The 57116-nt window shown below is 66.5% G+C and carries 56 protein-coding genes, 1 tRNA gene and 4 pseudogenes (1 of these 61 running past the window's edge); 44 read left to right on the forward strand and 17 right to left on the reverse strand.

What is annotated here, in order from left to right; genetic code table 11:
* Window positions 1–82: 82 nt before the first annotated feature.
* Genes OG921_RS12625 through recN form a run of 6 tightly spaced genes read left to right on the forward strand, consistent with a single transcriptional unit; the run spans window position 83 to window position 6074 of the window.
* Complete coding sequence (locus tag OG921_RS12625; protein WP_266112819.1) at window positions 83–1228, forward strand: hypothetical protein; 1146 nt, start codon at window positions 83–85, stop codon at window positions 1226–1228.
* Window positions 1225–2292, forward strand: coding sequence for an HAD-IIA family hydrolase (locus tag OG921_RS12630; protein ID WP_266112820.1), 1068 nt, complete (start codon window positions 1225–1227; stop codon window positions 2290–2292). Before OG921_RS12625 ends, OG921_RS12630 begins: the two co-directional genes overlap by 4 nt.
* Window positions 2293–2303: 11 nt before the next feature.
* A complete protein-coding gene (locus OG921_RS12635; RefSeq protein WP_266112821.1) occupies window positions 2304–2522 on the forward strand; it encodes a hypothetical protein in 219 nt (72 codons plus the stop codon).
* Window position 2523: 1 nt separating this feature from the next.
* Window positions 2524–3351: a TlyA family RNA methyltransferase gene (locus tag OG921_RS12640; protein WP_266112822.1), complete on the forward strand. Its 828-nt coding sequence runs from the start codon at window positions 2524–2526 to the stop codon at window positions 3349–3351.
* Entirely contained in the window at window positions 3348–4292 is a 945-nt protein-coding gene (locus tag OG921_RS12645) for an NAD kinase (protein ID WP_266112823.1), read from the forward strand. Before OG921_RS12640 ends, OG921_RS12645 begins: the two co-directional genes overlap by 4 nt.
* A 3-nt stretch (window positions 4293–4295) precedes the next feature.
* On the forward strand, window positions 4296–6074 hold the full coding sequence (gene recN, locus OG921_RS12650) for a DNA repair protein RecN (RefSeq protein WP_266112824.1): 1779 nt from the start codon (window positions 4296–4298) through the stop codon (window positions 6072–6074).
* 4 nt (window positions 6075–6078) lie between these two features.
* On the opposite strand, the gene OG921_RS12655 is transcribed toward recN, so the two are convergent.
* Window positions 6079–6510: an SRPBCC family protein gene (locus tag OG921_RS12655; protein WP_266112825.1), complete on the reverse strand. Its 432-nt coding sequence runs from the start codon at window positions 6508–6510 to the stop codon at window positions 6079–6081.
* A 165-nt stretch (window positions 6511–6675) separates the two neighbouring features.
* Here OG921_RS12655 and steA point away from each other — a divergent pair, with 165 nt between their 5' ends.
* The 13 genes from steA (at window position 6676) to OG921_RS12720 (ending at window position 19060) form a co-directional block, all read left to right on the forward strand.
* Window positions 6676–7860 (forward strand): putative cytokinetic ring protein SteA, encoded by a 1185-nt coding sequence (gene steA / locus OG921_RS12660; protein ID WP_266112826.1) that lies wholly within the window; start codon window positions 6676–6678, stop codon window positions 7858–7860.
* Window positions 7857–8792, forward strand: a complete 936-nt coding sequence (locus tag OG921_RS12665; protein ID WP_266112827.1) for a copper transporter — start codon at window positions 7857–7859, stop codon at window positions 8790–8792. The genes steA and OG921_RS12665 overlap by 4 nt, the downstream gene beginning before the upstream one ends.
* Window positions 8793–8974: 182 nt before the next feature.
* A complete protein-coding gene (locus OG921_RS12670; RefSeq protein ID WP_323182770.1) occupies window positions 8975–10738 on the forward strand; it encodes a CTP synthase in 1764 nt (587 codons plus the stop codon).
* A gap of 2 nt (window positions 10739–10740) precedes the next feature.
* Complete coding sequence (locus OG921_RS12675) at window positions 10741–11400, forward strand: NUDIX hydrolase (protein WP_266112828.1); 660 nt, start codon at window positions 10741–10743, stop codon at window positions 11398–11400.
* Between the two features lies 1 nt (window position 11401).
* Window positions 11402–12358, forward strand: a complete 957-nt coding sequence (gene xerD, locus OG921_RS12680) for a site-specific tyrosine recombinase XerD (protein WP_266112829.1) — start codon at window positions 11402–11404, stop codon at window positions 12356–12358.
* A gap of 95 nt (window positions 12359–12453) precedes the next feature.
* Window positions 12454–13386, forward strand: a complete 933-nt coding sequence (locus OG921_RS12685; protein ID WP_266112830.1) for a ParA family protein — start codon at window positions 12454–12456, stop codon at window positions 13384–13386.
* The gene (locus OG921_RS12690; protein ID WP_266112831.1) at window positions 13383–14207 is read left to right on the forward strand and encodes a ScpA family protein; all 825 of its coding nucleotides are present in this window, start codon (window positions 13383–13385) and stop codon (window positions 14205–14207) included. The genes OG921_RS12685 and OG921_RS12690 overlap by 4 nt, the downstream gene beginning before the upstream one ends.
* Window positions 14204–14962, forward strand: a complete 759-nt coding sequence (gene scpB / locus OG921_RS12695) for an SMC-Scp complex subunit ScpB (RefSeq protein ID WP_266112832.1) — start codon at window positions 14204–14206, stop codon at window positions 14960–14962. Before OG921_RS12690 ends, scpB begins: the two co-directional genes overlap by 4 nt.
* Window positions 14963–14972: 10 nt before the next feature.
* Window positions 14973–15971 (forward strand): pseudouridine synthase, encoded by a 999-nt coding sequence (locus OG921_RS12700; protein WP_266112833.1) that lies wholly within the window; start codon window positions 14973–14975, stop codon window positions 15969–15971.
* A 38-nt stretch (window positions 15972–16009) separates the two neighbouring features.
* A complete protein-coding gene (cmk, locus tag OG921_RS12705) occupies window positions 16010–16672 on the forward strand; it encodes a (d)CMP kinase (RefSeq protein WP_266113213.1) in 663 nt (220 codons plus the stop codon).
* Window positions 16669–18093, forward strand: coding sequence for a ribosome biogenesis GTPase Der (der, locus tag OG921_RS12710; RefSeq protein WP_266112834.1), 1425 nt, complete (start codon window positions 16669–16671; stop codon window positions 18091–18093). Before cmk ends, der begins: the two co-directional genes overlap by 4 nt.
* Window positions 18094–18145: 52 nt before the next feature.
* The gene (locus OG921_RS12715) at window positions 18146–18919 is read left to right on the forward strand and encodes an acyl-[acyl-carrier-protein] thioesterase (protein WP_266112835.1); all 774 of its coding nucleotides are present in this window, start codon (window positions 18146–18148) and stop codon (window positions 18917–18919) included.
* A 64-nt stretch (window positions 18920–18983) separates the two neighbouring features.
* Window positions 18984–19060: transfer RNA gene (locus tag OG921_RS12720), tRNA-Pro, on the forward strand.
* A gap of 95 nt (window positions 19061–19155) precedes the next feature.
* Here the strand turns inward: OG921_RS12720 and OG921_RS12725 are convergent.
* Window positions 19156–20349: a tyrosine recombinase XerC gene (locus tag OG921_RS12725; RefSeq protein ID WP_266112836.1), complete on the reverse strand. Its 1194-nt coding sequence runs from the start codon at window positions 20347–20349 to the stop codon at window positions 19156–19158.
* A gap of 11 nt (window positions 20350–20360) precedes the next feature.
* A complete protein-coding gene (locus OG921_RS12730) occupies window positions 20361–21017 on the reverse strand; it encodes a hypothetical protein (RefSeq protein ID WP_266112837.1) in 657 nt (218 codons plus the stop codon).
* 116 nt (window positions 21018–21133) lie between these two features.
* On the opposite strand from OG921_RS12730, the gene OG921_RS12735 reads away from it, so the two are divergent.
* From OG921_RS12735 to OG921_RS12745, 3 genes are all read left to right on the forward strand, one after another.
* Window positions 21134–21340: an AlpA family transcriptional regulator gene (locus OG921_RS12735; protein ID WP_266112838.1), complete on the forward strand. Its 207-nt coding sequence runs from the start codon at window positions 21134–21136 to the stop codon at window positions 21338–21340.
* 347 nt (window positions 21341–21687) lie between these two features.
* Window positions 21688–22920: a DUF3631 domain-containing protein gene (locus OG921_RS12740; RefSeq protein WP_266112839.1), complete on the forward strand. Its 1233-nt coding sequence runs from the start codon at window positions 21688–21690 to the stop codon at window positions 22918–22920.
* Window positions 22917–23384, forward strand: a complete 468-nt coding sequence (locus tag OG921_RS12745) for a hypothetical protein (RefSeq protein ID WP_266112840.1) — start codon at window positions 22917–22919, stop codon at window positions 23382–23384. The genes OG921_RS12740 and OG921_RS12745 overlap by 4 nt, the downstream gene beginning before the upstream one ends.
* Before the next feature lie 737 nt (window positions 23385–24121).
* Here the strand turns inward: OG921_RS12745 and OG921_RS12750 are convergent.
* Entirely contained in the window at window positions 24122–24685 is a 564-nt protein-coding gene (locus tag OG921_RS12750; RefSeq protein ID WP_266112841.1) for a hypothetical protein, read from the reverse strand.
* A gap of 46 nt (window positions 24686–24731) precedes the next feature.
* A complete protein-coding gene (locus tag OG921_RS12755; RefSeq protein WP_266112842.1) occupies window positions 24732–25193 on the reverse strand; it encodes a hypothetical protein in 462 nt (153 codons plus the stop codon).
* A gap of 992 nt (window positions 25194–26185) precedes the next feature.
* On the opposite strand from OG921_RS12755, the gene OG921_RS26700 reads away from it, so the two are divergent.
* The 3 genes from OG921_RS26700 (at window position 26186) to OG921_RS12770 (ending at window position 27453) form a co-directional block, all read left to right on the forward strand.
* The gene (locus tag OG921_RS26700) at window positions 26186–26449 is read left to right on the forward strand and encodes a DUF6278 family protein (RefSeq protein WP_353962097.1); all 264 of its coding nucleotides are present in this window, start codon (window positions 26186–26188) and stop codon (window positions 26447–26449) included.
* A gap of 321 nt (window positions 26450–26770) precedes the next feature.
* A complete protein-coding gene (locus OG921_RS12765) occupies window positions 26771–27064 on the forward strand; it encodes a hypothetical protein (protein WP_266112844.1) in 294 nt (97 codons plus the stop codon).
* A 53-nt stretch (window positions 27065–27117) separates the two neighbouring features.
* The gene (locus tag OG921_RS12770) at window positions 27118–27453 is read left to right on the forward strand and encodes a hypothetical protein (protein WP_266112845.1); all 336 of its coding nucleotides are present in this window, start codon (window positions 27118–27120) and stop codon (window positions 27451–27453) included.
* 500 nt (window positions 27454–27953) lie between these two features.
* On the opposite strand, the gene OG921_RS12775 is transcribed toward OG921_RS12770, so the two are convergent.
* Window positions 27954–28916, reverse strand: coding sequence for an LGFP repeat-containing protein (locus tag OG921_RS12775; RefSeq protein ID WP_266112846.1), 963 nt, complete (start codon window positions 28914–28916; stop codon window positions 27954–27956).
* A 183-nt stretch (window positions 28917–29099) separates the two neighbouring features.
* Between OG921_RS12775 and OG921_RS12780 the strand changes: the two genes are divergently transcribed.
* Window positions 29100–30662, forward strand: a complete 1563-nt coding sequence (locus OG921_RS12780; protein ID WP_266112847.1) for a DUF6578 domain-containing protein — start codon at window positions 29100–29102, stop codon at window positions 30660–30662.
* Window positions 30663–31031: 369 nt separating this feature from the next.
* The gene (locus tag OG921_RS12785) at window positions 31032–31445 is read left to right on the forward strand and encodes a hypothetical protein (protein ID WP_266112848.1); all 414 of its coding nucleotides are present in this window, start codon (window positions 31032–31034) and stop codon (window positions 31443–31445) included.
* 202 nt (window positions 31446–31647) lie between these two features.
* On the opposite strand, the gene OG921_RS12790 is transcribed toward OG921_RS12785, so the two are convergent.
* Window positions 31648–32943 carry a hypothetical protein gene (locus OG921_RS12790; protein ID WP_266112849.1) on the reverse strand — a complete coding sequence of 432 codons (1296 nt, stop codon included), beginning with the start codon at window positions 32941–32943 and terminating at the stop codon, window positions 31648–31650.
* Window positions 32944–33233: 290 nt separating this feature from the next.
* Here OG921_RS12790 and OG921_RS12795 point away from each other — a divergent pair.
* Both OG921_RS12795 and OG921_RS12800 read left to right on the forward strand, forming a co-directional pair.
* Window positions 33234–33587: pseudogene (locus OG921_RS12795) on the forward strand (hypothetical protein); the annotation flags it as partial.
* A gap of 407 nt (window positions 33588–33994) precedes the next feature.
* A complete protein-coding gene (locus OG921_RS12800) occupies window positions 33995–34399 on the forward strand; it encodes a hypothetical protein (RefSeq protein ID WP_266112850.1) in 405 nt (134 codons plus the stop codon).
* 1211 nt (window positions 34400–35610) lie between these two features.
* Here the strand turns inward: OG921_RS12800 and istB are convergent.
* Together istB and istA are read right to left on the reverse strand one after the other, a co-directional pair.
* Window positions 35611–36404 (reverse strand): annotated as a pseudogene (istB, locus tag OG921_RS12805) (IS21-like element helper ATPase IstB).
* 101 nt (window positions 36405–36505) lie between these two features.
* A pseudogene (gene istA / locus OG921_RS12810) lies at window positions 36506–37627 on the reverse strand (IS21 family transposase); the annotation flags it as partial.
* Between the two features lie 612 nt (window positions 37628–38239).
* On the opposite strand from istA, the gene OG921_RS12815 reads away from it, so the two are divergent.
* Complete coding sequence (locus OG921_RS12815) at window positions 38240–38365, forward strand: hypothetical protein (protein WP_266112851.1); 126 nt, start codon at window positions 38240–38242, stop codon at window positions 38363–38365.
* 51 nt (window positions 38366–38416) lie between these two features.
* Window positions 38417–39142 (forward strand): recombinase family protein, encoded by a 726-nt coding sequence (locus tag OG921_RS12820; protein WP_266112852.1) that lies wholly within the window; start codon window positions 38417–38419, stop codon window positions 39140–39142.
* Here the strand turns inward: OG921_RS12820 and OG921_RS12825 are convergent.
* The 3 genes from OG921_RS12825 to OG921_RS12835 form a co-directional block, all read right to left on the reverse strand.
* Window positions 39139–39600, reverse strand: a complete 462-nt coding sequence (locus tag OG921_RS12825; RefSeq protein ID WP_266113247.1) for a hypothetical protein — start codon at window positions 39598–39600, stop codon at window positions 39139–39141. The two genes, OG921_RS12820 and OG921_RS12825, sit on opposite strands and share 4 nt — an antisense overlap.
* Window positions 39601–39938: 338 nt before the next feature.
* A complete protein-coding gene (locus tag OG921_RS12830; protein WP_266112853.1) occupies window positions 39939–42203 on the reverse strand; it encodes a cation-translocating P-type ATPase in 2265 nt (754 codons plus the stop codon).
* A 185-nt stretch (window positions 42204–42388) separates the two neighbouring features.
* Window positions 42389–42673: a heavy-metal-associated domain-containing protein gene (locus tag OG921_RS12835; RefSeq protein ID WP_266112854.1), complete on the reverse strand. Its 285-nt coding sequence runs from the start codon at window positions 42671–42673 to the stop codon at window positions 42389–42391.
* Window positions 42674–42986: 313 nt separating this feature from the next.
* On the opposite strand from OG921_RS12835, the gene OG921_RS12840 reads away from it, so the two are divergent.
* From OG921_RS12840 to OG921_RS12860, 5 genes are all read left to right on the forward strand, one after another.
* Window positions 42987–43214 carry a DUF2892 domain-containing protein gene (locus tag OG921_RS12840; RefSeq protein ID WP_266112855.1) on the forward strand — a complete coding sequence of 76 codons (228 nt, stop codon included), beginning with the start codon at window positions 42987–42989 and terminating at the stop codon, window positions 43212–43214.
* On the forward strand, window positions 43211–43453 hold the full coding sequence (locus OG921_RS12845) for a hypothetical protein (protein ID WP_266112856.1): 243 nt from the start codon (window positions 43211–43213) through the stop codon (window positions 43451–43453). Before OG921_RS12840 ends, OG921_RS12845 begins: the two co-directional genes overlap by 4 nt.
* A gap of 121 nt (window positions 43454–43574) precedes the next feature.
* Complete coding sequence (locus tag OG921_RS12850; RefSeq protein ID WP_266112857.1) at window positions 43575–46013, forward strand: cation-translocating P-type ATPase; 2439 nt, start codon at window positions 43575–43577, stop codon at window positions 46011–46013.
* A gap of 164 nt (window positions 46014–46177) precedes the next feature.
* Complete coding sequence (locus tag OG921_RS12855; protein WP_266112858.1) at window positions 46178–46879, forward strand: DUF305 domain-containing protein; 702 nt, start codon at window positions 46178–46180, stop codon at window positions 46877–46879.
* 55 nt (window positions 46880–46934) lie between these two features.
* A complete protein-coding gene (locus OG921_RS12860) occupies window positions 46935–47162 on the forward strand; it encodes a heavy-metal-associated domain-containing protein (RefSeq protein WP_266112859.1) in 228 nt (75 codons plus the stop codon).
* A 29-nt stretch (window positions 47163–47191) separates the two neighbouring features.
* Here the strand turns inward: OG921_RS12860 and OG921_RS12865 are convergent, their stop codons facing one another.
* The 3 genes from OG921_RS12865 to OG921_RS12875 are packed head-to-tail and all read right to left on the reverse strand — an operon-like array spanning window position 47192 to window position 49442.
* The gene (locus tag OG921_RS12865) at window positions 47192–47527 is read right to left on the reverse strand and encodes a LuxR family transcriptional regulator (RefSeq protein ID WP_266112860.1); all 336 of its coding nucleotides are present in this window, start codon (window positions 47525–47527) and stop codon (window positions 47192–47194) included.
* Window positions 47524–48681, reverse strand: a complete 1158-nt coding sequence (locus OG921_RS12870; RefSeq protein ID WP_266112861.1) for a cell wall metabolism sensor histidine kinase WalK — start codon at window positions 48679–48681, stop codon at window positions 47524–47526. Before OG921_RS12870 ends, OG921_RS12865 begins: the two co-directional genes overlap by 4 nt.
* Entirely contained in the window at window positions 48678–49442 is a 765-nt protein-coding gene (locus OG921_RS12875; RefSeq protein WP_266112862.1) for a response regulator transcription factor, read from the reverse strand. The genes OG921_RS12870 and OG921_RS12875 overlap by 4 nt, the downstream gene beginning before the upstream one ends.
* Window positions 49443–49576: 134 nt before the next feature.
* Between OG921_RS12875 and OG921_RS12880 the strand changes: the two genes are divergently transcribed.
* Both OG921_RS12880 and OG921_RS12885 read left to right on the forward strand, forming a co-directional pair.
* Window positions 49577–49825 (forward strand): SHOCT domain-containing protein, encoded by a 249-nt coding sequence (locus OG921_RS12880; RefSeq protein WP_266112863.1) that lies wholly within the window; start codon window positions 49577–49579, stop codon window positions 49823–49825.
* Window positions 49826–49933: 108 nt separating this feature from the next.
* Window positions 49934–51469 (forward strand): multicopper oxidase family protein, encoded by a 1536-nt coding sequence (locus OG921_RS12885; RefSeq protein WP_266112864.1) that lies wholly within the window; start codon window positions 49934–49936, stop codon window positions 51467–51469.
* A 198-nt stretch (window positions 51470–51667) separates the two neighbouring features.
* On the opposite strand, the gene OG921_RS12890 is transcribed toward OG921_RS12885, so the two are convergent.
* Window positions 51668–52291, reverse strand: a complete 624-nt coding sequence (locus OG921_RS12890) for a TetR/AcrR family transcriptional regulator (RefSeq protein ID WP_266112865.1) — start codon at window positions 52289–52291, stop codon at window positions 51668–51670.
* Window positions 52292–52399: 108 nt separating this feature from the next.
* On the opposite strand from OG921_RS12890, the gene OG921_RS12895 reads away from it, so the two are divergent.
* The 3 genes and pseudogenes from OG921_RS12895 to OG921_RS12905 all read left to right on the forward strand — a co-directional run.
* Entirely contained in the window at window positions 52400–52792 is a 393-nt protein-coding gene (locus tag OG921_RS12895; protein ID WP_266112866.1) for a DUF2218 domain-containing protein, read from the forward strand.
* A 77-nt stretch (window positions 52793–52869) separates the two neighbouring features.
* Entirely contained in the window at window positions 52870–53061 is a 192-nt protein-coding gene (locus OG921_RS12900) for a hypothetical protein (protein ID WP_266112867.1), read from the forward strand.
* A 74-nt stretch (window positions 53062–53135) separates the two neighbouring features.
* Window positions 53136–53307, forward strand: a pseudogene (locus OG921_RS12905) (IS1380 family transposase); the annotation flags it as partial.
* Window positions 53308–53853: 546 nt separating this feature from the next.
* On the opposite strand, the gene OG921_RS12910 reads toward OG921_RS12905, so the two are convergent.
* Complete coding sequence (locus OG921_RS12910; RefSeq protein WP_266112868.1) at window positions 53854–54558, reverse strand: hypothetical protein; 705 nt, start codon at window positions 54556–54558, stop codon at window positions 53854–53856.
* Between the two features lie 1126 nt (window positions 54559–55684).
* Here OG921_RS12910 and OG921_RS12915 point away from each other — a divergent pair.
* The 3 genes in view from OG921_RS12915 to OG921_RS12925 are tightly spaced (each overlapping or abutting the next) and all read left to right on the forward strand, a layout consistent with a single transcriptional unit that may run on beyond the window.
* Window positions 55685–55939: a hypothetical protein gene (locus OG921_RS12915; protein WP_266112869.1), complete on the forward strand. Its 255-nt coding sequence runs from the start codon at window positions 55685–55687 to the stop codon at window positions 55937–55939.
* Window positions 55936–56409, forward strand: a complete 474-nt coding sequence (locus OG921_RS12920; protein WP_266112870.1) for an HNH endonuclease — start codon at window positions 55936–55938, stop codon at window positions 56407–56409. Before OG921_RS12915 ends, OG921_RS12920 begins: the two co-directional genes overlap by 4 nt.
* A protein-coding gene (locus OG921_RS12925; protein WP_266112871.1) for a hypothetical protein crosses the window boundary here: on the forward strand, window positions 56406–57116 show its 5' portion. Its footprint extends 18 nt past the window's final position; the window shows 711 of its 729 coding nt (coding positions 1–711); its start codon is at window positions 56406–56408; its stop codon lies off the right edge, out of view. Before OG921_RS12920 ends, OG921_RS12925 begins: the two co-directional genes overlap by 4 nt.

Below are 57116 nucleotides of genomic sequence, written 5' to 3' on the forward strand. Positions count from 1 at the left end.
CATTCACGAAAGGGGACCCATTACTGGGTCCCCTTTCGTCGTTGTCCCGATATCTTGTACTCAACGCTCGAAAGGGGCTGTCGTGCCGGACGAAAACGACGAGCGCAAGCCGTTCCGCCGTAGCGGACGACCGGCGCAGCCCGAACAGCCGGCATCCCGCGACAACGAAACCGGGGCTCGGCCGTCCGAGCAAGGGCGTTCGACCGAGCGTCCACGTTACGACGACCGCCGCTCCGGGCCGAGTGAGCGGGGTCGTGACACCGAGCGCCGGTCCAGCGAACAACGTTCCAGCGAGCATCGGTCCGACACCCAGCGCGGACGTAGTTCCGGGGAAAACCGCGGTAGCGAAAATCCCTGGCGCCGAGATGATTCCGCATCCCGCCGCAGTGGTGGAAGTTCGCAGCCAGGCCGTGGTGCCGGCGATCCGCGGCAACGTCGCGAAGGTGATGATTCGCAACGCCGGGGCGGACCACCGCGCCGCCGCGGTGGTGAAGGCGCCTATTCCCGCCCGGAGGCCCAGCCCGGGCGCGGCGGCGACCGACGTCCGGCACGAGTCGAGGAACCCGACCTACCCGATGACATCGCGCCCGCCGATCTCGATCCGGCGGTCCGCCGCGACCTGCTGAGCCTCGACAAGTCGAACGCCGAGTCGGTCGCGCGCCATCTGGTGATGGCTGCGCAGCTTGTCGACGACGATCCGCGTCTCGCGTTGGCACACGCGCGTGCCGCACGCGGACGCGCGGGCCGCATTGCAGTGGTCCGTGAAACCGCGGGTGTGATCGCGTATCACGCCGGTGAGTGGGCCGAGGCGCTATCCGAACTGCGCGCCGCCCGCAGAATGGCCGGCGGTCCAGGACTCCTGGCCGTCATGGCCGATTGCGAGCGTGGGCTCGGTCGGCCGGAGCGGGCGATCGAGCTGGGCCGAAGCGATGAGGCCAGGGCGTTGACCGGCGACGATGCGACGGAGCTTCGGATCGTGGTTGCCGGGGCGCGAATGGATCTCGGACAGTTCGACCAGGCCGTCGTCACATTGCAGACTCCGGAACTCGACCCGTCCCGGACCGGTTCGGGCGCCGCGCGGTTGTTCTACGCGTACGCCGACGCGCTGGTTGCCGCGGGGCGCGTCGCGGATGGGCTGACGTGGTTCCTGAATGCCGCCGCCGCGGACGTCGAGGGCGAAACCGATGCCGAGGAGCGGGTTGCCGAGTTGTCCGGCGACGCGCAGTGACGGGCGATTCGACCCCTGATCTGCGGGAACAATACGACGCCCTGCTGCTCGACCTGGACGGCACGCTGTATCTGGGGCCGCACTCGATCCCGGGTACCGCGCAAGCGCTCGCGTCCGGCACACAGCAACTGCTCTACGTCACGAACAACGCCAGCCGCAGCCCGGCCGATGTCGCGAACCATCTGCGCGAGCTGGGTTTCGCCGCCGCCGATGACGATGTCGTCACAAGTTCCCAGGCCGCCGCACGACTGCTCGCCGAGCGCCTGGAACCCGGCGATGCTGTGCTCGTCGTCGGCACCGACGCACTCGCCGACGAGGTACGCGGCGTCGGTCTGGTACCGGTGCGAAGTTTCGACGACGGGCCGAAAGCGGTCGTTCAGGGCCACTCGCCGCAAACGGCGTGGCCGATTCTCGCCGAGGCCGCCTACGCGATCCGTTCCGGTGCGCTCTGGGTCGCCGCGAACACCGACACCACATTGCCCACCGAACGCGGCTTCGCGCCGGGGAACGGCGCGATGGTTGCCGCCCTGCGGACGGCAACCGGTGCCGTGCCGCTGGTAGCGGGCAAGCCCGCCGCGCCGCTGCTCGAGGACGCGTTGCGGCGCGGGGGTCGAACGAAGTCGCTCGTCGTCGGCGATCGGCTCGATACCGATATCGCGGGTGCGAACGAGACCGGGCTGGATTCGCTACTCGTGCTGACCGGGGTGAGCACCGTGGCCGACCTGCTGCGTGCCACGCCGGACGAGCGCCCGACCTTCGTAAGCCGGTCCCTCGACGCGCTCAACCACCCGCTCGGCACCGAAGGAGACCGCGGCTGGCGCGCCGAGCCGAAAGATACCGATGTGGTTCTGCACGGCCCCGACGCCGCGAATCCCAACGATCCGGCCGAGATCCTCGCCGCCATCCGGGTCGCAGCACTCGCCGCCTGGGCGTTGCCCGAGTTCGGCGCGGTCAGCGCAGGCAACTCTGTCGCGGCGACCGTCATCGATGCCTGGGCCGAGCCGGACCCAACCGGTGGCGGTTGCGCGGTTTCGCTACACGCGGACGCCCCGGGAATCGGCTAGCGTTGGCGGCGATGAACGCGCCTGTACCGCTGCCCGGGCAGCACCTGAGGTCCGCGGAGCAACCGCTCGCGGATCCGGACCGTATTCGTGCCGAAGTCGACGAGTTGCTCGGCGGCCTCAATGCCGTCGAAGGACAGGGCGACGGCGACGCGATCCCGCACCGTGCCCGGGTGCTCGAACAAGCCCACGACGTTCTGGTTCGGGCGTTGGCGACGGTGGACAAGATCTGAGGTGGTCCGCCGGGCACGAGTGGATGCCGAGCTGGTCCGGCGGGGACTGGCCCGGTCACGCGAACATGCGGTCGAGCTGATCGGTGCCGGAAGGGTGCTGATCGGTGGCTCTGTGGCCGTCAAGCCCGCGACCGCGGTCGAACCCGGCACCCCGCTGCTCGTTCGCGATGAACCCGACGAGGCCAACTGGGCGTCGCGCGGCGCGCACAAATTGCTCGGCGCGCTCGACGCGTTCGAACCCCGCGGACTCGCCGTGCAGGACCGCCGCTGTCTCGACGCGGGCGCCTCGACCGGTGGCTTCACCGATGTGCTGCTGTCTCGTGGCGCACGCCAGGTGGTGGCCGTCGATGTCGGCTACGGCCAACTGGTTTGGCGGCTCCGCGCGGATGACCGGGTCCAGGTACACGACCGCACAAACGTGCGTGCACTGACACCCGACGACATCGGCGGCCGAGTCGAGTTGGTCGTCGCCGACCTGTCATTCATTTCCCTCGCGCTCGTGCTGCCCGCGCTCGCCGCGTGTGCGGCACCTGGCGCGGACCTGTTGCCGATGGTGAAACCGCAGTTCGAGGTTGGTAAGGACCGCGTCGGATCCGGCGGGGTCGTGCGCGACCCGGCGCTGCGTGCGGAGGCCGTGCGTGGCGTCGCGGCTGCGGCCGCCGGGCTCGGGCTGAGTACGCTCGGAGCAGTTGCCAGCCCCTTGCCCGGCCCGTCCGGCAACGTCGAGTATTTTTTGTGGTTCCGGGCCGATGCCAATGGAGGACCGGCCGAAGATGATGACAGCGTCGTGGAGCTGATCGAAACGGCCGTGCGGGAGGGACCACAGTGAGCGCGCCGTTGGAGCGTCCGGCTGGACGAGAGGTTTTGCTGGTTGCCCATCCGGGTCGCGCCGAGATCGGCGAGGTGGCCCACCGGGTCGCGAAGATCTTCGATGAGGCCGGTATCGCCCTGCGCGTGCTTGCCGACGAGGCCTACAGCACGGGTATCGACTGGTCCGGTACGGTCACCGATCGTGGCTTCGGCAAGGTGTCCGTCGTCGATGCCGGCCCACATGCCGCCGAAGGGTGCGAGCTGATACTCGTGCTCGGTGGTGACGGCACGGTGCTTCGCGCCGCCGAGCTTGCGCGCGCGGCTTCGGTACCGGTGCTCGGCATCAACCTCGGCCGAATCGGGTTCCTCACCGAGGCCGAGGCGGAACATCTCGACGATGCGCTCGCCCAGGTCGTGCGCCGCGACTACCGCATCGAGCAACGGATGACGCTCGAGGTGTCGGTGCGAGTCGAGGACCGCGTGATCGACCATAGCTGGGCGCTGAACGAGGCGAGTATCGAGAACGAGTCTCGACTTGGCGTACTCGAGGTCGTGGTCGAGGTGGACGGTCGTCCCGTCTCGTCGTTCGGCTGCGACGGCGTGCTGATCGCGTCGCCGACCGGATCGACGGCCTACGCGTTCTCCGCCGGTGGGCCGGTCGTGTGGCCGGAACTCGAAGCGCTACTGGTGATTCCGAGCAATGCCCACGCGCTGTTCGCGCGTCCACTGGTTACCTCGCCGGAGTCGGTGGTGGCGGTGGAGTCCGTCGCGACCGGGCACAACGCGCTGGTGTTCCTGGACGGCCGGCGCACCATGGTGCTGCCGCGCGGAGGTCGGGTCGAGGCGGTGCGGGGCAGCAAACCTTTGCTATGGGTCCGGCTGGATTCGGCGCCGTTCGCCGACCGGTTGGTGCGCAAGTTCGAACTGCCGGTAACCGGTTGGCGGGGAAGGAAACGCTGACAGGTGCTCGCCGAGATCAGGATCGACGGATTGGGCGTCATCGCCTCGGCGACGGCGCAGTTTCATGACGGCCTGACAGTGGTGACGGGCGAGACCGGCGCCGGTAAGACGATGGTCGTGACCAGCCTGCATCTGCTCAGTGGTGCGCGGGCCGACGCGGGCCGAGTCCGTGTCGGTGCGGCGCGGGCAGTCGTGGAGGGACGCTTCGTCACCGACGACGTCGACGGGGCGCGCCACGAGGCGGTCGACGATGCGCTCGAATCCGCGGGAGCCGAACGCGACGAGGACGGCAGCGTGATCGTGGTCCGCACGGTCGGCGCGGACGGCCGCTCCCGCGCTCATCTCGGCGGGCGGAGCGTGCCGGCAGGCACGCTCGCCGGATTCACCGAGCCATTGCTGACCGTGCACGGCCAGAACGATCAGCTTCGGCTGCTGCGCGCCGACGAACAGCGCCGCGCGGTGGACCGGTTTGCCGCCGATACCATCGACACACCACTGGCCCGCTACCGCGAGCGCCGTGCGGAATGGTTGACCGCGCGGCGGGAACTCATCGAACGCACCGAAAAGAGCCGTGAGCTTGCCCAGGAAGCGGACCGGCTCCGCCACGAACTGGCCGAAATCGACTCGGTCGCACCAACTCCCGGTGAGGACGCCACGATCCTCGCGGAGGTCCGTCGGCTCGGCGACCTCGATTCGTTGCGCGATGCGGCCGAGACTGCGCAGGTCGCGCTGTCCGGGGTCGATGTGGGGACCGAGACCGCTGCCGATGCGTCGAGCGCGATCGAACTGCTCGGGGTGGCGCGGGATCGGATCGAATCCAGTGACGACCCGGCGTTGTCCGATCTCGGCCCGCGGCTCGGCGAGGCGATCGCCATGGTTGTGGACGTCGCCGGCGAACTCAGCGGCTACCTCGGCGATCTGCCCGCCGACCCCGGTGCGCTGGACAGCCTGCTCACCCGGCAGGCCGAGCTCAAGACACTCACCCGCAAGTACGCCCCGGACGTGGACGGTGTCATCGCCTGGGCCGAGGACGCCCGGGCCCGGCTGCAGAGCGTCGACGTCTCCGAGGACGCGCTGGCGGTGCTGCGCACCCGCGCCGAGGAAACCGAGCGCGCGGTGGCGGCCGCGGCAGCGAAGCTGAGCTCGGCGCGGACCTCAGCGGCCAAAAGGCTCGCCAAGGCGGTGAGTGCCGAACTGAGTGGGCTTGCAATGGGCAAGGCACGGCTCGATGTCGAGGTTCGCCAGAATGCGGTCGGTGCACAGGATTCGGCGCCGCTCGAGGTGGCGGGTACGACGGTGCATGCGGGCACGGACGGCGTCGATGAGGTGGAGTTCCGGCTCGCCGGACATGGCGGCGCGCAATCGCTGCCGATCGGGAAGAGCGCGTCGGGTGGTGAGCTTTCCCGGGTGATGCTCGCCCTCGAGGTGGTGCTGGCCGATTCGGAGAAGGGCGCGACGATGGTGTTCGACGAGGTCGACGCCGGTGTCGGCGGCCGGGCCGCGGTCGAGATCGGCCGTCGGCTCGCGCGGTTGGCGCGTGCTCATCAGGTGATCGTGGTGACGCACCTGCCGCAGGTGGCCGCCTTCGCCGACACCCATCTGGTGGTCGACAAGACCGACGACGGCGGCGTGCTCAACAGCGGTGTGCGGTCCCTCGATGGCGACGACCGGGTGGTCGAGCTTGCGCGCATGCTCGCCGGCCTCGACGACACCGAGACCGGACGTGCGCACGCGGAGGAACTACTGCAGCTCGCGCGCACGCACGCCGAAGAGCTGCGCTGAGCGGTTACTTGGCCCGCCGGCGCACTTCCTTGTCGACGCCGGAGATCATGCTGGTGATCAGGCCGCGCAGACCGAGCCGCAGCACCGCGGCGGGCACCGGCAGGCTCGGCGTGGAATCCATGGTGTAGACGACCCGGGTGCCGTTGCCTGCGTCGGAAAACACGATGGTGCCCGTGTGATCCTTCACCGGAGCGCCGGCGATCAAGCGGTACTCGATGCGCTCGTTCGGGATCAGGCCGGTGATCTGCTCCTTGACGCCCAGCTTGCCGACGCCGAGGAAGTGCACCGCGCCGACGCCCTGGCGTTCGGCGTCGCCGGGGGTGACCAGCCGCGTTTGCACGGGCAGGAAGTCGCCGCCGTTCTCCCGGTCCGCGAAGATGCCGTAAACCACCTCGCGCGGTGCGTCGATGATCCTCTCGGCGGTGTAGCTCGGCATTCTCTACGTTCCTTCCCCGATGTTCCCGGTGCGCGACCGGCCGTCGGGCGTGAGCATAACCGCCGCTACGGTGGGCATAATCTGCTGATGCGCATGTGGCAGATGTGACAATTGATTCGGCGCGCCTCCACCTCGGGTCGAGAGTTCGGCGGCATTATCGTGGCCATGAAGATGCCGGCACTGCTGTCTCGAAGCACGGAAACTCTCCCGGGGCTCAGCGGAATCGCGCGGGCCGATCGCAATACCGCTCGGCTGCTGCGCCGCGTGGGTCCCGGCGACATCGTCGTACTCGACGAGCTCGACCTCGACCGGATCACCGCGGACGCCCTCGTCGCCGCCAGTGTCCTCGCGGTCGTCAACGCGTCACCCTCGATATCCGGCCGCTATCCGAATCTCGGGCCGGAAGTCCTGGTGGCCAACGGGATCACGCTGCTCGACGATGTCGGGCAGGACGTCTTCAAGAAGGTCAAAGACGGCTCCAAGGTCCGGATCGACGAGGGCACGGTGTACTCCGGCGAGAAGGAGCTGTTCGTCGGCACCGAGCTGAGCGAGATCGAGATCTCCGATCGGATGATCGCGGCCAAGAACGGCCTCGCCGCCCACCTCGAGGCCTTCTCCGGCAACACGATCGAGTTCGTCAAGGCCGAAAGCCAGCTGCTGATCGACGGCATCGGCGTGCCCGAGATCGATCTCGACCTCAACGGACGTCACGTCGTGATCGTCGCCGACGGGCCCGACCACGTCGTCGACCTGAAGAACCTCAAGCCGTTCATCAAGGAGTACGCGCCCATCCTGATCGGTGTCGGCGCGGGTGCCGACAGCATCACCAAGGCCGGCTACCGTCCCGATCTCATCGTCGGTGAACCCGACGACATCACCGCGGCCACGCTGAAATGCGGGGCAGAGGTGGTGCTGCCCGCCGATCCGGATGGCCACGCGCCCGGGCTGCAGCGGATTCAGGACCTCGGGATCGGCGCGATCACCTTCCCGGCATCGTGCGGGACCGCGGATCTGGCGCTGCTGCTCGCCGATCACCATGGGGCGTCGATGATCGTCACGGTCGGCGCCGCGGCGTCGCTGGACGAGTTCTTCGACCGCAGCCGCCGCGACAGCAATCCCGCGACGTTCCTCACCCGGCTCAAGGTCGGCCCGAAATTGGTCGATGGCAAGGCGGTTGCGACGCTGTACCGCAGCCGCGTGTCCGGTGGGGCCATCGCGTTGCTCATCCTCGCCGCGCTCACCGCGATCGTCGTCGCGCTCGTCGCGTCGAATATGGGTGCCGAAGTGCTGGACTGGGCGAGCGATACGTGGACCCGCCTGCAGACCTGGATCGAGAGCTGGCTGGAGTGATTTCGCTTCGCCAGCATGCGATCTCGATCGCGGCGATCTTCTTCGCGCTCGCGCTCGGGATCGTGCTCGGATCGCAGACCATTGCGTCGGATCTGCTATCGGGACTGCGCGACGACCGCACGGATCTGCAGGGCCAGGTCGACGAGTTGACGGCCGAGAATGCGCGGCTGCAACTGCAGGCCGGCGCCTCCGACGGTTTCGAGTCGGCGGTCGCGGGCCGGGTGCTCGCGAATTCGCTCGCCGACCGCACCGTCGTGCTGTTCACCACGCCCGACACCGACCCGGCCGATGTGGCTGCGGTGACACACACCATCGAGGCCGCCGGTGGATCGGTGACCGGCAATGTCGGGCTCACCGACGCCTTCATCGACGTCGCCAGTGGTGACCGGCTACGCACCACGATCGCGAATGTGATTCCTGCCGGCGTTCAGCTGCGCACCGGCGCGGTCGACCAGGGCAGTCTCGCCGGGGATCTGCTCGGTTCGGTGCTGCTGCTCGATGCGGCGAATGCGCAGCCGCAGAGCTCGCCGCAGGACACCGCGCTGGCGCTGGAGACCCTGCGCGGTGGCGGATTCGTGACCTATGGCGACATCCGCCCGGCGCAGCTCGCGCTCGTGCTCACCGGCGGCAACTCCGGTAGCGACGGCAACCGCGGCTCGATCGTGTCGCGCTTCGCCGCAGCTCTGGACGGTCGCGGCGCGGGAACGGTCCTCGCCGGCCCGCCACCCTCGGCCGAGGGGAGCGGTCCGGTCGCGGTCGCCCGCGCGGACGCCGCACTGTCCGGCACCGCCTCCACGATCGACAACGTGGATCGCGAGTCGGGCCGCATCACAGTGGCGCTCGCGCTGCAGGAGCAACTCAACGGCGGCGTCGGTCGCTACGGCACCGGACCGAACTCGACGGCCGTGACGGTGGGCGCCGTCCCGAGCTGACGCGAGGGACTCGCCGAGACCACGCGAGGGACTCGCCGAGACCACGCGAGGGACTCGCCGAGACCACAGGGGCGCGCCGGTCGATTCGACGGCGCATCTGGTGTTACCGTGAAGACCCGTGGGTCGGCAGGCCCCAGCTCTATTCCAGAACCAAGTCCTGCAGCGTCGTCACGGGAGCGTCAGTGTCAATCAACGCGGGGTCGTCCATCACGGGCCAGCAGTCGCGCATTCATTCGCGGACCGCCACCAAGCACATTTTCGTCAGCGGCGGAGTGGTGTCGTCGCTCGGAAAAGGCCTTACCGCATCGAGTTTGGGACAGCTGCTCACCGCCCGCGGACTGCGGGTCACGATGCAGAAGCTCGACCCCTATCTCAACGTCGACCCCGGCACGATGAACCCGTTCCAGCATGGCGAGGTTTTCGTCACCGAGGACGGTGCGGAGACCGATCTCGACGTCGGCCATTACGAGCGCTTCCTCGACCGCGACCTGTCCGGGTATGCGAATGTGACGACCGGCCAGGTCTACTCGACGGTGATCGCCAAGGAGCGTCGCGGCGAGTATCTCGGTGACACCGTGCAGGTAATCCCGCACATCACCGATGAGATCAAGAGTCGCATCCTCGCGATGAGTGGTCCCGATCTGGAGGGGCAGACCCCGGATGTGGTGATCACCGAGATCGGCGGCACGGTCGGCGACATCGAGTCGCAGCCGTTCCTCGAGGCCGCCCGCCAGGTGCGCCACGATGTCGGCCGGGAGAACGTCTTCTTCCTGCACGTCTCGCTGGTGCCCTATCTCGCGCCCTCGGGCGAACTCAAGACCAAGCCGACCCAGCACTCGGTCGCGTCCCTGCGCAACATCGGCATCCAGCCCGACGCGCTGATCCTGCGTTGTGACCGCGATGTTCCGCAGGGGCTCAAGAGCAAGATCGCGCTCATGTGCGACGTCGACGTGGACGGCTGTATATCGACGCCGGATGCGCCCTCGATCTACGACATTCCCAAGGTGCTGCATCGGGAGGGCCTCGACGCCTATGTGGTGCGCCAGCTCGGGCTGCCGTTCCGCGACGTCGACTGGACCGTGTGGGGCGACCTGCTCGATCGGGTGCACGATCCGCGGGAGACCGTGCGGATTGCCCTGGTCGGCAAATACGTCGACCTGCCCGACGCGTACCTGTCGGTCACCGAGGCGCTGCGTGCCGGCGGGTTCGCACACCGCGCGAAGGTGTCCATCAAATGGGTGCCGTCGGACGAGTGCGAGACCGCCGCCGGCGCGGTGGCCGCGCTTTCGGACACCGACGCCGTCCTCATTCCTGGCGGGTTCGGTATTCGGGGCATCGAGGGCAAGGTGGGCGCGATCCGGTATGCCCGCACGCATAACGTTCCGCTGCTCGGCCTGTGCCTCGGTCTGCAGTGCGTCGTGATCGAGGCCGCCCGCTCGGTCGGTCTCGACGGCGCCAACTCCGCGGAATTCGACCCCGATACGCAGTATCCGGTGATCTCCACGATGGCCGATCAGGAAGACATCGTCGCGGGCCAGGCCGATCTGGGCGGCACCATGCGTTTGGGCGCGTATCCCGCGACGCTCACCAAGGGGTCGGTGGTGGCGCACGCCTACGGCAGCGAGCACGTCTCCGAGCGGCACCGGCACCGTTATGAGGTGAACAACTCCTTCCGTGAGCGGGTTGCCAAGAGCGGCTTGCAGTTCAGCGGAACCTCGCCGGACGGGCATCTGGTCGAATTCGTCGAGCTGCCCACCGACAAACACCCGTTCTTCGTTGCGACACAGGCGCATCCGGAGTTGAAGAGCCGGCCGACCCGGCCGCATCCGCTGTTCACCGCGTTCGTCGGTGCTTCGTTGAAATACAAAGCAGCCGAACGCCTTCCCGTCGACATTCACGGCGACGGTGTGGTGGACGAGGTCCTCGTCGGGGACCAGGAACTCTGAGCATGGCCGAGGCCGGTTCGGTTCCGACCCCGGGTACGCACGTTTTCGACACGGTTTCTTCCGAGACCCTGTACGAGGGTGCGATCCTCGCGCTTCGCCGCGATGCCGTCGTGATGCCGGACGGCAAGCCCGCCGATCGTGAGGTCATCGAGCATTTCGGCGCGGTTGCGATCGCTGCACTCGGTGACGACGGCCGGCTGGTGCTGATTCGTCAGTATCGCCATCCGGTGCAGGCTCGGCTGCTCGAACTGCCGGCCGGGCTGCTCGACGCGCCGGGCGAAGACCCGCTCGATGCGGCGAAGCGGGAGTTGGCAGAAGAAACCGGGCTTGTTGCCGGGGTGTGGTCGGTGCTGGTGGATGTTGCGGTGTCACCAGGGTTCACCGACGAGGCGCTGCGGATCTTCCTGGCCGAACAGCTCACCGAGATCGATCGGCCCGTGGCCGAGCACGAGGAAGCCGATCTCGAGTTGCTTCGCATGCCACTCCCGGATGCGGTGGCGGCGACGTTCTCGGGTGAGATCGTGAATGCGACGGCGGTCGCCGGTGTGCTCGCGGTCGCGGCGGCCCGCGCGAGCGGGACGAAGCTTCGGGCTCCCGATGCTCCCTGGCCCGGCCGGCCGGCCGCCTTCGCCGCGCGCAAAGCCCGGGGGACGGTCACCTAGGGTGCTTGCGCGGCAGATCGACACCTACCTCGACCATCTCGCCGTCGAGCGTGGTCTGGCGCGCAACACGCTCAGCTCGTACCGGCGCGACCTGGACCGCTATCGCGAATTCCTCGCTGCCCGCAGCATCGATTCGCTCGGTGCGGTCGCCGAGTCCGACGTCTCGGATTTCGTCGTCGTGTTGCGCCGTGGCGAGCCGGACCGCGCTGTTCCGGCACTGGCCGCCAGTTCGGCGGCCCGGGCACTGATCGCGGTACGCGGCCTGCACCGCTTCGCGGCAGTCGAGGGCATCACCGACACCGACGTCGCACATGCGGTGAAGCCCCCGGCTCCGGGACGGCGATTGCCGAAGTCGCTGCCGGTCGACGACGTGCTCGCGCTGCTCGACGCGGCCGGTGGGGACGACGCCGCCGACGAGCCGCGGCGGCTGCGCAACCGCGCGCTGCTCGAATTGCTGTATTCCACCGGCGCGCGCATCTCCGAAGCGGTCGGTCTCGATGTCGATGACATCGAAGTTCCGGACCGAGCGGTGGTGTTGCACGGCAAGGGCGGCAAACAGCGGGTCGTGCCGGTGGGCCGGCCGGCGATCGCGGCCATCGACGCGTATCTGGTTCGCGGCAGACCCGATCTTGCTGCGCGGCGTAGTGCTGCCACGAATCGGCAGTCACCGCGCTCGGGTTCGGCGTTGTTTCTCAATTCGCGTGGTGGCCGACTGTCTCGGCAGAGTGCGTGGCAGGTGCTGCAGACTTCGGCGGAACGCGCGGGACTCGCCGCCGGTGTGTCGCCGCACACGTTGCGACACTCGTTCGCGACACACCTTCTCGATGGCGGTGCGGATGTACGCGTGGTGCAGGAGTTACTGGGGCATGCTTCTGTGACGACAACGCAGATCTACACCCTGGTCACGATCGGCTCGCTGCGCGAGGTTTGGGCCGGTGCGCACCCGCGCGCGCACTGAATGGCGTGTCCGCGCACGGATTTCTGATATCGAAGCGGTAGCGTTTACGCGAAGACCGGACCGCTCATCGTGATGGAAGCAGGGGAGCACTCGACGTGACGACACCGCGTGTACCCGCCGCGGAAATCGGTGTGATGAGTGGTGCACGTTCGGCTGAGCCGGAGCACGACATCCACCACGTCGCGGAGGGCAGCGCCGGGCCGACCGGCAGGCCGTTGCGTGAGATACCCGAACCGCAGCCGCTGAGCAGCCACGGTCCCGCGAGGATCCTGGCGATGTGCAATCAGAAGGGCGGCGTCGGCAAGACCACGTCCACGATCAATCTGGGTGCCGCGCTCGCCGAGTACGGCCGCCGGGTGCTGCTCGTCGACCTCGATCCGCAGGGCGCGCTGTCCGCCGGTCTCGGCGTCGCGCACCACGATCTCGACCTGACCGTGCACAACCTGCTCGTCGAAGCCAAGGTGTCGATCGACGACGTCGTCATGCGGACCCGGGTCGACAACATGGACCTGCTGCCGAGCAACATCGACCTTTCCGCGGCCGAAATCCAACTCGTCAACGAGGTCGGTCGCGAACATACGCTCGGCCGGGTGCTGCACCCGGTGCTGGACCGCTACGACTACATCCTCATCGATTGCCAGCCTTCGCTCGGCCTGCTCACCGTCAACGCGCTGGCCGCGGCCGACGGGGTCGTCATTCCGATGGAGTGCGAGTACTTCAGCCTGCGCGGACTCGCGCTGTTGAACGACACCATCGAGAAGGTGCGCGATCGGCTGAACCCGAAGCTTTCGCTCAACGGCATCGTCGTCACCATGTACGACGCTCGGACGTTGCATTCCCGCGAGGTCATGGCGCGGGTGGTCGAGGTGTTCGGCGACCTGGTGTTCGACACCGTCATCACCCGGACTGTGCGGTTCCCGGAGACCAGCGTCGCCGGGGAGCCGATCACAACGTGGGCACCGAAGTCGGGCGGCGCGGAGGCCTACCGGGCGCTCGCCCGCGAGGTCGTTCACCGGTCGGGCCGGTGACCGGGCCAGCACCAAGCGACGAAACCGAGAGCGGCGACCGGCAGGGTTTCCACGTTCGGCTGCGCAATTTCGAGGGCCCGTTCGATCTGCTGCTCACCCTGATCAGCCAGCACAAACTCGACGTCACCGAGGTCGCGCTGCACCGGGTGACCGACGACTTCATCGCCTACACCAAGGCGATGGGCGCCGAGATGGAACTCGAACAGACGACCGCGTTCCTGGTCGTGGCCGCGACCTTGCTCGACCTCAAGGCCGCGCGGCTGCTCCCGTCCGGTGAAGTGGAGGACGCCGAGGATCTTGCGCTGCTCGACGCGCGCGATCTGCTTTTCGCCCGACTGTTGCAGTACCGGGCGTTCAAGCAGGTTGCGGAGCTGTTCGGCGAAATGGAGTCGGCGGCACTGCGGCGCTACCCACGCTCGGTCTCGCTGGAGGACCGCTACACCGGGCTGCTGCCCGAGGTGCTGCTCGGTGTCGGACCCGACGAGTTTGCGCAGATCGCGGCGGTCGCCTTCCGGCCGCGCCCAGTCCCGACCGTCGGCCTCGACCACCTGCACGCACCCCAGGTGTCGGTCGTCGAGCAGGCGGCAATCGTCCTCGAGCTGCTGAAGGCGCGTGGTTTCGGAACCTGGACGACGTTCCACGAACTCGTCGCCGACTGTCCGGCGCCGCTGCACATCGTCGCGCGGTTTCTGGCGCTGCTCGAGCTCTATCGTGAGAGGTCGGTGGAATTCGAACAGCCGGATCCACTGGGGGACCTGGCAGTGACATGGACCGGTGACGTGAACACCGCTGTTGCGGTGAGTGACGAGGATTACCAATGACCGATGTGACGGGGGCGAACAGGCCCGACAATCGTGTCGACGAGGACACCGAAGGCCGCGTCGAGAACGCGAACGAGGACGGCGGCGACGCGGCGTCGGAGGGCGAGTTCGAGGACCGTATCGAGCCACTCGAGGAGGCCGAACTCCGCTCGGCGCTGGAGGCGATGCTGCTGGTGGTGGACGAACCGGCAAGCGCCGCAACGCTGGCCACCGCGGCGGATGAAACCGTCGGGCGGGTCGAGCTCACGCTGCGAGCGATGTCGGTGGAACTCACCGAGCGGCGCAGCGGTATGGATCTGCGGTCGGTGGGCGAGGGCTGGCGGCTCTACACTCGGAACACGTACGCCCCCTATGTCGAGCGGTTGATGCTCGATGGTGCACGGTCGAAGCTGACCCGTGCCGCTTTGGAAACTCTGGCGGTGATCGCCTACCGTCAACCAGTGACTCGGGCCCGCGTCAGCGCGGTTCGTGGGGTCAACGTGGACGGTGTGATGCGGACGCTGCTCGCCCGCGGACTGATTTCGGAAGCCGGCACGGACGCGCAGACCAGCGCGACCCTGTACGCGACGACCGAGTTGTTCCTCGAGCGAATCGGTCTCGCGTCGCTCGCCGAGTTGCCACAGTTGGCTCCGCTGTTGCCGGATGTGGACCTCATCGACGAGATCAATGACAGTCTGGATACCGACCCTCGGTACACCAGGCTGCGCAAACGTGCGGAGCCCGATCCGAGCATCGCGCTCGCCGAAGACGAATGACAGGAACGAAGTGAACAAGCCCGCTCGCCGTGATGGCACACCGGACAAACGCAAAAAGGGCGGTCGGGGCACTCCCGCCGCGGCCGACAAGACCTCGGCAGGCAAAAGCTCCGCCGCGAGAGGCTCGGCCGGTGCGCGCGGCCCCGCGAAGCCGACGAAGGCAGGCGCGGCGAAGAAGCCCCGGCCACAGCGTCAGGCGCCGCCGAAGCTCAGCAATGCCAAGCCGGCCCGGCAGCAGAACGTCGATCGCGGCGGGCATACCCAGCTCGCGACCGGCGAGGGCGTCCGCCTGCAGAAGGTGCTCGCCCAGGCCGGCGTTGCCTCTCGCCGTGCTGCCGAGGAGATGATCGCCGCGGGGCGCGTCGAGGTGGACGGGCGGATCGTCACCGAACAGGGCCTGCGCGTCGACCCGGAGAAGGCCGTCGTGCGCGTGGACGGCACCCGCGTGGTGGTACGTGAGGAACTCGTTCACGTGGCGCTGAACAAGCCGCGCGGCTGGCAGTCCACTATGTCGGACGACCTCGGCCGCCCGTGTGTCGGCGACATTGTTGCCGAGCGGGTCGCGGCCGGCCAGCGCCTGTTTCACGTCGGGCGCCTCGACGCCGACACCGAGGGTCTGCTGTTGCTCACCAACGACGGTGATCTGGCGCACCGGCTGATGCATCCCTCCTACGAGGTCACGAAGACCTACCTGGCGACCGTGTCGGGGGAGGTGAATCGCGCTGTCGGACGGACGCTTCGCGATGGTGTGGAGCTCGAGGACGGGCCCGCAAAGGTGGACAAGTTCCAGGCACTCGAGATCGGCGACGGCCGTTCGCTGGTGAAGGTCGTGCTGCACGAGGGCCGCAAGCACATCGTGCGGCGCCTGCTGGAGGAAGTCGGTCACCCGGTAATTCGCTTGGTGCGCACCAATATCGGACCGGTTCCACTTGGCGATCAGCGACCGGGCACGCTGCGTGTGCTCGGCCGAACCGAGGTCGGGAAGCTCTACGAGGCGGTGGGACTGTGAATACCAACGACGATGACTCGCGCCCGTTGATTGTCGCCATGGACGGGCCTTCGGGCACCGGCAAGTCGAGCGTCTCGCGGATGCTCGCGACGCGGATCGACGCGCGCTATCTCGACACCGGTGCGATGTACCGTGTCGCGACACTGCAGGCGCTGCGCGCCGGTGTCGATCTGACCGATCCGGAGGCGATTGCCGACGCAGTGGCCGTGCTCGCGCTGACCATCGGCACCGATCCGTCGGCCGAGCTGATCCGGCTCGGCGACGAGGACGTGTCGGACGAGATTCGCGGCACCCAGGTGACCCGAGCGGTCTCCGCGGTTTCTGCGGTGCCGGCCGTCCGCACGCTGCTGGTTGCGTTGCAACGTGAGCTGACCAGGGACGCCGGACGGATCGTGGTCGAAGGCCGCGACATCGGCACCGTGGTGTTCCCCGACGCCGACGTGAAGATCTTCCTGACCGCATCTGCCGAGGCGCGCGCGACGCGGCGCAACGAACAGAACATCCGCGAAGGCCGCGGCGACGATTACGAAGGCGTGCTCGAGGATGTCGAGCGTCGCGACCGGCTGGATTCGACGCGGGTGGCCTCGCCGCTGCGTCAGGCCGACGATGCTGTGGTGGTCGACACCAGTGAGCTCGGCATAACCGAGGTCATCGACGCGTTGGACCGGATCGTGACCGAGCGAACCGGAGCGGTGAAGTGACTGACGAAACGCAGTCGGCTTACGCCGCTGACGGCATCTGGAACGAAGAATCCGATTGGGACGTAGCGGAATTCGCCGACGATGTCGAAGGTGAAGCGCACGTTGCGGTTCCGGTGCTCGCTGTCGTCGGTCGGCCCAACGTCGGGAAATCCACACTGGTGAACCGCATCATCGGCCGCCGAGAGGCCGTCGTCGAGGACGTTCCCGGTGTCACGCGCGACCGGGTGTCCTACGAGGCGAACTGGGCCGGGCGCCGTTTCATGGTGCAGGACACCGGTGGCTGGGAGCCGGATGCGAAGGGACTCCAGCAGTCCGTTGCGCGACAGGCCGAGCTGGCGATGCAAACGGCGGACGCCATCGTGCTCGTGGTCGATGCCGTCGTCGGTGCCACCTCGACCGACGAGGCGGTGGCAAAGGTGTTGCGCCGGTCCAAGACTCCGGTGATTCTCGTGGCGAACAAGGTCGACGACGAGCGGGTCGAGTCGGAGGCGGCGGCATTGTGGTCGCTCGGACTCGGCGAGCCGCGCATGGTCAGCGCTACGCACGGCCGCGGAACCGGTGACCTGCTCGACGACGTTCTAGAGGCATTGCCGAGCACTCCGCGCGAGGGGATCCCGGTCGGTGGTCCCCGTCGCGTCGCGCTGGTGGGCAAGCCGAATGTCGGCAAGTCCAGCTTGATCAACAAGCTTTCCGGCGACGAACGGTCGGTTGTCCACGACGTGGCTGGCACGACCGTCGACCCGGTCGATTCGCTCGTTGAATTGGGCGGCAAGACATGGCGTTTCGTCGATACGGCCGGTCTGCGCAAGCGGGTTGCACACGCCAGCGGGGCAGAGTTCTACGCGTCGCTGCGCACCAAGTCTGCGATCGAGGCGGCCGAGGTCGCGATCCTGTTGATCGATGCCTCGGAACCGATCACGGAGCAGGATCAGCGGGTGCTGAGCATGATCGCCGATGCCGGACGGGCACTCGTGATCGCGTTCAACAAGTGGGATCTGGTCGACGAGGACCGGCGTCATCAGCTCGAGCGCGAGGTCGACCGGGACCTGTTGCGGGTGCCGTGGGCGCAACGGGTCAACATTTCCGCGCAGACCGGCCGGGCCGTGCAGAAGCTGGTGCCCGCGCTGGAGACCTCGCTGGAATCCTGGGACAAGCGGATCTCGACGGGCCGGCTCAACACCTGGCTGAAAGAGATCGTCGCGGCCACCCCGCCGCCGCTTCGCGGTGGGCGGCTGCCAAGGGTGATGTTCGCGACCCAGGCGGCGACCCGGCCGCCGACGTTCGTGCTGTTCACAACGGGTTTCCTGGAAGCAGGTTACCGGCGGTTCCTGGAGCGCAAGCTGCGTGAGGAGTTCGGTTTCGACGGTAGCCCGGTGCGGATCTCGGTGCGGGTGCGGGAGAAGCGGGACCGGCGGAAGTAGCCGATCCGCGAAGTTGACGCTCGGTCGCGGCACCGCCTGGCACGATCGAGTCATGGTTATCCCCCCGGTGCTGACCGAGTTACCCACTGATGTGGAGTTCTACGAGACCGGGTGGCCGGTCCGGCTGGCTGACACGGACGCGGATCAGCGGCTCCTGCTCGACGCAGTAGCGCGGTACCTGCAGGACATCGGGTACGAACACCTCGATGTGATGCCGGACGGTGAACTGCATCGTGCGTGGGTGGTGCGCCGCACCGTGATGGACATCCTGAAGCCCGTCGAATTCGGCGAGCGCGCGACCCTGCGCCGCTGGTGTAATGCCACCTCGAATCGTTGGTGCAACATGCGTGTGCAGATCAAGGGCAGCAACGGGGGACTGGTCGAAACCGAGGCATTCCTCATCCATTTCAGCGAGGAAACCGGCATGCCGGCGCGGATGACCGACGCGTTCGTTGGGCCCATGCTCGCTTCCACGGATGAGCACCGATTGCGTTGGAAGGCGGTGCTCACCGATCCGCTTCCGGCGACCGCGGAAGACGACGTGCAGACTGGGGACTTCCCGTTGCGGGTCACCGACATCGACCGACTCGGCCACGTCAACAACTCGGTGTATCTCAGCGGTCTCGAGGAAGCCCTCTCGCTGCATCGTGACATCACTACCGTGCCGTACCGGGTGATCATCGAATACACGAAGCCGCTGATGGGCGGAGACAAGGTCGAGCTGGTGACCCGTCGGGCGGGCGACATTGTCGATATCTGGTTCGCGGTGAGCGGCGAAGCGCGCGCGGTCGCGCAGGTTGCAGCGACTGTGACCAAACGCCCCTGACCAGCCGATTCGCACACGCAGGTACCCCTGGGGTAACCTCATCGAGCGCCAGAAATGGCGTGGACGGGCTGTGGCGCAGTTTGGTAGCGCACTTGACTGGGGGTCAAGTGGTCGCAGGTTCAAATCCTGTCAGCCCGACCAATAAATCTGCAGTTCAAGGCCGGTTTTGGAGAAATCCGAAGCCGGTTTTTTATGCCCCCGGGGGTGTGGATAGCAACGCGGATAGCAACGGTTCGTCAGAAGTCCAGAATGCCGAGGTGATCAGCCAAGGCATCGACGGCAGCCCTTGCGACGTCGTCGCTGGTGTGCCCGTAGATGTCGCCGGTGATGGCGATCGACGAGTGTCCGAGCAAGTCGGCCACCGCTTTTATGTGCACGCTGGACTCCAGCCATGCCACGGCCGCGCTGTGTCGCAAGGTGTGCACACCGATGTCTGACATGCCTGCCTTCCGGGCTGCGATCTGGACCGTGCGCAGGACGTTGCGCGGGTCTACCGGCGTGCCGAACTCGGTGGCGAACACCAGACCGCTTTCCTGCCACTGGTCGCCCGCCGCAAGCCGTTCGGCGTCCTGGTTGACGCGGTGTGACCGCAGCATGGCCACCGCGGGAGCAGGCAACGGCACCGACCGCCGTGACCGTTCCGTCTTCGGCTCCGTGATGATCAGCTTGCCGCCGACCCGGCCAAGGGTGCCGCGCACTGCAACCACTCCGGCGTCAAGGTCGACGTCCGACCAGTACAGGGCGAGCGCCTCACCGCGTCGCATACCCGACAACGCGATCAGCACCATCGCGTTGCGATACCGCAGCCCGTCGGCGCACATCAACAGCTTGGATACGTCGACTGCACTGGCGTGCTTGGCTTCCTTGCGGGCGACACCCGGGCGCTTGACCGCCGCGGCGGGGTTCTTCGCCAGCAGGCCATCACGCACTGCACCGTCGAGGCCCGCCCGCAGGACGGTGTAGACCTGCCTGATCGTCGCGTCCGATAGCGCCCGAATGGGTTCGACCCCGTCCGTCGCGGCCGGCTTGGTCTTCGCGCGCATCGCCAGCACCAAACCCTCGACGTCGCTCGGCTTCAGATTGTTGAGTCTGATCGTCCCGAACGGTGCTGGCTCTAGGTGGCGACGGCACAGGTTCGCGTACAGCTCTTTCGTTGATTCCTTGCGATCGGACGCGGCCAGCGTATTGGCCCGCCAGTGGGCGAGCCAATCTGCAAGTGTGCGCTTGGAGTCCTTGACCGTGGTGCCGTTGTCCAGCCGTTCGCGGACCTGCCTCATCTTTTCGCGCACGTCGGTGCGGGTCTTGCCGTACACCGTGTGTCGCTTGGGCTGGCCTGTAACGTCGGTGTAGCTGACAGCCCCGACGTACCCGGTCTGCCGCCCGTCGCGCATCCGCTTGTAGATGCTGCCCTCGCCGTTCGCGTTCGCCAAGTTCGCCCCTCCTACGCCTTCTTCTGGCCCTGCTTGGTCGGTGGCAGGAATCCCGCCTGTCGCGCGCGGTCGACGTACGTCGAGGCCATCCGGTCCTTCACGTTGAACACCTTCGCGACTGCCTTCGTGGGCGCGCCATCGATGTTCATCCGATAGACCTCGGCAACCGATCGCAGAAATTCAGGGGTCATTACCCGACGCTCGCGTGGGAGCCGCTGCCGCTCCACGAATTTCTGGGCCATCCGCTTGGACTCCTCAAAATTTTCGCCATCTGTTCCGAAGTCGAAAGGGTCCGGGCGGTTCTCGGCATCCCGAGGGAAGAGTGGGTTACGTATGGTGCTCACGACCAGGTTGTTGATCAGGTCAGCCAGATCGACCCGGCGCAAGTGCTTCTGACGAATCACGCTCTGTTGAGGCTTTGACGTCCAGGCCAGTTCAACGATCTCGGGCGAGCCGTCCCGGAGTTCGACCCGCATGCGCATGTCCGGGTCGGCGCCGCCGGTCGTGGTGTATTCGATCCACGTCGGCACCGCGACGCCCTCGATTACCTCAGACCCGTCCGACACATGCTTAAGTGTCTTCCGATCGCCCGACTGAGCAATTTCGACCGTGTGCCCATCGGCCTGGTACCCGGTTGTGATCGGTCCCATCACGAGCTTGGCAGCCATTCCTAAACCTCCCGAAAAGTACGCATCCGGAACGTTGTAACTCTGTTCTTATCTCTGCATTCTGTCAATGTCCGCCGATGTACCAGCGGAGACGAACAAACAGAGGTAGGTCGGATATGGAGACCGGAGTCAAGCGGCTGGTGTCGATTCCCGAAGCGCGCCACCTACTCGGCGACATCGGACACACGACCGTCTACGAGCTGATCAAGCGCAGCGAAATCGTCAAAGTCAACATTGGCCGGCGTGGATTCGTCACGTCGGAATCACTTGAGGCGTATATGGATCGGCTCAGCGGAGCATCAGGAGGGGGTGACGCGACATGAACGGCGACGGTTGGCCCCACATGTCCAGCCAGGACATTGACGTGCTGGAGAACCTCGGCCTATCGAACCACTACGACAACACGCGACCCGATGGCGTCCATGCCGAGCCGGTGAACCCCTGCATGGCCACAGGACCTGGGCCTGCCCATCAGAGATTCTGCATCACAGGAAGGCGTTTCCGTTGAGTCCGCGACATGACGAGACCCGCCCTGACAAGCAGACCGGCTCTGCTTGCGGGCCTGGCGCTGGGCCGACCGTGTCGAGATCGGCTTCGCCGAGCACCTGGCGAGGATCGACAATGGCGCCGGCACACCCGAGGGTTGCCAATGCAAGGAGTACAGGTCGCCGTGAACGCTGACGCGATGCCAGTGTGCGACAGCCTGGCGCGTGAGATCGAGTATCTGATCCGGGCAGGAGCGACCCATGTGGACGCTCCCAATATCGGTTCGGACGTGCTCGATGTCATCGACGCCTTCGTCGCCCGGTTCCTCGCCCTCCCCAGCGAGCAGGCCCGTCACACGCTGGTGCTGTGGTGCGCACACACCTGGCTGATGGACTGCTGGGAGCACACGCCGCGGCTGCTGTTCACCTCACCGGAGGCGGGCTGTGGCAAGACCCGTGCTCTGACGGTCACCAAACATCTTGTGCCACGGCCGGATCACGTCGCGGACCTGACACCGGCTGCGCTGTATCACTCGATAGACGAGGCGCTGGAGCTCAAGGGTGGTCGGCCGACAGTTCTGTTCGATGAGTTCGACACCGTCTTCGGCACAGCCGAGGAAGGCAAAATCCGCAACGAGGACATGCGCCGCCTGATCAACGCCGGTCACGACCGCAGCGAGACGGTTGCACGCAAGATGGGCCAGAAGACCAAGCGATTCCAGGTTTACAGCCCGGTGGCGTTGGCTGGGAAGATGGCCGTTGACGATGTGCCGGCCACCATCCGCACCCGCAGTATCGCCATCCCGATGCAACGCCGCCGACCGGAAGACAATATCGAGCGGTGGAATCGCCACACCAGTGCCGCCGAGGCCGAGCCGTTGCGCTGGCTGTTGCAGTGCTGGGCCGAGCTCGTCCACAGCCACGCCATCGAATTCGTGGGGCTGGATCGCCCGGTGCTGCCCAAGGGCATCGAGGACCGTGACGCCGACGTGTGGGAGCCGCTGCTGGCGGTGGCCGAACTGGCCGGTGGGCACTGGCCCGAGCCGGCGCGTGTCACCGCTGTCACCGCTGTCACCGCTGCTGGAGTGAACGCTATGCCGAGCGAGGGCATGCAGCTGCTGTGGGAAATCCAGGCGATCTTCGACCGCCTCAGAATCGGCCACATTTCCAGTCGACAACTGGTGAAGGAGCTGGACGACACCGGAGAGTTCGGTTGGTCGAAACTCCCAGCACAACGCGCCGGAATCAAGATGGCGAAAATCCTCAAGGGCTACGGAGTCGGTCCCGTTTCCTTCCGTGACGGCACGAAGACCTTCAAGGGATACCAGCGATACTCCTTCGCCGATGCCTGGCTTCGCTACCCGCCGCCAAGCGGTGACAACGGTGACAACGGTGACAACGGTGGAGGACGACGATGAGTGAACTGCCCACCGAGATCGAGGTCGGTGACGCCTACGCACTACGCACGTTCAAGGCCGTAGACGGCAGGCTGACCTCCATCGTGAAGCGCGGCAGTCACTGGGAGGACGGCAAGTGCGAGGCGATCTGCCTGGCCCGCCCCGAGGACGCCGACCATGAGGTGCCCTCAGGCGACTGCACGTGCGGCGTCTACGCCTTCTGGACAGTCGAGGAACTGCTCAACCAGTACCTGGACTTCGCCCGCCGCATCGTCGCGGTCGTCCGGATGGACGGCCTGACCATCGAGGGTTCCAACGGGGTGAAGGCCAACGCGGCGCAGATCGTGGCGTGGTGGTGCGCAGAGGACGCCCCCGAACTGGTCGCAGCGTGTGCGGCCAGTGCCCCAGGCACACGCCGGTTCTTCGACCGAGACGTGATGATCGGACTCTATCCATCACCAGAGACGAGGAACTCCAATGGGTGACATCGGGATACCGCGGCGCCGAGTCATACGGGTGCCAGCAACGCCGATACGCAAGCCGGTGCAGGAGCCAAGCCCCGCACCCAAGCCAGCGCAAGAGCCGGTACGGGAACCCGCTCGGACGGGCCACGCACAGGGACGAGCCTGGTGCGGGATCGATCCACCGTTTATCGGACAGTCCCCATCGTGACCCACCCTCGGGGTATCGCGGGGGTGGCGCGGTGAGAAGTCGGCGAAGTCGCGCTGTATCTTCCAGACACCGTTATCGGCGACGAATGGCACCCCACTCGTGGACTGCGGTTCGGACAGCTTCGGGTACGAGACATTGCCTGAGGCTGTGACGGTTCCGTCCCGGTTGTCGGTGGCGCCGGTGAATTCGATCCGGAACACGTCCTGACTGCCGCCGGCAAAGCGTTGCGCAAGTTGCTCGTTCTGTGCGGGATCACCTTGGAACAGGTGGGCACGGTCCTCGACGCGAATGTCGAAATCGCGTGCGGCGTTGTACAGCGCGCTCAACTGTTGCGGTGTAGGCGTACCCGGGGCGGGCACGACTGGAGGGGGCGGCACCTCACTCACACTCGAATACTCCTGGCATCGGCCTGGCCCGGGAGCAGCGTGTCCTGACCATCCCACCGCCAGAAGAACTGAACCGCATGATCATTCGCCTCTAACACGGGGTGAGCGAGAAGCGACACGGCCACAACGTCGCTCTCGCGGTGGCACCCTGGGTCCCGGGTGGATCAGAACGCCTCGACGAAGCGGTACCAGTCGCCATCGAGATGGCTGTATCCGATCTCGCCGTCGTGGCGAGGCCTACCGAGGTATGGCGCGCCGCCCGGCAGATATGCGACGCCCACGGAGTCGATCAGTCCACCCTGTGTGTAGAACAGGCAGCCCTCCTCCCGGTGCGCGATCCTCGACACTTCGTACACGCCGATCCGCACTTTCTCGACGGAGTCGCGGCACTCGGCGGCGGCGTCCGCGAGGCCGCCTTTCGAAACCTGGAACCCGATCCACGAGGGGACGGAAAACACCACCAACGCCGCCGTGGTCAGCACCAGCACCGGGGCGATCAGGCTCGCCCGGTAGGCGCGGTAACGAAGCAATCCGATCAATGCGAGGACCAGCCACGCGATACCGAGGAACAGCAATGCCCACCCCGCGAGCACGATGTACACGAAGTCCACCACCGGGGCCGCGGAGGCCCACAGCACGACCCCGCAGGCGACCGACACGAGAACGGTGAGGGCGACGCCCATCGAGACCCGCCACCAGCGGGGTGGAGACGGCGCTGCCGCGTTCATCGCGTTTCCTTCTGCGGCCCTGTCGTCGGGGCGGTGCAGCACCTGGTCATCGGCATTGACCGACGTCGAGGACGGAACGATCCTGACCGGTGAGGGGTATGTCGTGGCCCGGCCAGTTCGTCCATCGACGGGCGGCATCATTCACCGGCTCCACCGTGCTATTCATGCCGTCGATCGGTCCGGAAACGGCCAGCGGGGCATCGTGTTCCGGCTCGTCGGCGTCAGTGCCCAGTACCCATATTCCTTGGTTGGTCGATCCGTCCGGGGCGACGAAGCCCATAGCGATGACGTAGTAGTCCTCGTAGGTGAACGAGGCTCGCCCCTTGACCCACCGATCGCGGACCGCGCGCGCCGCGATTGGGCGGATCGGGTCGTCCCTCGGGCGCGAGGCAATAGCGGCGACCAGTGCTGGGTCGACCTGCAGGCAGTCCGGCCCGGGCGGGCGCCGAACCTCCTGCACGACAACGACAACCAACGCAACCACCGCAGCGATCGCTACCACCAGCACCAAGGCGCCTAGGGGCGACAACCTGCGTTTGCCCATCGTCGTGGTCTCCAACCCTGCCCATTGGCTCAGCGATCAACGCCCCGCCGGGGACATTTCGCTCACTCGCCAGACAGTCGTCTCCGGACGCGCAGCCGTTACGCCCGGTGTCGCATCGCCAACCGCCACGCCAGACCCCTACGGTCGGCATTGTGGTGTGGTTGGTGATCTTCGCGCTCGGAGCTGCAGCGCTGGTTGCAGGTGTGGTCCTGCCTCGGCGTGCACACCGAGAAACGCACACCGGGATTTCCTTGGTTCTGGGTGGCGTTGCCGGCCACCTGCCTTGCGGTCGCCGCGTCGGTCGGTGCCTTCACGCTGTGGCCTCAGGCTGTGACCGGTGTGGGGAGTGTGGTGGGAGCTGTTCGCTCCGAGTACTCCTGCCACGCAGTTCCTGACGAGCGAGCAATACCACCAGATCACTATCTGGCATCGGATGAGTCGACTGCTGCCGGTCCTATCGGCGGCGGGGCTCGCCTGGTGCATATGGACATGGCACCGCGATCGCGTGTGAGGCCGCCGGCGGATCTCGGTCCGGCTCTGCGGCGCTGCACTGTCACGGAAATGGGCAGACCAATTTTCGGCTGCCGTTGACACTGGGCAGATTGGTCGACCCTCCCGGGTCCGCTTCACCACACTCGATTGCGGGCTGGCTGCGCACCGTGATGCCAGGCGGTTCACAAGGACCATATCGTGGCAGGCGTGAAGCGATCACGGAGTGAGGTGTGGGCGGAGACTCTGGACATGATGCTGCCCACTGCGGTCAGCTCCCGACTACCGCGTTTCGTCCAACACCTCTTGCGAGTCGGTCCCCGCTACGGCATCGCTCGTGGGTTGGTTCTGTACGGACCGGGCGCGCATGGCGAGATCGACGCGGCCTCGGCCCGCTGCAACCTGACGAACTTTCACAGTGGCTGGCAGACCGAGGTGAGCCCTGCGGCAACACGCGTGAGGCGTTGGTGGCCGTCGAGCGCCGACTTGAGGAAGCACTGGACGACGAGGAGCTGAGCCACATGTTGGGCGGCGAGGTTGCCCTGCTGTTCGGGCAGGTACTGGTCGCGAACGTCGAGGGAGCACGCTGGTGCGTGTGGCCGAATGGACACCCCGTCGTGCGTGTCGGGCGAACAGAGCTCGATGTCACCGAGATCGCCGATGCTTACATCTGCCGCCATGGAGAACCTCCCACCGCGGTCGTAGACCGATACCGTTTCGCCGGTGCGTGAAGATCACCGACCAGTCCCGGCTATGGGGCGTCTTCCGAATCGATCAGGTGGAGAGTTCGGGATATGACGCCGAGTCCGGGAGTCTTCCGTTGACCCGCTTGACGGGTAGCCACGGACCGCGGCCCGCACCGGCACGCTGCCAACCGACAAGCGTTGTCCGCGCCTTGAGAACGTGGGTGCCTTGGTGCTGGGAGGACACACAATTGGCCGCCCGAACCGCCAAGAACCAGGGCTGACCAGACGGTCGACTGGGAGGTGCAGTGGCCGGATGTGCTACACCCCCTGTGGACGCCGGCCGCGGAAAGGGTTATGGGTGGGGACATGGGTATCGATGGCGACGAGCTGCCGGGTGACGCTTGCCCGGTTGCTGCGGATGGACCGTTTCGGTTGACAGTCGACGGTGAAACGTTCATGGTGACGATCCGGCCCGACGAGGACAATGTCTATGACTACGAGTGGGAAACCGGCCCGAATCCGTATGGCTTCTCAAGTTCGGTGCGGGTGGCCGGCGATCCGAATGCGGTGATTCCACCGCAATCGGTGGACAACCATCGGAGCGCGATCCGCAACTTTCTCGACCTGATCAACCCGGAGACCGGCTACATCGGCGACTGAGTCGGTCCTCGGAACGGATTGCCAACGAAGGCGTTCGCTCGCACAATGTGGGCGTGTTGGGACAGGGCAAGGACTTACAGGCAGCTGGTGAGAGGTTCGCGGCCGCGCTGCCGATCACGCGGGACTTGATCGACGCGGCCGAGGGAGTGTTGGCCGCGATCGAGGGCGAGATCGAGCAGGGCCGGACACAAATTGAGCGGTTCCGGGTGAGCGACCCGAATCCCGATGGGGGGACGGAGGTTGCGATCGCGATCCGACAAGGGGCCGAGACCGCATTGACTGCTGAACGGAGCCGTTGGCGCAGGATCCTGAACGTATTGCGTGAGGTGCCGCCGCGCGGCATCGACCCGTCCGGGAGCGCGTATTTCAAGAGCCAGAAGCCCGACTGACAGACTGATTGTTCCAGGCCTGAGTTGCGAAGCCGTCTCCGCTGCGCCACGCCGTGTCGTGTCAGATATCGGTGTCGCCGGCGATGAACTTCCACAGCCCGGTGTCGCAGGTGGCGCGGTCGGACTGCGCGGACCCGACCACACTGAGCCACCCGTGGCCCTCGGCGGCGGCGAAGATGTCGTGGATGTCCCAGAAGTAGCGTGTCGGTGACGACGGGTAGGGCAGGGCGGCGTGGCCCTCGTTTTTTGTCGCGGCCTACGTCTTCGGTAAAGGTGGCCAGGTTGCCGATGCAGAGACAGTTGTAGCCCTGCGGAGCATTCTTTCGGGCGTAGTCGGTGCAAGCTGTGGCCGGCGGCGGTTCCTTAGGAGTGACACTCGGTTCGGCATTGGCGGCCGGACTGAAGGCTGCGGCGGCAAGTTCGGTGATCGCGACCGCTGTCAGGGCGGTGGTGCGTAGGCGGGGGGATCATCGCGTGCTCCTGGGAGGTGGCGTGGGTGGTCAGAACGGCCGGTAAAAGGCGATGCGGTCAACCTCGAAGTCCTGGGCCAGCCAGCCTTGGCCGCCCGGTTCTGCGTAAGTGTCGGTGACCGGGTAGCCGTGTTGGCCAGCTTCGGAGCCGCGGGACCGCCACACAGTAGCGATGACCAGATCGACCGAGTGCGCATCGGTGACGGTGGACCAGTAGATGGCGCCGCCGTCGAAGTTGTTGAACCGGCCGTTGTACTTGGCCAGCGGCAGTTCGTCGGAGGACGGATAGCCCAGATGCCCGCCTTCGGCTCCGTGCTGGTTCCACTTGTCGCGGATCGCCCCACCAACGGCGTAGGCCTCGTTGAAGTGCCAGTAGATAGCACCATGGTTGAACTCCTGGCGGCGTCCGCCTTCGGCCGCGGGGATCTCGTCGGTGGTGGGGTAGCCCAACCAGCCGGCCTCCCACCCATTGCGCTGCCAGGCAGCGAAGAAGTGGTTGACCACAGGGTGCGCCCCGGACCGCGGCGCCCAGTAGATCGGGCCGTTCTGGAACACCGACCGCTTGCCCACGTTGTCGGGGTTGGTCAACTCGTTGGTGGTGGGCCAGAGCAGAAAGCTGTTTGGGCCCCCGAGGGAGTTGTACTTGTCCTTGATCGCCCCACAGACCTCATATGGCGCCGGCCAATAGACCTGGCATCCCGGCGTCACAAACACCCCGGCCGCGCCATTGCCCGCTCCGGCGGCTTCCATAGTCTCGGCCTTATCGGCATCGAGCTTGGAAAACCCTCCCGGGATCTGTTCGCGATCCGAACGCATCTTTCCCGGAACGACCGTGGCGTTGGGGTTATCGGTCGCCTTCACTGTTGAGGCGGGATTGTCATTCGACGGAGTCGGACTGGTCGGCATCGAGATCACCACCTCGTTCTCCCTCTCGAAAACGACATTCGCGAAAGTTCCAGCCTGATTGGATAAGTCGCGGCGCAGCGCGGCCATTGTGCGGTACGGCCAAGTTCGAGTGTGTGGACCTCAAGAGGTGGTTCTCGATTACGTCACCATGCTACGAACCATCCCGCGGCGTTTCAGCGAGACTAGCGGACGACAGCGCTGGCATCGGTGGGTGTCGCCTTCAATAGCAATCGGCCAGGACGCCGCCACGGTCGTCGTCGAGGTTGGGTGGTGGTGGACGGGTGGACCATCGAAGACGGCGGACTCGATCCGCCGGCTGTCGGTGCGGTGTTGTCGACGTGGCTGGTGTTTCAGCAGGGCGCCACCCCGGATCGCGATCATCCCGAGGCGAGCGCGCTGTGGGCGGTCGCCGATCCGCTGATCGATCGGTCTCCCACGGTCGGCCGCGACGGTCGTCCCGATTGGACCATCATCCTGCGAGGGGACGGCTGGAGCGCGATCTGGCACACGGAGCGGCCGGTAATCGGTCAGGTCGAGGTCACCGGGACCCTGTCTGTCGACTGCAACTCCCGTGCGCACGCGGTCCGCGGACGGATCACCCGGGTGCGGTTGATCACCACCACGATCCGTCGGGTCGACGACGCCCGCGGCGGCTGGAAAGCTGTTCCGGGAACCCGCCGCTACACCGATATCGACACGGCCCCAAGGTGGTTCGAAAAGACCACCGATCTCGGCGACGGTGATGTGGTCGATCGGCATATCGGGGTGCTCGTCGAACTCGATCTCGACGACGTACCGCCCGCCGCGCTGCGGCCCCGGATATGGCCCGGCGCCGTCAGCGGATTCGGGACCGATCTGTGGATTCTGGACCGGGAACTCCCGGTGCTGGCACGTGTCCGCGAGGCTGCGCATGCGCCGGTGGTCAGCGAGCACGTGTTTCCCGCACCTGCGTTGGCTACCGGTCCGTGGCGCCGCGTGTTCGCCGACTCGGGCGGCTGCTGGATCACCGGTATCGACGGTGTCTTTCGTTGCGTGCTGCGCCCGGACGGGAGCGTCGAATCGCGGCGCAGTGACGATCGGGCGGCGTGGCGGGCCGTTTCCCACGGCGACATCCTGCTTGCCGTGGACCGCACCCTCCCCGGCCTGCAGGTCGACGCGCAGGCCGCCCAGGTGATACCGGTGGAACTGACCGAGCGGCCGGCCCGGATTCTGCGCCCCGACGCACCGACGGTGCCGGTCGACCTGCCGGACGGAGCGGTCCAGTCGCTCATTGCCACGGCCACCGGATTCGCTGTGCTACTCCGGATCCGGGAGCCCAACGAGGGCACGGTGGAGTTCCGGATCGCCACTGTGACTCTCGATGGCCAGGTGAGCGTCGGGTCGGGCTTCTGGATCGAGGAACGCCACGCGTATCCCGTGTTCGCGCTTGACGATCCGCTGCTGCTCCTCACCCGCCGATCGATCTTTGGGGTGGGCGACGATTCGACAGCAGCGCTGGTACACACGTTCCCCCGCCCAGTCCTTCCGAGCGGCGGGCAGGCCGGTCACCGGATCTGGCTGACGATGCATCGCCCGGACGGCACCGGCGGCTGGTGGCCGGTGCGCGGTCCCGCCGATCTGCCACCCCGAGATGCGGGCAAATGGCTGCTCGCGCTTCTCGACCCGGTCACCCTGGAGCCGACGACGGTTATAGCGGTGAACGACTCCCAACCCGGTGTCACCACCACCGGCGACGGCAGCATCTGGATCACCGACCACCACGGCATCCGCGTCGTACACCCCGACGGAACCCTCCAACCACTCAACTTGTCCGATGACCCGGCGACACCGTGACCGACCGCTGACGCAGATCGAAACAAGGCCACAACCGCCACGAGGTCCGCTCCAACCGACGAGACAAGCGCTCGTCCTGCAGACCTCCGTCGGTGCTGGCCGGGTAGCCCGACACGCTGCAGGCCGGGAGGCGCCCAAACCTGTTGCGAACGTCGTGTAGCAGACTGGTAACAATCCGCGAGTTCGCCGAGTACATCGCGGCCCGGGATGAGTTCGGAGAATTGGCGTTCGACCAATCGGTCGACGACGGGCAACTCTACATCGAAGCGCGGTGAGGGCTTTGCCGCATGATCGGACTCCCATAAACGTCGGATCCGCTGTAAACTCTGCCTCTTCGTCTTTGGACGGAGTACACGGGAGCGATCACCGATGACCGAACACAAGCAAATGCAGCCCCCGGACTACCACCGATGCCTCGACACCGTCTTCGCCTCACCCACAGCGTGCCGCGAACTCCTGGAGCGCCTCGCCAAGACAGGTGAAGTGGACCTGCGGTCGAAGTGGTCGCCGTGGCAAGGTCAGGAACCCCCGCCCCACGGGTACGAGGTGAAACGGCAGGTCCCTGCCGGAGTGCAACTGCTGATGGTCGAGGCGAAACTCGCGGGTGAACGCGCATCCTTCAACCGGTTGTGGCGCGAACTGTACGACCTGATGGGCGTTGCCCCTATGCAGGAGAGCAACGCCGAACTCATCGTCAACATAGGTGGGACACTCGACCGCCTGAGATGCCGCATCGCGGAGCTCGAAGAAGCGGTAGCGGCCAAGGACGATCCGGATGCTTGAGAACACCGGCATTTGACCATTGTCCCGGCGGTCGAGGCCTCGATGCCTTCTTGTTCGGTCCGGCCGAAAGGAGCTCTCGATGACCCACGATGTGCAGGGATGGGACAAGCCTATGGCAACGACGCGAGTGCACCAGGGTGTGCCTGTGGCCTATCGGAGCCACGACACCGACCGCCGGACAACCCTGGTCCTCATGCGGAGGTTATCGGCCTCCGCGTTGGACGAGCACACCGACGCGATCGGGGTCCGAGCGCCGGGCAAAGGCGAGCGTGGCGAGGGTGGCGGTGATGGTCGCGACGACGACACCAAGGGGCAGCGGCGAGTCGACGGCGACCGCCGGTCCCGATTCGGAGCTCCGGTAGCCGTTCGACCAGCCGTAGTCGTTGACGGCCAGTGGCGCGGAGACGGCGAAGAACGTCATGGTCAACGGCAACATCGCGGCGCTGACCACCACCGGTGCGTCCGGAGGAGTGGTCGACAGGACGGAGGCGACGGACAACCCCAGCGCACCGGGCAACACCAGGGTGTAGGCCGTGATCGTCAAGAGGTCGAAGATGCCACTGTCCGGAAGCAGTCCGGTGGCCGTGACCAGGACGAGGAGAACCATCCCCACCGTGGACATCGGATACCGCCGCCCGAGCGTCACCCCGGCGACCAACGCGATGAGACCTGCCAGGACCCACCACCAGGCGCCCGATGCGTAGTGCACTTGGCCGACCGTTGCAGCGGCCGCGGCCAACCCCACCAGCAGCACGCGCCCCCCAGGGGCGGGCAGTAACCATGCCCCGGCAAGGGTCGCCGCGACGGCGATCCCAACCGCGACCGTCCACGACACCGGGCCGGACTCGGTCGTTCCCAGCACGGTGTAGAGCAACAGGAACACCACCGGCAGAGCACCACCGACGATCGCCGGCCGAACCTCGGCAGCACGCTCGTCGGGACGGGTGGTGAGTGCAACTCCGCCGAGAACGATCACGGCGACAGCCAGGATGGGCAGCGGCACGGTCGCCGGAACGTAGAACGGATCGCCGGGCAGGGCGACCGACCATCGTTGCGCCGGAACCCTCCACAAGCGGGCCCCGGCGAAGAACGTTGTCGCCGCCAGCACACCGAGAGCCAGCGCAATCAGCGGTGCCCGTCGCCCGGCAGTCGGATATGCCGCCGCACCGAGTATCAGGCCGGCCCCCACCGCGTTCAGGGTCAAGCCCGGTTCGGTCGACACCGCCACAACAGCGGGGAGGCCGATCGCTGCGGCGCCCATGAGGGCGGTTGCGGCTGCGCCGATCCCGGAACGCAACCGCAGCAGCACCGCCAGCACGGCAACGGCAACGACTGCTGCGACGGTTCCGGACCACTGCGGAGTGACCAGCACCCCGCTCAGACCGTCCTTGGCGGCGATGGTGTGGTCGAGTACCTCCGATTCGCGGAGCGCGAAGGCAGCGAGCACACCACCGATCAGGGCGGCAACGGTCGGGCCGCACCGGTCAACGAGATTCACCGCCAGACCGTAACCCGCGGCCTCGGCAGAGCCAGGCATTCCGATCGCTGACAACGCTGAAACGACAGTGGTGTGGGTGGCACGTCCGGCCGCGCCATGTCATCGATTGCGCCTCGGACCTAAAGCGCACTTGAGGGTTTCGCAGGCGGCGAGTCGCGGCGGCCGTCGCAAATCCGGCCCGTGCAATATGGCTCCAACTTCCCCCGGACCGATCTACCCTCTCCAAAAAGGATGTCCGACAGGGGAGGTGGGCAATGCGTACAACGATCTCACGCCTGGCGCGAAGCGCGATGCTCGGCACGGCCGCGCTGGGCATGGTGCTCACCGGGACCGCGGTGGCACATGCCGACGAGTGGCCACCCATTCCGGACTACCCGTCGTACTCGACCCCGGTCCCGACGACGAACTTCCTGACGCCGAGCGATCCGGCCTACTGGAATCCGCTGGTCAACCAAAACCGACTGACCTCGCCGTACGGCAACAGGACCCTGATTCTGTGCAACGGATTCCACGGCGTCCTGAACGAATGCTGGCAGGCCGATCTAGCCTGCAACGCGCACAAACTGATCAAGCTGCCATGGAACTTCCCCGCCATCGTGGGCGGGGGGCAACCGGGCGGCGGACCGGGCCACTTCGTGTACCCAATCGGGACCGCAACACCCGTCGACGGCCCAATCCGTGGCGGCGCCCCAGTTGGCCCCCCAGCCGGAGCCGGTGGCGGCGGAGCCAATAACCCGTGCCACAACTGACACCACAGAATCAGGGGTGGGATAGTTCGCGGGCAGGCGCTGTTACCGCCGGTTACCTCTGCTAACGAACGTGCCTCATCGTGGAGGCAGCACGGGCCTTGGGTCAGCCTCGATCCCTCGGGACCGACCGGCGCTGAAAACAGTCCGAGCATCACCAGAAGCAACGATTCATCGTCTGCGTGAGAGGGCAATCACACCCAGGTCACGGGCCCATGGGCTAAACGCATGCTGACCCATTCCCGACAAATAGAGTGCCGGATTCAAAAACCCGGCTAACCACCACCCCGCCGAAGGAGAATCCAATGCGGCGAATTAATCCAATGCGTCGTATTGCTGCCGTGATCGCAGTCCTGGCTGCCGGCCTGATCTTCGGTGTCGGAACGGCCCACGCCGACTCGTGGCCGGTGGACCCAGGTCCCGGCTCGCCGGTCCGGCCCATCGATGCGACGGGGTACATGCTGACACCGGATCAGCCCAACTTCTGGAACCCGTCCATCAACATCACGCGGGTGATCTCGCCGTACGGCCGATCCACCACGGTCATATGCACTGGCTACGTCGTCGACACCGACTGCTGGCAGGCGGACCCGACCGGCGCCCCGCACAAGCTGCAGAAAGTGTTCAATATGGGCGCGTTCGGCCCGATTGTTACCAGCACACCCGCGCCGAACGTCTTCCTCTACCCGGGGATGATTCCCGGGTTGTAAGCACTCGGTGCGCTCCTCTGACTTTGCCGACGCCTCGCGCTCGACTGGACGACCGTCACCGCCGCGGTCATGGACCCGTCGAGTCGCCGACCGTTGTGACCGCCGCCCTGTCTTTGCGGGGTTTCGTCGGTTGCGTGCCTTCACCATTCGGCGGCAGACTCGCCCGACACACAGCCTCGCGCTGACTACACCGCCGCGTGCGCCCGATCCGGCAACCCCAGCGCAGCGCACACATCAGCGTGGTCGGCTCGTCCGGTCCAGTAGAGCCGGGTAGCAAGCAAGCGAGCAGACCGCCGACCAATGCCGCGCGAGCAGGTCGGTACCCTGCAATTCCGCGGCCGGCCCGCCGCTCGCCGCGGACACGGCCCGCTCATCGCTCGGGCGTCGCGCCAGCCCCCCACAGCTCGGCGCGATTCGGGCGGCGGCCGAGCCGGTACACCGCCTCGGGTTCGATAACCGCACTCGTCGGCCACCTCCTGAAATGTGCGACCTATCGAGCGGAGTTGCCAGGCACGCTCGGCCCGGCGATAACTGTCCTGATGGTTCGACACCGGTCCCTTCACACCGGGCAGTCTTCACCGCCGGCATACACCGGCCCGAAAACCCTTGCACCCGAGCGCGATCGCCGCAGGAAGCCGTTGCAGCCCAACGGATTTCGGCCCCTTTGTAGATATTTCGTGCACGGGCTTGACCACGGGTGAGGGCTCGCGCTGCCGGTGAGCAAAAGCGAGCGGGTTCGCCGATTCTTGACGGTCTTGTCACCGGAACTGGAGCCCGTCCGACGATCGACACCTCGACGTGTGCCGGTTCCCCTTGCCTCGCAATGTCAGACGCATTCCTATCCATGACCGACGCGATGGGGGCCCGAGGACCGGCAAAAGCGGGTGCAGCGCGAATCAGGCAGCTCGACGGCGCCGGAGGGCGATGTACGCGGCGCTCGACACGAGAAAGCAGGCGACGAGGATGATGGCGAGATAGCCGCGCCAAGGCTCCGGACCGACAACAACAGCCTCTTTCGTGATCGTGTCCCGAAAGACACATGTCGCCCCGGGCGGAAACAAGCCCCACGGATCGGTTATGCCAGCTCCGATTCGCTCCGCGCGATCGGGCAATAGGTAGTCGAATTGCGAAGGGTAACCGTAACGGGCGCGACAAATGTCAACGTCGCCTGAATCTGGACCCTGTTTCGACGGGTGAATCTGGACCCCTCCCTAGGGTTGTTTGGTGGTCGCGGGGACGCGGCCGAGGTCTCGGTCTTTGAGTCGGTAGCTGTCGCCTTTGAGGGAGAGAACCTCGGCGTGGTGCACTAGGCGGTCGATCATGGCCGCCGCGACGACGTCGTCGCCGAATACCTCGCCCCATCGGCCGAAGGGCTTGTTGCTGGTGACGATCACGCTGGCTCTTTCGTAGCGGGCAGAGATCAGCTGGAAGAACAGGTTCGCTGCTTCGGGTTCGAACGGGATGTAGCCAACCTCGTCGATCACGACCAGCGGGACGCGACCCAGCTTGACCAGCTCGTCCTGGAGGCGGTCGCCGTGGTGGGCCTCGGCGAGCCGGTCGACCCATTGTGCGGCGGTGGCGAAGGCGACCCGATGCCCGGCCTGGCAGGCCCGGATCGCAAGGCCGATCGACAGGTGCGATTTGCCGGTTCCGGGTGGGCCGAGGAACACCACGTTCTGTTTGGCGGCGACGAAGTCGAGCGTGCCCAGGTGCGCGATCTGATCGCGTTTGAGAGAACGCTGGTAGTCGAAGTCGAACTCTTCCAATGATTTACGTGCCGGGAACCGGGCGGCGCGGATGCGTCCTTCACCGCCGTGGGATTCGCGGGCGGAGACCTCGCGTTGCAGGCACGCGGCCAGGAACTCCTCGTGGGTCCAGTTCTCGGCGCGGGCACGCTCACCCAGACGTCCGATCGCGTCGGCCAACGACGGCGCCTTCAGTGCGCGCGTCAGAAAGCGAGTTCGGCAGCAATGTCGCGGCCGGCGGCGGCGCGCTTTGTGGTCACGACACCGCCCCCTCGCCGGTGGCGAAGACCCGGTCGTACTCGGCGAGGTCACGGTAGGCCACGCCGGTGTCGTCGGTGGCCGTGGCGAGTCGGTGAGCAACCCGCAGCCGGGTCGCGGCGCGGGCGTGGTCGGGATCGGTCAGGGTCTGGTGCCGCGCCCAGCACCTCCGGTGCGTGGCGACCGACTGCCCGTCGCAGTACACCTGCACGGTGGCCAGGTCAGCGCGCACGAGTACCTTGCGGCCGATGACCTGTGGCTGCACGGAGTAGTCGTTGGAGTCCAGGCGCACATAATGATCGCGTGGAAGCCGCACCGTCGCGGTCCATCCGGTGCTCGGCGGGACCGGCGGCAAGGGGAGCATCGCGTCGCGGTCGGTGTCCCACCGGTCGATCGGTCGACACCCCAACGCCCGATGCTGGCGGGCGTTGGCCAGGATCAGCCAGTCTGCGAGTTGGGTGTTGAAATCGGTCGGATCGGTGAAGGTTCGGCCCGGTAGAAACGACGTCTCGAGGTAGCCGTTGGCGCGTTCGACCAGGCCCTTGGCTTCAGGATCGCGCGGGCGGCACTGCACCACCCGGATCCCCAGCACCCCACGGAAGGCGTTCATCGCTGTCGTGAGTCCGGGTTTGCCCGCCCGCCACTGACCGACAGCGGACTCGTTGTCCCACACCAGGACCCGCGGTACCCGACCCCACCGGGCGAGCAGCTCCCAATGCCCGGTCAGCAGATCCGGCGACTGACGAGAGGGCAGCATCACCGCATTGATCACCCGTGAATACCCCGACACCATCACCAACACCGGTGGGCGAGCGCACTGGCCATGCCCGAGAGGGATATCGGTGGGTGGAAACCACAAGTCGCACTGGGCGAGCTCACCGGCCTGATACTGCGTGCGACCGACCGGATCCGGCGGCAGATACAACGGCCGCAGCTCACGGATCCGGTCCTTGAGAATCGTCAACGACCGTGTCCAGCCGATCCGCTCCGCGATCACCGTGGCCGGCATCGTCGGCCACGCCTGCAACAGCTCACGAACCTGAGGCTCGACCGCATCGACCAGCGAGCCCTTCTCCGGACGTTGATACCGCGGCGGACTCTCGGACTCCAACGCGCGACGAACCGTGTTGCGACCGACACCCATCACCCGCGCGATCGCCTTGATCGGCAACCCTTCGCACCGATGCAGCCGGCGGATCTCCGCCCAATCCTCCACAGAAATCACTCCCTCAGCGTCAACGGAGGGGGTTCATTTTCATCCGACGCTCAGTGATCAGCTTTCACGCGTCGTCGACAAAAAGTGTGCCGCGGCGAGCATTCGGCTACGAATTGCCTTCAGTGTCTCGTCGGTTCCTGCTGCGAGAGTAGATCACCCAATATGCGAGAGTTATAAATATTGCTGAGCAGGCTATGAACAGGCCAATAACTAGCGTCGCAAAGATGCTGCCGTCGCTACACATCCGACCTCCACCGGCCGGTTCCCAGCACGTCTGGCATCTGGCCGGCAGTCCCGACGCCGGAGTGGTCGAGTCGGACTACAAGCTCGATGCCAGCCAAAGAGGATGACCGCAATGACCGACTACCCGGTGACCGGCGGCGGCAGATCCGGCTGGCGATCTCGGTGCCGTCGGCATGGCTGCGTGTTTTTGAGTGCCTCCTCAGGTCATGCTGGAGCCATGGCCAAGGCAGAGAAGACGTCGTGGGCGATGCTCGCTGCCTTGGTCGAAGCGTGCGGTCCCGGACTCAGTGCAACGGCGGGTAAGTGGGGCCAGTGGATCCCGACGGGCTGACTCCAACAGAGCGGATTGACGCAACCCGGCAGACCGGCTGGAGTCTCATGCGCCTACTCGAGGCGATCGAGCGTGGGGAACTCCTCGCGACACCGCTGGAGATCGCCCGACTCCAGGGGGCGGTGGCGGCCCTCAGCGCGATCGCCGGCGACTTACTCGGAGACGCACCCTGATGGCACCGGACGAGTTTTAAAATTGACGTCCCTTAATGTTAAACTGGAGGAGTGAGCCAGCCCGTCGTTAACCAGTCCATACCCCGCCGCCGGAGGCGGCGCCGTGGCAGCGCTGAATCGCCACCTGGAACCGTGGTCACCTACCTGCGCGTGTCAACGTCCGAACAGGCGCTCTCCGGCCTCGGGCTCGAAGCCCAACGCGCGACTGTCGCTGCCTACGCCGAACGCAAGGGTTTGACGATCGTGGGGGAGCACTGCGACGAGGGCATCAGTGCGAAATCCCTGAGGGGTCGCCCTGCCGCACTCGCGGCTCTGGCAGCGGTGCGCGCGGGCGGCGCCGCTGGGTTGTTGGTGGCCAAGATGGACCGGTTGAGTCGCTCGGTGGTAGACGGTGCGGGCCTGATGGAACAAGCCGCTCGCGAGGGTTGGGCGCTGCACTTCGCCGACCTCGATATCGACACCGGTACTCCAGCGGGGGAGATGGCGGCCAACATCATCATCTCGGGGTCGCAGTACGAGCGCCGCCTGATCAGCCAACGCACCCGTGATGCCTTGGCGGCCAAGCGTGCTCGGGGAGAGCGACTCGGTGCAGCGCCTAGCCTGCCGCTCGAGATCACCCGTCGGATCGTCGCTGAGCGCGCAAATGGAATGACATTTCAGGCGATCGCTGATGGATTAATGGCCGACGGTGTCGCCACCGCCCGAGGCAAAGCCCGCTGGTATCCGGCCACGATCAAGGCTGTGACCACGAGCGACAACGCGGCTGAGGTCGCTTAGCGGGATTGCTCGACGCGCATTGGATGGAGAAGGCGCCGAGCGCAGGAAGCGCTCGGGCGTCCGCTGACATTCTCGGCCGGATAGATCATCCAGTCGCCATAGGACTTCTCGCCGATGTACTCGACTTCGAAGCCCCTTCCGCCTTCTCGCGAGCGATCAAATTGCTCGGCCATGCCGAAGATTCGTGAGTGCCGTTCTGGGTCGTTCGTAGATTCCATGATCTTCTCGCTGAGCAACGCCAGCACTGCTTGCTCCCATTCAGCGGTAACCGACCAGCCCTCGCCGGTCGTTCGACCCATCCAGACTTCGGGGTTCCTGGAGAGGACTGCGTGCGCTGCGGTTGCCACTGTGTCCCGACTGCGGCGGCGGACTGATCGATCTCCTGAAACGGCGGGCGTGAGTGCCTGGGCGCGTCCGGCGCGGACGCCGTTGGCGACGATCTCGGCGACTTCATGCACCAGGACCTTGGCGGGAAGCCGAGATCCCGAACAGTGCCAGCGCATCAGGGCGGTGATGATCGCCAGCGAAGCCCGATGTTCTGCAGCATGATTCGCTGTTGACCGCCTCGCCCGGGGCGGGCGTTCGCGATCAGTCGCCGGGCTCCGAAGTGATGATTTGGGTTCGCAATGACCCCCCGCTTCTGCGGGCCGAGCCGGCCCACTCGGGGGTGGCCGTCGTCACCTTCGGCATTGCGTCCCAATGACGGTGGAGGCGACCCCCCGTACGTGGCCGCTGGGCGTGTGATCCGGCGTCGATCGCGCCCGGCGTATTCGGCCGGCGTTCGCCACCTCTGTCGTTACCGGGTGGGGGTGAACCGGCGCAGTCGCAGGCTGTTGCTCACCACGAACACCGAGCTCAAGGCCATTGCGGCGCCAGCGATCAGCGGGTTGAGCAGGCCCAGCGCCGCGAGCGGCAGGGCCGCCACGTTGTAGCCGAACGCCCAGAACAGATTGCCCTTGATGGTGCGCAGGGTCGCCCGCGCCAAACGGATCGCGTCCGGGGCGGCCCGCAGGTCACCGCGCACCAGCGTCAGGTCCGAGGCCTCGATCGCGACGTCGGTGCCGGTGCCCATCGCCAGACCCAGGTCGGCCTGGGCGAGAGCGGCCGCGTCGTTGACGCCATCGCCGACCATCGCCACCACCCGCCCCTGGTCCTGCAGGTTCTTGATCACGTCGACCTTGTCCGCGGGCAGGACCTCGGAGATCACCTCCTCGATTCCGACCTGGTTCGCGACGTTCTGCGCAGCGCGGCGATTGTCCCCGGTGAGCAGCACGGGTGTGAGGCCGAGCTCACGTAGTTCCGCGATCGCCGCCGCGGAGGTGTCCTTGACTGTGTCGGAGACGACTATCACCGCGCGGATCGACCCGTCCCACGCAATCCACACCGGGGTGCGTCCCTGGCTTTCGGCTTCCTCGACAACGAGTTGCAGCGCGTCGGGGGCGGTGAGCGCCCACTCATCGCGCAACCAGCTGCTCCGGCCGGCGAGCATGGCGTGACCCTCGACGACACCGGATACCCCACGGCCGCCATGGTTTTCGAAGGCCTCGACCTCCGGCAACGGGCCTACCTCGGCGGCGCGCGAGGCGACCGCACGGGCGATGGGGTGTTCGGAGGCATGCTCGAGAGCGCCCGCCAGACGCAGGACTTCGGTGTCGGACACCCCTTCGGTGGCGTGCACCGAGGTGACTGCCATCCGGCCGGTGGTGACGGTGCCCGTCTTGTCCAGGACGATCGTGTCGACGCGGCGGGTCGATTCGAGGATCTGCGGGCCCTTGATCAAGATGCCGAGCTGGGCGCCGCGGCCGGTGCCGACGAGCAGCGCGGTGGGTGTGGCCAACCCCAGCGCACACGGGCACGCGATGATTAGTACGGCGACCGCGGCGGTGAACGCCGCCGTCACCGTGTTTCCGGTCAGCAGCCATACCGCGAGGGTCAGCAGTGCGAGCCCGATGACGATGGGCACGAAGACCGCCGAAACCCGGTCGGCGAGGCGCTGGACTTGTGCCTTCCCGTTCTGTGCCTCGGTCACCAGTCGTGCCATCTGCGCGAGTTGGGTATCGGCGCCGATGCGGTTGGCACGGACGACTATTCGACCGCCGGCGTTGACGGTGGCGCCGACGACGCTGTCGCCGGGCCCGACCTCGACGGGGACCGGTTCGCCGGTGAGCATGGATGCATCGACTGCGGAGGTGCCGGAGGTGACGATCCCGTCGGTGGCGATCTTCTCCCCGGGCCGGACGACGAACATGTCGCCGACGGCAAGTTGGCCGATCGGGATGCGGATCTCGGATTCACCGCGGAGCACGGCGACGTCCTTGGCGCCCATGTCGAGCAGGGCGCGCAGCGCCGCCCCGGACTGCCGTTTCGCGCGGGCCTCGAAGTATCGCCCGGCGAGGATGAAGGTGGTCACCGCGGAGGCGACTTCGAGGTAGAGGTGCGGTTCGGTGCTGCCGGTGGTCAGCAGGTCGAACTTCATCTGCATGCCGGTCATGCCGGCGTGGGTGAAGAACAGTGCCCACAGCGACCACAGGTAGGCGGCGGTGACGCCGACGGAGATGAGGGTGTCCATCGTGGCGGCGCCGTGCCGCAAGTTCGCCCAGGCGGCGCGGTGGAACGGCAGCGCGCCCCACACCACCACGGGGGAGGCGACGGTCAAGGTCAGCCACTGCCAGTTGTCGAATTGGAGTGCCGGGATCATCGACAACAGCACGACCGGCACGGTCAGCACCGTCGAGACGATCAGCCGCTGCCGCCACTCGGCGGCCTCGTCCGGTTCTGTGGGGGCGGCCGTCGTCGCCCCGGCGGCGTCCGCGGGGGAAACGGGGAGGGTGGCGGTGTATCCGGTCGCCTCCACCGTCGCCACAAGATCTTCCGGGGAAACCCGGTCGGCGAAGCTGACCCTGGCCTTCTCGGTCGCGTAATTGACTGTGGCGGTAACGCCGTCCATCCGGTTGAGCTTCTTCTCGATCCGCGCCGCACACGACGCGCACGTCATTCCCCCGATCGACAACTCGAGATCGTATTCTCGATCACCGGACTCGGTCACGTGGGTGGTCTTCATGTGCTCATCCTCTTGCCACTCGTATCTCAGTAATAACACTCCTAGGGGGTAACCAGAGCCAGGCGGTATCCGGCACTCCCTAGATCGCGCATGCACCCGGCGCCGCACTGCGTTCGGCGCGGTTACCCACGGTGGTAGACCCTCGGCCCACCGACTCGGGACGCCTACCCGGGGCGATTACGGGCTCAGCTGCAGCAGCACCCGCCGGCATCGCCAACCACGGGCAGTGCGGTGCCGACCACCGTGTCATGCGACGCCGTGTCGCGCCCTGCCGCCACGACGTCGTACCCGGCGTCGGAGATGGCCTGTGCGACAGCGCCGTCGATCGGCACGCCGGCGCTGGTGACCGTTCCTGCTGTCAGATCCACCTCCACCCCGGTCACCCCGGGGACCGCGCCCACCGCCGCCCGCACCGTCGACACGCAGTGTCCACACGTCATGCCCTCGACCTTGTACGTGGTGACAGTCATCGGTAATCACCTTTCTCGCCGCACGCTCGGGCGAGCGCAAACTCGAATATATACCCCTATGGGGTATGGGTAGTCGGGTGTTTCCGTTGCCGTCACGGTGCGTTATCCGAGGTCAGGGGAGGATCGGGGCCGCTGCACGTCTCTCTCGCCGGTGGCTCCTTCATCGAATCTTCATCAAATCTCTAACCAAGGCATACCCCGTGGGGGCATGCTCGGGCTCGAGCGAGGCAGGTCGCGGCAGGGTGAAATCGAGTGCGGCGGGCCTGGGAGTGGTGCGGACAGTGAGGAAGTGGTGATGGCCCGCAGGTGGAATGTGAACGTAACCCCGACCGAACGGATCGCGCGGATCCTCGTCGGCTCAGCTGGTGTGGTCGGCGGGGTACTAGTCGCCGCGGGCGGGGCCTCGGTCTGGGTTGTGGTGTTGGCGGCGTTCCTGATTCTCGCCGGACTGGATCTGGTGGTGACCGGAGCGACCGGGCATTGCCCGCTGTACCAGAGGCTGGGCCACGTCCCGGCATCGTTGAAGGGTGGTATGCGATGACGAACGAGGATGAGCGCGTGCCGTCCGTCGGGGACGACAGCGGCCTTGACGATCCGCACGGAGTCGGCGGCCGCAGTCGTCACCATTTGGCGATGATCGCCTGCTGCATTCCGATGCTTGTGGTTGCCGTCGCGCTGATCGCCACCGGAACGGTGGGAATCGGGAGCATGGTCTTCGCGGTGGCGTGCCTGGGAATGATGACGGTGATGATGTTCTCGATGGGGGGAGGACGTCAGTGACCTTTCCACTGGTGGGAAACGGCAGCGGCCGCCCGGTTCCGCAGATATGCCGACAGATAGCAGTGATGCCCAAGCGGCGCGCCGATTCGGGGCCGCCCCAACGCAAGGAGTGCGGGCGCGCATGAACCGAACCACCGTTCTCGAAATGGGTGGGCTGCAATGGGCGAGTTCGAAGGCGACCGTCGAAGCCACCCTGCTCCGTCGTCCCGGGGTCGCGTCCGTGGAGGCCAACGCGGTGAACCAGACCGCCACAGTGACGTACGATCCGGCGGCGACGTCGGTGCTTGAACTGTCGAAGTGGGTGCGCGACTGCGGGTATCACTGTGCCGGGCGTTCGGTGCCCGACCACGTGTGCGACCCGATGTCCGAGCCGACCGGCCCGACGACCGAGGCCCAACCCGACCGCCACCTCCCGGCGACCGAAGCATCCGCCGAGCCGGCGGCGCCGGACCTGCACGCCGGGCACGAGGCGCATGCGGGGCGGTCGCCGCAGGAGATGATGGGACACGGCGGGGCCCATGCCGGGATGTCGATGGACGACATGGTCCGCGACATGCGCAATCGCTTCTTGGTGGCGCTGGTGCTGTCGATCCCGATCATGTTGTGGTCCCCGATGGGCCGCGACATGTTCGGGTTCACGGTGCCGGCACCGTTCGGGCTGCGCGACGACGTGTTCACCCTGCTGCTCAGCCTGCCGGTGGTGTTCTACTCGGCGTGGATCTTCTTCGACGGCGCCTACCGGGCGCTCAAGGCCCGCACCCTCGACATGATGGTGCTCGTCGCGGTCGCTGTCGGTGCCGGCTGGCTCTACAGCGTCGGCGTGACACTCACCGGCGGCGGCGAGGTGTTCTACGAGGCCGCCACCGTGCTGACAACATTCGTGCTGCTCGGGCACTGGTTCGAGATGCGTGCCCGCGGCGGCGCGAACGACGCGATCCGCACCCTGCTCGAACTGGCTCCGCCGATGGCGGCGGTGTTGCGGGACGGAGAACCCGTCGAGATCCCCACCGCCGAGGTAGTCGTGGGGAATCTGCTGCTCATCCGCCCCGGCGCGAAAATCCCGGTCGACGGCACCGTCGAGGACGGCGACTCCGAGGTCGACGAGTCCATGGTCACCGGCGAGAGCCTGCCGGTCACCAAAGCGCCCGGCTCGGGCGTGATCGGCGCCTCTATCAACACCACCGGCACCCTGCGGGTGCGGGCCACCAAGGTCGGCTCCGACACCGCTCTCGCCCAGATCGTCGCAATGGTCCAGGAGGCCCAGAACTCGAAGGCTCCCGGGCAGCGTCTCGCTGATCGGGCCGCATTCTGGCTGGTCCTGGTCGCGCTGATCGGCGGCACCGGAACATTCCTGGTGTGGCTGCTGGTCGGGGAAAGTGTGCAGACGGCGCTGCTGTTCGCGATCACCGTCGTGGTCATCACCTGCCCCGACGCGCTGGGTTTGGCCACTCCGACCGCGATCATGGTCGGTACCGGCCTTGGCGCCCAACGCGGGGTGTTGTTCAAGAACGCCACCGCGCTCGAGACGTCGGCGCGGATCGACACCGTGGTGATGGACAAGACCGGCACCCTGACCAAGGGCGAACCGGAGGTCACCGACGTGATCACCAGCGGCATCGGCGAGGACGAGCTACTAGCTCTCGTCGCCGCCGTCGAACGCGAATCCGAGCACCCGCTGGCCGGTGCGATCGTTCGCTACGCCACCGACCGCGGCAGTCCGCAGTTGCCCTTGGTCGGGTTCCGGAATGTGCCCGGTCATGGCGCCACCGCGGTGGTGCAGGGCCGCCGGGTCGCGGTGGGCAACCGCAAGCTCATGATCGCCGAACAGGTCGACTTCGGGGACCTGATGGACCGTCGGGACGAGCTGGCCTCGACCGGGCGGACAGCGGTGCTCGTGGCCGTCGACGGCCGCGGCGTCGGGGCGATCGCCTTGGCCGACGCCGCCCGGGAAACCTCCGCCGCCGCCGTGTCTGCCCTCCACGACCTGGGTGTCGAGGTGGTCATGCTCAGTGGCGACAACGAGGCCACCGCCGCGCGCATTGCCGGGCAACTGGGCATCGACACCGTCATCGCCGAGGTGCTCCCCGGGGACAAGGCCGCCAAGATCGCCGAGCTGCAGCGCGCGGGCAGGAAGGTCGCGATGGTCGGCGACGGCGTCAACGACGCCCCCGCCCTGGCTCAGGCGGACCTGGGCATCGCGATCGGCGCCGGCACCGACGTCGCCATCGAGACCGCCGACCTGGTGCTGATGCGTTCGGACCCACTTGATGTGCCCATCGCCCTGCGGATCGGGCGCGGCACGCTGCGCAAGATGCGGCAGAACCTCGGCTGGGCCGTCGGCTACAACGTGATCGCGTTGCCGATCGCCGCCGGAGTCTTCGAACCCTCGCTCGGCCTGGTCCTGCGCCCAGAGATCGCGGCCCTGTCGATGTCGGGCTCGAGCCTCATCGTCGCGGTCAACGCGCTGATGCTCAAACGGCTCAAACTGCCCGCCCCGCCCGAACCGCAGCTCACGCAGGCCCTGCCGGCGCCCGCACCCACGACCACGGGGCCACGATGAGCAAAGAGCCCGCGGCCCCAACGGAATTCACCAGCGCCCGAAAGGGGTTTCCGAGATGTCACCGGCGCGCACGGACCTGTCCGGCCCGCTCGTGCGGTTTGACCACCCTCCCCGTGCCCGGGTAATCACCACTTGTGTCCAGAGTGAGAAAGGAATTCCTTGCCATGAAGACCACGAACCTCGCCGTCGGCGCCGCCCTGGTCGCCGCCCTCGTCGCGTTGACCGGCTGTAGTAACTCCAGCAACGATGAGACAGGGCAGAGCAGCGCCTCGGTCACCGCGACCACCGCCTCAGCCGATACCCACAACCAGGTGGACGTGACGTTCGCGCAGCAGATGATTCCCCATCACGAGCAGGCGATCGAGATGAGCGATGTCGTGCTCGCCAAGGACGGGATCGACCCCCGGGTGACCGATCTGGCGAATCAGATCAAGGCAGCTCAAGGCCCGGAGATCGAGCAGTTGCAAGCCTGGTTGACCGAGTGGGGACAGTCCGGCATGCCGATGAGCACGCCGGGGATGATGCCGTCGGATCAGAACATGCCGATGTCCACACCCGGGATGGAGATGCCGGGCCACGCCATGCCGATGCCGTCCTCGTCAACCCCATCGCCCGGTGCCGGGGGGATGGGGATGAGCGGAATGATGTCCGACCAGGACATGACCGCACTGCGGAACGCCCAGGGTGTCGAGGCGAGCCGGCTGTACCTCACACAGATGATCACCCATCACCAGGGCGCGATCACCATGGCGCAGACCGAGATCGACTCCGGTCAGTACCCCGACGCCGTCGCGATGGCGCGCACCATAGCCGACACCCAACAGCAGGAAATCACCACGATGCAGAACATCCTGGCCTCGCTGTGACACCCGGCTTCGTGGATTCGAACACCCGCCGCTGACCTTGTCCGAGGAGAACACGGTGAGCACCACCGCCAGTTACCACGTATCCGGCATGACCTGTGCGCATTGCGTGAAGGCAGTCACCGACGAACTCGACCGTCTCGATGCAGTGACGAGCGTCGACATAGACCTGGTTCCGGACGGGGATTCTCAGGTGAGGGTCACCAGCAGCCGGCCATTGTCGGTCGAGCAGGTACGTCACGCCGTCGATGAGGCCGGATACTCGCTGGCCGCCCCACCCGCCTGATCCGCCCCAACACGTCTGCCCCTGGGACATCAGCGAAGTTTCGCGACGGTGAGAACGAGAACGGGTTCGACCAGCGCCTCCACCCGGGGACGAGGCGCCGCGGTGATCGTCACTAGATCACCGGCCGCCGCATCGACGTGACTGTCAGCGCACGTCAGCCGAACCCGACCGCACACGATGTACATGGTGGCCTCGCCGTGGATGGAAACATCGCCAAATCGCGTGCCCGGGGTGAGTGCGATGAGAGTCTGCCGCAGCCGGTGCTCGTGACCGCCGTAGACAGTTTCCGCGCTCCGTCCGCTCGGCGCACTGCGGGCGTGCGCGAGTCGGTGCCGCGCGATCGCCGTAACCGAGTACTTCCTCATCGCTGATCCCAGCGCAGCGGGAACGTGATGGTGAACGTACTACCGGTACCGGGGCCGCCACTGCGGGCGGTGAGGTGACCGCGCTGTGCCTCGACGAGGGCCTTGGCGATCGCGAGTCCGATCCCGGCTCCGCCATGTCCGCGGTCGCGGGCCGAATCGACCCGGTAAAACCGTTCGAACAGGTGCGGGAGATGTTCGGCGGCGATTCCGTCGCCGGTGTCGGTCACCTCGATCACCAGCAACTCCGGTCGCTGTTCCGCCGTCACCTCGACCCTTCCGCCGCCTGGGGTGTGACGCAAGGCGTTGTCGAGCAGATTGCCGAACACCTGCCCGAGCCGCTCCGGGTCGGCCCACAGCCCCGGAAGATGCGCAGGAACACGAGAAGTCAGTGCCACCTCCTTCGCGGCGTAGCGGTCGGCCGCAGCCGCGAGCGCGTTGGATATGAGCGCTCCCGGAACCACCCACGCGGGCTCGATCGAGGTCCAGCCCTCTTCTGCCTGGGAGAGCGCGCTCACATCGTCCGAGAAACGGACCAGCCTGCGGGTCTGATCGCGCAGCATGCCGATCGTGTCCGCATCCAATGTCTCGACCCCATCCTCGAGTGCCTCCATGTACGCCTCGAGCACCGACACGGGGGTGCGGATCTCGTGGGCAAGGTCGCCCAGCAGTTGGCGGCGGGTCGTTTCGACCGATTCGAGACGGGCGGCCATCTGGTTGAACGCCTCGGCGAGGGCGCCGAAGTCCTCCCCCATGTGCGGCGGGGCGACCCGGATGTCGTAGCGCCCGTCGGCGACCGCGGTCGCGGCGGACGAGACCTCGTTCACCGAACGTTGCAGGCGTCGACTGAAATACCAAGTGACTACCAGTGCGGCCAGGACGGCAACCCCGAGAGCCACCGCCAGCGAAATGGCTGTGGCCGAGCGGTATGCCTGTTCGGCGTGGAACTGCTCGTCGGACGAGGCCGGTACCCCGGCGCGGTGCAGGTGTTCGCGGAACAGTGGAGGGCCGGCGACCACCGCGACCACCCAACAGGTTGCGGCGCCCGCAACCAGCACCAGCGATTGAGCCAGCAGCAGACGCACCCCGAGTCCGGTGCCCCGGCTGCGCAACCGGACGGCGCCGAGGGGGTGTCGTCGAAGCTGACCCGATGTCATTGCCCGGTCCCCATTCGGTATCCGATGCCGCGGATGGTGGTGACGTAGCGGGGAGCGGCGGGGTCGTCGCCGAGCTTGCGACGCAGGTGACCGACATGCACGTCGACGAGGTGCTCGTTCCCGACCCAAGTTTCGCCCCACACCGCCGCGATCAACTGCCGCCGGCTGAATACCATCCCCGGCCGCGCCGACAGGGCTGCCAGCACATCGAACTCGGTGCGGGTCAACATCACCGGGTGCTCGCCGAGGCTCACCTCCCGGCCCTCGACGTCGATCCTGAGCGCGCCGAAGCTACGCGGCTTGACCTCCTCTCCACCCGGCCGGGGTGGCGGTGTCTCGTACGCCGGCTCCTTCCGCGGCCGGCGCAACATGGCCCTGATGCGCGCCACCAACTCGCGCGGGCTGAACGGTTTGGTGACGTAGTCATCGGCGCCGACCGACAGCCCGATGATGGTGTCCATTTCCGCGCTGCGGGCGGTCAACATCACCACGTAGGCATCGGAGAAAGTGCGCAGCTGCCGGCACACCTCGATTCCGTCGATGCCCGGCAACCCCAGGTCGAGGACTACGACATCGGGGTCGATCTCCCGCGCCCGCGCGAGCGCATCGTGCCCGTTGTAGGCGCCGGCGACCTCGAAGCTCGCCTGTTCGAGGTAGCTGGTGACGACCGCCACCAACGGCCGCTCGTCATCGACCACCAAGGCCCGATATCCCGCGGCGCTCTCGGGCGGCTGGGGCGGCGTGTTGTTCATGGTCTCCATCGTCGCCGGTATGTGCTCCGATCCGGTGTCCCCCCACGACAACCGGTCATATCTTCAGCGAAACAACACACAACCCTCATCACTTCACCGTGCTCGACCACCAATTATTGGGGAGCAACGAAAGGTGAACCGCCATGATGTGGTGGAACAACGGAATGGGCTGGGGTAGCTGGGCGCTGATGGTTCTGGCGATGATCGTGTTCTGGACTCTGGTCGTCGTCGGGATCCTGGCGCTCTTCCGCACCCTGCGGACGTCCGGCGATCAGCGTTTCGACTCCGGCGCCCGGGATGCCCGACAGATCCTCGACGAGCGCTTCGCCCGAGGGGAGATCGACGCCGAGGAATACCGCACCCGAAGTGACCAACTACGCACGAGGCGGTGATGGCCACCTCTTCACGTAACCGCCCGGCGATGGGCTCTCGGTTGGCCCGGGCCGCAGCACATCGGCCCTACGTCACAGCGCGGTTTGTCCAGTGCGAGAAATGATCTCATGACCGACGCGCCTGACACCGGATTCACCCTCGACCGGCGTGCTTTCCTCACCGCCGCGGCCGCCGGACTGGGCGGCGTTGCCCTCGCTGCCTGCACCCGCAGCCCCTCGCCCCGTGCCCCGACTCCGGTTAACGGGAACGCCGTCTCGGTGGCCGAGGCAGCGCGCCCGCATACCGGCCGCACGGTCGATGTTGCCGTTTCCCCGCAGGCCACCGACGTCGACCTCGGGGGAGTGCAGGTGCGCACCCTGGCCTATGGGAACACCATTCCCGGTCCGGTGATCCGGGCCAATGTGGGCGACGACGTTGTCGTCACCCTGACCAACGGTCTCGACCACGACACCTCCGTGCACTGGCACGGCATCGCGCTGCGCAACGACATGGACGGGGTCGAGCCCGCCAGTCCCAACATCGGACCAGGTCAGCAGTTCACCTACCGGTTCTCGGTGCCGCATTCGGGAACCTACTGGGCGCACCCGCACGTCGGGCTCGACACCGACTACGGGCTCTACCTTCCCGTCATCGTCGACGACCCGAACGAACCCGGCGACTACGACGCAGAGTGGATTGTCGTTCTCGATGACTGGACCGACGGAATTGGACCCGGACCCGAGCAAATCTTCGCGAAACTGCAATCGGACGGTATGGGATCGATGGGCGGATCGGGCGGCATGGGCAACATGCCCGGGATGGGCGCCATGGGGCACGGATCAGCGCGGAGCAGCGCTCTTCTTGGCGCTGATGGCGGCGACGTCGAGTACCCGTATTACCTAATAAACGGGCGCATCCCGAGCGCCGCAACCACGTTCACAGCCATACCCGGTCAGCGCGTGCGGATCCGAATCATCAACGCCGGCGCCGACACTGCCTTCCGTATCGCACTCGCCGAACACACCATGACCGTCACACACGCCGATGGTTACCCCGTCGCACCGGTCGACGTCGACGCCCTCTTGCTCGGCATGGGCGAGCGCTACGACGTGATCGTCACCGTCAAGGATGGTCTCTTCCCGCTCGTCGCTGCGGCTGAAGGCAAGAACGCGCAGGCCCGGGCATTGCTGCGAACGGGGGCGGGAGCCGTACCGGATTCGGCGTTCGTGCCCCGTGAGTTTAGCGGCCGGGTCGGCACGGTGGACACCTTCGTCGTCGCCGACTCCGTCTTGCTGCCACCGGGTCGTCCGCAGGTGAACCTGGCCGCCAATCTCGGCGCAAGCATGATGGATTACAACTGGACCATCAACGGCCGCCCCTACGACCAGGCCGAGCCGTTGACGGTCCGGCAAGGTCAGCGTGCACGGCTGACCTTCACGAATATGACCATGATGTGGCATCCGATGCACTTACACGGGCACACTTTTCAGGTCGTCAAACCCGACGGCGCCGCGGGCCCACGCAAAGACACCGTCATGGTGCTGCCCATGCGCTCACTCGCGGTGGACTTGATCGCCGACAATCCAGGCGACTGGATGCTTCACTGCCACAACGGATACCACCAAGAATCCGGGATGATGACCCGCCTGGAATATGCCGGTTGAGACGAACGGCCCTCGGGCTGCGCGCAACCGGAATCACCACACCGCTGCGAACTCGGTCCGCCAAGAGCTCACCGGTCGGGCACACCATCGGCAACGCCGTACCGGACACGTGGGTGAGCGCCGACGGCGCTCACACTCGTCGGAATCAGTCACCTCTCTCCTCCGATGAATCATTTATTCATCAGGTGCATCGATCCGCTACGGGCTGAGCGAGCCGACGCTTTCGCTGATAGCTTTCGTGGTTCGCAGTCCGGTCATGATGACGGTGATGAGGCGGGTGACGGCGGCCTTCGATGTCAGGGCCGCTGATGCGGTGAGGGCGTGCAGGCTGTAGGTGGCCAGCTCGTCCGCGGTGACGTCGTCGCGGATACTGCCCGCCTGGGCACCCTCGGCGAGTAGGTCGCGAATCATGTCGTGGACATGCTGCTCTGCTTGGGTCACTTGCCGACCCTGGTGCAGGCCGGCCACGACCGCGATGTCGTGCCCGTGGGACTTTCGAGACAACAGAGCGTACGCCTCCAACACGCCTTCCAGGCGCTCGGCAGCGGTGCCCGCCCGGTCCGCGATCTCGGCGAGTTGGGCGAGATGGCCGGCGATCTGGCGTTCGTGCCACGCGAACAGGATCGCCGCGACGTCCGGAAAATACTTGTAAAGCGTGGCGCGGCCGATGCCGGCCTTCTCGGCGATCGCGGACATCGTCACGGCCCGCGGCCCGTGCTCGGCTACCAGGGTCGCGGCGCTGTCCAGGATCGCCCCGCGCACCTCCCGTCGGTGCGCATCGATCGTCTCGTTCCACAGCTTCGGCACCGATCCAGCATACATCCTGACGCCTTGGTGACAGATGGCCTTGACAGAGACACTATGTATCGATAAATCTGTGAACATCGCCAAGCCCAAGCCCATGCCCGTCACGCAAAGACAGGAAAAGCGATGCATACCGCTGAAGCCAGCATCGAGACCTCGCGCCCGAGCCGGTACCTCGTACAACTGTGCGAACATGCGGCCGCCATGGGGCGCCCCCACCGCCACAGCCCACGCGTCCACCTCGCAGGCACGCTCGAACGACGTGAAGTCCGGGTCTCTGCCGAATGGTCCGACACGCACGGGACCGTCACCCTCACCCCATGGGGTCGGTGCACGATCGATGCCGAACCGAACACGCTGACGCTGCGTATCGAGGCCGCCGACGAGGAAGGCCTGGGGCGTATCCAGGACGTCATCACCCGTGACTTCGACCGGTTCGGCCGACGGGAGAACCTCACCGTACGTTGGCGGCGGAGTGAGACGCCAGACGTTGCGCCGGGCGCTGGGCCAGCCGTATGAGGCCCGCTCGCAGAACCACCGAGGCAGATCATCGAGGGCATCTCAACCGCCGGACAGTTGTTCTTGCCGCAGTCGCTGTGCTGGCCGTCGCCGTCCACCTCGGGCTGGGCGGTGCTGTGGTAGCGAACTCATCATGGATCGGCCCGGTCGCCGACATCGCCCTGGCAATCGCCCTGCTCAATGTCCTCCTCGTCGTTCTCGGCATCCGTCACCGACGAGCCGGCAAGGCCGAGACCCCCGACCGGATCCTGGAACCTCGCGCACGTTGACGCAACTCTCCTACGCCCGTCCGGTTGTTGCTGCAGCCCTCGATGATCCGAACCTGGTCTCGTGCGCAGGCCTGATCTCGCTGGTGAAGCTGGCTCAGGATGCTGGGCTATGGACCCCGAGTGATTGAGCATCTGTGCGTGGCCACGGACAAGGGCGCAAACGCGAGCCGCAAGGTGACCTCGCTGGGCGCGGGCATTGTCGCCGGGCCCGACAGCATCGACGCCATGGCACTGCTTGTTCATGGGGGCGATGTGCCTCCCAAGAATGTCCACGAAGCCCCTCGAGACCGGAACTCGTGGGTACTTCGGTCGCGGAACCGCATCCACTCAAAGCCATTCGGTTGTCGCGGGGTTAGGTCGCGGTCCAGGCAGTTCAACACATCGCCTGTGCCACGGGGCCCGGTGGTTGGACATGAATTGCGCAAACCGTTGGTAGTGTCCAGGATCGCCGCGGCGAGTCGGCGGCGCCCAGTAGCGGCGACTCAGGGAGTGTCGTGGACTCCGATCTGGCGCGTCATCGCGCAGCCAGCGGCGGACTGTGCGGTGGGTGCCGCGGAAACCCCGAGTCCATTTGCCCTGCCCGACAGAACTTCGTTGGTGATGCTTCGTGCCGCGCATTGCGGCAGCGTCCAGCGCTCGGAGTCGCTCCACAGCCTGCCGTATTCCCGACGACGCCACTCATGATCCTCCAGGATGAAATCTGTTCGGCTGCGAGCAGTTGGCGAACTCCCACCAGGTACGTGCGGCGTCACCGCGGGGCGGGGCCGTGATCTCCTCCAGCATCAACCGGGGTCAAAACTCGTCATCTGCCTCGCTGAACTCTATGGGGTCGTACGGGTCGTCGTCATCGAGGGAGTCCATGCCGGCGTCGAGGGCCTCCGGGGGCCGCTCCAGCTCGTCGAGCTTCTCGACGATCGCCCCCCACATCTCCCGTGGCACTACGGACCTGACCGCGTCCGCGAGCTGGCCGACCTGAGACCTCAACACAGCGATATCGCGGCCCTGGTCACCGGAGTCGATGAGCGACTGCAACCGACCCGCCGCAGCGATACCGGTGTTGACATCGACCGTGGTGTCCGAGTCGACAAGGTGCTCATAACTTTTCACCATGACCGTTTCGAGGAATGCAAGCGGTGTGATCGCGGTGGCAACGCCCTCGACAAAGTCGAGGTGGTTTTCCCGGGCGCGGCGTTCGAGGATCTCCCGGTAGGTTGCCTTGGCCACGTTCTGCACGGGAAAGTGCCGCACGCAATGGTTCCTGACCGAGTCGATCGTGATCCGGTCGCACTTGTCGAGCTCGGCGTTGTCTTCCCCAAGGGCGCGCAAGACCATCGCGTAACTAGACCCAGTCGCCAGCAGCTCGTTGACCTTCGAGCGCACGGCGTCGTTGCGGCAAACCCTGCATCTCGGCTCCAGGTGGAACCCGTTGCGCGGGACTAACTCCATCGAATCCACCATCTCGTCTACGGGGGTGGCGAGCGCCTCGGACACGGACATGACGGTCACTCCTCGATCCGCATGAGATGCACCCGGTCGATGCTCTCATCTCAGTCTCTCAGGGCGAACGGCTGCGGCCCAGCCCTCAGACGCGGGGAGTTTCGTGGGCTTTTTGTGGCCCTTCGGTGTACTTGAGTGTCGGCACATTATGCGACTTCTATAGCCGCACTATAGCTTTCGATTTCGCCTATGGCGCAGAGCGTCATAGATCCGTAGCGCGCTACCACCCGCCGTCGCGACAGCTACAACTCTCCTACAGGGTCCAGCCCTGTAGCGGGTCGCAACTCGTCGGGTGGCGGCAAAGCCAATGTGGCAATGGGCACCGGACGCACCACTGCCGCCCGCGTAGATCACCGTCGGGACGCCGCCGATCGGGGACGCTTGCCGGCAGGCGAACCTCGACAGTCGCTGACTCGCCGCGACTCGAGCCCGCCACGCACCGACCGTGGGCCGCAGCGCACCGCATCTCACTGCCCGCGCGGTAGGCGCAGGCGTCGCTTTCACTCCGATTCCGATACCCGAGTACCCCAGGGATCCGAGTACCCCAGGGAGGATTCGAAGCTATTCGTCTGGAGAATCCGACTTGGCGAGTCCGCCTCTTTGAGTAAGTGGGCCAGACGTGAACGGCCCCGGCCTCTTCGGGCAAGTGGGCCATACATCGTTCCCCAGCTGCCGCTGCCCTAATCCCCTCGACATATGGCCAGGACCGGTTTCCCCTATCTCATCCCCAGCGGATGCGAATTTCCGGGTACAGCCCAGCGGTCCCTTATTCGCGTCGCCGATCTCGGCGTCTCTCGGTTCGCCGCGGCCACTCATTCGGGCGACGCACTGTGAATAACGTTGCTGCACAACGAAGGGCGCGCTAATACGGGCCGGGCAGCACTGACGCCGCACCCGGCCAGGCATGCCTTGAAGTCCGAAACGTTGTCGCAGGGGATTCGGCTGCGGCGTCCCTGCCGGCTCCTCGGCACCCGGACAGCTTCCCTGCCCACGCTGCTGAAGCAGTCATCGCACGTCTTTCGCGCCAACGACCTGTCAAACGCGCCACGCCGCACCGGAAGAGCTAGACGGGGAATCGACCCCCCCGTCCGGCAATGGGCCGCCCACAGGCCCCACGGAGGTGTCGATGAACCCGACCGGTGATCTGTTGAGCCGCAAGCAGTTCTTCGAAGCGCTGGGGATTTCGGACAGCAACGAACGCAGGAAGCGCCAGGACGGTGGCCCCGACTGGCCCCCGCACTTGTACATCGGCCGGAAGGTTTTCTATCGGCGCGAGGCCGTTGCGGCTTGGCTGCTTCGTCAGGAAGCGATCTGCCAACCCGACGACACCACGACCACGGTGCGGGACATGTTCGACCCGGCGGAGGTGGCCGGGAAATGAGCGAGGGAGTAACCCGTCCCGCTGCCAACGGGACGGATCACCAGACGGCCTCTGAAACCAACTCCGAGCCTACGGCACGAAAGTGTGTCAGTTGCGGACAAGTCAAGCGGCTCAACGAGTTCGCCAAGGACCGGTCGAAGCACCAGGGGCGGCGCCGCACGTGCGCGGCGTGCAGGGCGGACGACGACCGCGAGCGGGACTACATCAGGCGCTGCCACAAGTATGGCCACAGTCCCGTCGTCGAGCCGTTCACCACCCAGCAGTTAATAGAGCGATACGGCGACAGGTGTTTCTACTGCCCGACCGGCAACTTCGAGTGCATCGACCATCTCGTGTGCGTGCGAGTCGGTGGCCACCACACCCTGGACAACGTGGTGCCGTGCTGCCGGGACTGCAACCAGCGCAAGCGGTGGGAAGTAGACGAGGTCTGGATCAGGGCCTACCGCCTGCTCTTCGAGGTGGCGCCATGACCGGCGGGCTCTGGTCGGGACCGGGGCCGGACCATCGGCCCAATCGCGCCCTGCCGGAGTGGGCCATCGACAAGCTGGTGTTCGGATTGCGCGAAGACCCAGGCGGCAACGATCCCCGCAAGGTCTGGGCGGAGTTCGTCAGCATCGCCATGAGTGCCCACCGGCGGGGTTGGACCCGGATCGAGTTCGTCGGCGAGGTGACCGGGTGCCAGAGGCAGAAGGACGCACGCGGAAGGAAGCGATGGACGGAGCACCGACTCTGGGTGCAATTGCGCAGCTACAACAGCTCGCCCAAGGCTGCTCACAATGCACTGGACAAGGCGTGGGAGGCCGCTGTCGCGAACCTGAACGGCGTCGGGATCCGCACGAAGGAAGACATCCACGACGACGCCGTCGAGCGGGCGTTTCTGTGGGCCGACCGCATTACCGACGGTGTCGATGGCCTCACCGAGCCCGAGGCTGCGGTTATCGGCTACGTCGTTGCCGAAACCGAACGGAGGGGGATGATGCGGGTCACCTGCCCGGCCCGCGCTGTCGCTGAGTACGCCAAGGTATCCGCGATGACGGCGTCCCGCACGCTGGCCGCCCTTACCGGGAAGGGTCTGCTGGTCCGGTACTCCCCGGGACGGAGCGGCAAGGTGGGGAACCGGAGGGCAGCCATCTACGGACTGGTCGACCCCGACCCCGAACCCGACACCTGCCACGCC

Origin of the sequence: Aldersonia sp. NBC_00410 (genome assembly GCF_026342035.1) — a bacterium.
GTDB lineage: Bacteria > Actinomycetota > Actinomycetes > Mycobacteriales > Mycobacteriaceae > Aldersonia.

What these genes read in the sequence shown, in the direction of transcription:
- OG921_RS12635 (WP_266112821.1), top strand. Translation starts at nt 2,304, where the DNA reads ATGAACGCGCCTGTACCGCTGCCCGGGCAGCACCTGAGGTCCGCGGAG.
- OG921_RS12655 (WP_266112825.1), bottom strand. Translation starts at nt 6,510, where the DNA reads ATGCCGAGCTACACCGCCGAGAGGATCATCGACGCACCGCGCGAGGTG.
- steA (WP_266112826.1), top strand. Translation starts at nt 6,676, where the DNA reads ATGAAGATGCCGGCACTGCTGTCTCGAAGCACGGAAACTCTCCCGGGG.
- OG921_RS12675 (WP_266112828.1), top strand. Translation starts at nt 10,741, where the DNA reads ATGGCCGAGGCCGGTTCGGTTCCGACCCCGGGTACGCACGTTTTCGAC.
- scpB (WP_266112832.1), top strand. Translation starts at nt 14,204, where the DNA reads ATGACCGATGTGACGGGGGCGAACAGGCCCGACAATCGTGTCGACGAG.
- cmk (WP_266113213.1), top strand. Translation starts at nt 16,010, where the DNA reads ATGGACGGGCCTTCGGGCACCGGCAAGTCGAGCGTCTCGCGGATGCTC.
- OG921_RS12715 (WP_266112835.1), top strand. Translation starts at nt 18,146, where the DNA reads ATGGTTATCCCCCCGGTGCTGACCGAGTTACCCACTGATGTGGAGTTC.
- OG921_RS12730 (WP_266112837.1), bottom strand. Translation starts at nt 21,017, where the DNA reads ATGGCTGCCAAGCTCGTGATGGGACCGATCACAACCGGGTACCAGGCC.
- OG921_RS12735 (WP_266112838.1), top strand. Translation starts at nt 21,134, where the DNA reads ATGGAGACCGGAGTCAAGCGGCTGGTGTCGATTCCCGAAGCGCGCCAC.
- OG921_RS12745 (WP_266112840.1), top strand. Translation starts at nt 22,917, where the DNA reads ATGAGTGAACTGCCCACCGAGATCGAGGTCGGTGACGCCTACGCACTA.
- OG921_RS12750 (WP_266112841.1), bottom strand. Translation starts at nt 24,685, where the DNA reads ATGAACGCGGCAGCGCCGTCTCCACCCCGCTGGTGGCGGGTCTCGATG.
- OG921_RS12765 (WP_266112844.1), top strand. Translation starts at nt 26,771, where the DNA reads ATGGGTATCGATGGCGACGAGCTGCCGGGTGACGCTTGCCCGGTTGCT.
- OG921_RS12775 (WP_266112846.1), bottom strand. Translation starts at nt 28,916, where the DNA reads ATGGCCGCGCTGCGCCGCGACTTATCCAATCAGGCTGGAACTTTCGCG.
- OG921_RS12785 (WP_266112848.1), top strand. Translation starts at nt 31,032, where the DNA reads ATGACCGAACACAAGCAAATGCAGCCCCCGGACTACCACCGATGCCTC.
- OG921_RS12800 (WP_266112850.1), top strand. Translation starts at nt 33,995, where the DNA reads ATGCGGCGAATTAATCCAATGCGTCGTATTGCTGCCGTGATCGCAGTC.
- OG921_RS12815 (WP_266112851.1), top strand. Translation starts at nt 38,240, where the DNA reads ATGCGCCTACTCGAGGCGATCGAGCGTGGGGAACTCCTCGCGACACCG.
- OG921_RS12830 (WP_266112853.1), bottom strand. Translation starts at nt 42,203, where the DNA reads ATGAAGACCACCCACGTGACCGAGTCCGGTGATCGAGAATACGATCTC.
- OG921_RS12835 (WP_266112854.1), bottom strand. Translation starts at nt 42,673, where the DNA reads ATGACTGTCACCACGTACAAGGTCGAGGGCATGACGTGTGGACACTGC.
- OG921_RS12845 (WP_266112856.1), top strand. Translation starts at nt 43,211, where the DNA reads ATGACGAACGAGGATGAGCGCGTGCCGTCCGTCGGGGACGACAGCGGC.
- OG921_RS12850 (WP_266112857.1), top strand. Translation starts at nt 43,575, where the DNA reads ATGAACCGAACCACCGTTCTCGAAATGGGTGGGCTGCAATGGGCGAGT.
- OG921_RS12855 (WP_266112858.1), top strand. Translation starts at nt 46,178, where the DNA reads ATGAAGACCACGAACCTCGCCGTCGGCGCCGCCCTGGTCGCCGCCCTC.
- OG921_RS12865 (WP_266112860.1), bottom strand. Translation starts at nt 47,527, where the DNA reads ATGAGGAAGTACTCGGTTACGGCGATCGCGCGGCACCGACTCGCGCAC.
- OG921_RS12870 (WP_266112861.1), bottom strand. Translation starts at nt 48,681, where the DNA reads ATGACATCGGGTCAGCTTCGACGACACCCCCTCGGCGCCGTCCGGTTG.
- OG921_RS12875 (WP_266112862.1), bottom strand. Translation starts at nt 49,442, where the DNA reads ATGGAGACCATGAACAACACGCCGCCCCAGCCGCCCGAGAGCGCCGCG.
- OG921_RS12880 (WP_266112863.1), top strand. Translation starts at nt 49,577, where the DNA reads ATGATGTGGTGGAACAACGGAATGGGCTGGGGTAGCTGGGCGCTGATG.
- OG921_RS12885 (WP_266112864.1), top strand. Translation starts at nt 49,934, where the DNA reads ATGACCGACGCGCCTGACACCGGATTCACCCTCGACCGGCGTGCTTTC.
- OG921_RS12890 (WP_266112865.1), bottom strand. Translation starts at nt 52,291, where the DNA reads ATGTATGCTGGATCGGTGCCGAAGCTGTGGAACGAGACGATCGATGCG.
- OG921_RS12895 (WP_266112866.1), top strand. Translation starts at nt 52,400, where the DNA reads ATGCATACCGCTGAAGCCAGCATCGAGACCTCGCGCCCGAGCCGGTAC.
- OG921_RS12910 (WP_266112868.1), bottom strand. Translation starts at nt 54,558, where the DNA reads ATGTCCGTGTCCGAGGCGCTCGCCACCCCCGTAGACGAGATGGTGGAT.
- OG921_RS12915 (WP_266112869.1), top strand. Translation starts at nt 55,685, where the DNA reads ATGAACCCGACCGGTGATCTGTTGAGCCGCAAGCAGTTCTTCGAAGCG.
- OG921_RS12920 (WP_266112870.1), top strand. Translation starts at nt 55,936, where the DNA reads ATGAGCGAGGGAGTAACCCGTCCCGCTGCCAACGGGACGGATCACCAG.